Annotated in this window: 50 protein-coding genes (1 of these 50 running past the window's edge); 23 read left to right on the forward strand and 27 right to left on the reverse strand. The window is 67.7% G+C overall.

Annotation, left to right across the window (positions count from 1 at the left end; translation table 11 throughout):
- Both DLM85_RS02495 and DLM85_RS02500 read left to right on the forward strand, forming a co-directional pair.
- Positions 1-599, forward strand: the 3' portion of a protein-coding gene (locus DLM85_RS02495) for a helix-turn-helix domain-containing protein (RefSeq protein ID WP_111476478.1). The gene continues 316 nt to the left of window position 1, outside the view; the window shows 599 of its 915 coding nt (coding positions 317-915); its start codon lies beyond the left edge, outside the window; it ends in the stop codon at positions 597-599.
- A gap of 306 nt (positions 600-905) precedes the next feature.
- Complete coding sequence (locus DLM85_RS02500) at positions 906-1,955, forward strand: aldo/keto reductase (protein ID WP_111477480.1); 1,050 nt, start codon at positions 906-908, stop codon at positions 1,953-1,955.
- Between the two features lie 40 nt (positions 1,956-1,995).
- On the opposite strand, the gene DLM85_RS02505 is transcribed toward DLM85_RS02500, so the two are convergent.
- The 4 genes from DLM85_RS02505 to DLM85_RS02520 all read right to left on the reverse strand — a co-directional run bounded on the left by DLM85_RS02505 (position 1,996) and on the right by DLM85_RS02520 (position 6,121).
- The gene (locus DLM85_RS02505; protein WP_111476479.1) at positions 1,996-3,351 is read right to left on the reverse strand and encodes an MptA/MptB family glycosyltransferase; all 1,356 of its coding nucleotides are present in this window, start codon (positions 3,349-3,351) and stop codon (positions 1,996-1,998) included.
- On the reverse strand, positions 3,348-4,832 hold the full coding sequence (locus tag DLM85_RS02510; RefSeq protein WP_111476480.1) for a cellulose synthase family protein: 1,485 nt from the start codon (positions 4,830-4,832) through the stop codon (positions 3,348-3,350). The genes DLM85_RS02505 and DLM85_RS02510 overlap by 4 nt, the downstream gene beginning before the upstream one ends.
- Positions 4,833-4,898: 66 nt before the next feature.
- Positions 4,899-5,627, reverse strand: a complete 729-nt coding sequence (locus tag DLM85_RS02515; protein WP_111476481.1) for a glycosyltransferase family 2 protein — start codon at positions 5,625-5,627, stop codon at positions 4,899-4,901.
- 68 nt (positions 5,628-5,695) lie between these two features.
- A complete protein-coding gene (locus tag DLM85_RS02520) occupies positions 5,696-6,121 on the reverse strand; it encodes a hypothetical protein (protein ID WP_133256849.1) in 426 nt (141 codons plus the stop codon).
- Positions 6,122-6,398: 277 nt separating this feature from the next.
- Between DLM85_RS02520 and DLM85_RS02525 the strand changes: the two genes are divergently transcribed.
- Together DLM85_RS02525 and DLM85_RS02530 are read left to right on the forward strand one after the other, a co-directional pair.
- Positions 6,399-7,073, forward strand: a complete 675-nt coding sequence (locus DLM85_RS02525) for a hypothetical protein (protein WP_111476483.1) — start codon at positions 6,399-6,401, stop codon at positions 7,071-7,073.
- A 60-nt stretch (positions 7,074-7,133) separates the two neighbouring features.
- Complete coding sequence (locus tag DLM85_RS02530) at positions 7,134-7,838, forward strand: GAF domain-containing protein (protein WP_133256850.1); 705 nt, start codon at positions 7,134-7,136, stop codon at positions 7,836-7,838.
- 189 nt (positions 7,839-8,027) lie between these two features.
- Here the strand turns inward: DLM85_RS02530 and DLM85_RS02535 are convergent, their stop codons facing one another.
- Positions 8,028-9,158: a glycoside hydrolase family 43 protein gene (locus DLM85_RS02535; protein ID WP_111476485.1), complete on the reverse strand. Its 1,131-nt coding sequence runs from the start codon at positions 9,156-9,158 to the stop codon at positions 8,028-8,030.
- A gap of 191 nt (positions 9,159-9,349) precedes the next feature.
- On the opposite strand from DLM85_RS02535, the gene DLM85_RS02540 reads away from it, so the two are divergent.
- The 4 genes from DLM85_RS02540 (at position 9,350) to DLM85_RS02555 (ending at position 12,235) form a co-directional block, all read left to right on the forward strand.
- Positions 9,350-9,910, forward strand: a complete 561-nt coding sequence (locus DLM85_RS02540) for a hypothetical protein (RefSeq protein ID WP_133256851.1) — start codon at positions 9,350-9,352, stop codon at positions 9,908-9,910.
- Positions 9,911-9,941: 31 nt separating this feature from the next.
- A complete protein-coding gene (locus DLM85_RS02545) occupies positions 9,942-10,643 on the forward strand; it encodes a tetratricopeptide repeat protein (protein WP_165821981.1) in 702 nt (233 codons plus the stop codon).
- Between the two features lie 124 nt (positions 10,644-10,767).
- Positions 10,768-11,769, forward strand: a complete 1,002-nt coding sequence (locus DLM85_RS02550) for an alpha/beta fold hydrolase (protein ID WP_111476488.1) — start codon at positions 10,768-10,770, stop codon at positions 11,767-11,769.
- A gap of 118 nt (positions 11,770-11,887) precedes the next feature.
- Positions 11,888-12,235, forward strand: coding sequence for a hypothetical protein (locus DLM85_RS02555; protein ID WP_111476489.1), 348 nt, complete (start codon positions 11,888-11,890; stop codon positions 12,233-12,235).
- 5 nt (positions 12,236-12,240) lie between these two features.
- Here the strand turns inward: DLM85_RS02555 and DLM85_RS02560 are convergent, their stop codons facing one another.
- The 4 genes from DLM85_RS02560 to DLM85_RS02575 form a co-directional block, all read right to left on the reverse strand.
- The gene (locus DLM85_RS02560; RefSeq protein WP_111476490.1) at positions 12,241-13,266 is read right to left on the reverse strand and encodes a formylglycine-generating enzyme family protein; all 1,026 of its coding nucleotides are present in this window, start codon (positions 13,264-13,266) and stop codon (positions 12,241-12,243) included.
- A gap of 75 nt (positions 13,267-13,341) precedes the next feature.
- Positions 13,342-14,694 (reverse strand): 4Fe-4S binding protein, encoded by a 1,353-nt coding sequence (locus DLM85_RS02565; RefSeq protein WP_111476491.1) that lies wholly within the window; start codon positions 14,692-14,694, stop codon positions 13,342-13,344.
- A gap of 184 nt (positions 14,695-14,878) precedes the next feature.
- Positions 14,879-15,112, reverse strand: coding sequence for a hypothetical protein (locus DLM85_RS02570; protein ID WP_111476492.1), 234 nt, complete (start codon positions 15,110-15,112; stop codon positions 14,879-14,881).
- 9 nt (positions 15,113-15,121) lie between these two features.
- Positions 15,122-16,465: an NAD(P)/FAD-dependent oxidoreductase gene (locus DLM85_RS02575; RefSeq protein ID WP_111476493.1), complete on the reverse strand. Its 1,344-nt coding sequence runs from the start codon at positions 16,463-16,465 to the stop codon at positions 15,122-15,124.
- Between the two features lie 243 nt (positions 16,466-16,708).
- On the opposite strand from DLM85_RS02575, the gene DLM85_RS02580 reads away from it, so the two are divergent.
- Positions 16,709-17,128: a hypothetical protein gene (locus DLM85_RS02580; RefSeq protein WP_111476494.1), complete on the forward strand. Its 420-nt coding sequence runs from the start codon at positions 16,709-16,711 to the stop codon at positions 17,126-17,128.
- 231 nt (positions 17,129-17,359) lie between these two features.
- Entirely contained in the window at positions 17,360-18,049 is a 690-nt protein-coding gene (locus tag DLM85_RS02585) for a carboxypeptidase-like regulatory domain-containing protein (RefSeq protein ID WP_111476495.1), read from the forward strand.
- Between the two features lie 90 nt (positions 18,050-18,139).
- On the opposite strand, the gene DLM85_RS02590 is transcribed toward DLM85_RS02585, so the two are convergent.
- The 3 genes from DLM85_RS02590 to DLM85_RS02600 all read right to left on the reverse strand — a co-directional run bounded on the left by DLM85_RS02590 (position 18,140) and on the right by DLM85_RS02600 (position 21,076).
- On the reverse strand, positions 18,140-19,615 hold the full coding sequence (locus DLM85_RS02590; protein ID WP_111476496.1) for an APC family permease: 1,476 nt from the start codon (positions 19,613-19,615) through the stop codon (positions 18,140-18,142).
- 184 nt (positions 19,616-19,799) lie between these two features.
- Entirely contained in the window at positions 19,800-20,342 is a 543-nt protein-coding gene (locus tag DLM85_RS02595) for a hypothetical protein (RefSeq protein WP_111476497.1), read from the reverse strand.
- Between the two features lie 152 nt (positions 20,343-20,494).
- Entirely contained in the window at positions 20,495-21,076 is a 582-nt protein-coding gene (locus tag DLM85_RS02600) for a hypothetical protein (protein ID WP_133256852.1), read from the reverse strand.
- A 327-nt stretch (positions 21,077-21,403) separates the two neighbouring features.
- On the opposite strand from DLM85_RS02600, the gene DLM85_RS02605 reads away from it, so the two are divergent.
- Together DLM85_RS02605 and DLM85_RS02610 are read left to right on the forward strand one after the other, a co-directional pair.
- The gene (locus DLM85_RS02605; RefSeq protein ID WP_111476499.1) at positions 21,404-24,127 is read left to right on the forward strand and encodes a hypothetical protein; all 2,724 of its coding nucleotides are present in this window, start codon (positions 21,404-21,406) and stop codon (positions 24,125-24,127) included.
- 23 nt (positions 24,128-24,150) lie between these two features.
- Positions 24,151-25,194, forward strand: a complete 1,044-nt coding sequence (locus tag DLM85_RS02610) for an AAA family ATPase (RefSeq protein ID WP_111476500.1) — start codon at positions 24,151-24,153, stop codon at positions 25,192-25,194.
- 162 nt (positions 25,195-25,356) lie between these two features.
- Here DLM85_RS02610 and corA read toward each other — a convergent pair whose 3' ends face one another.
- Entirely contained in the window at positions 25,357-26,577 is a 1,221-nt protein-coding gene (gene corA / locus DLM85_RS02615) for a magnesium/cobalt transporter CorA (protein ID WP_111476501.1), read from the reverse strand.
- Positions 26,578-26,738: 161 nt separating this feature from the next.
- On the opposite strand from corA, the gene DLM85_RS02620 reads away from it, so the two are divergent.
- From DLM85_RS02620 to DLM85_RS02635, 4 genes are all read left to right on the forward strand, one after another.
- A complete protein-coding gene (locus DLM85_RS02620) occupies positions 26,739-27,755 on the forward strand; it encodes a hypothetical protein (RefSeq protein WP_133256853.1) in 1,017 nt (338 codons plus the stop codon).
- Positions 27,756-27,845: 90 nt separating this feature from the next.
- Positions 27,846-28,601 (forward strand): porin family protein, encoded by a 756-nt coding sequence (locus tag DLM85_RS02625; RefSeq protein WP_133256854.1) that lies wholly within the window; start codon positions 27,846-27,848, stop codon positions 28,599-28,601.
- 160 nt (positions 28,602-28,761) lie between these two features.
- Positions 28,762-30,063 (forward strand): MATE family efflux transporter, encoded by a 1,302-nt coding sequence (locus tag DLM85_RS02630; protein ID WP_111476504.1) that lies wholly within the window; start codon positions 28,762-28,764, stop codon positions 30,061-30,063.
- A gap of 214 nt (positions 30,064-30,277) precedes the next feature.
- Entirely contained in the window at positions 30,278-31,189 is a 912-nt protein-coding gene (locus DLM85_RS02635) for a glycosyltransferase family 2 protein (RefSeq protein WP_165821982.1), read from the forward strand.
- Between the two features lie 127 nt (positions 31,190-31,316).
- Here the strand turns inward: DLM85_RS02635 and DLM85_RS02640 are convergent, their stop codons facing one another.
- Positions 31,317-32,984: a hypothetical protein gene (locus tag DLM85_RS02640; RefSeq protein WP_111476506.1), complete on the reverse strand. Its 1,668-nt coding sequence runs from the start codon at positions 32,982-32,984 to the stop codon at positions 31,317-31,319.
- Between the two features lie 69 nt (positions 32,985-33,053).
- Between DLM85_RS02640 and DLM85_RS02645 the strand changes: the two genes are divergently transcribed.
- Both DLM85_RS02645 and DLM85_RS02650 read left to right on the forward strand, forming a co-directional pair.
- The gene (locus tag DLM85_RS02645) at positions 33,054-34,631 is read left to right on the forward strand and encodes a hypothetical protein (protein ID WP_111476507.1); all 1,578 of its coding nucleotides are present in this window, start codon (positions 33,054-33,056) and stop codon (positions 34,629-34,631) included.
- A gap of 153 nt (positions 34,632-34,784) precedes the next feature.
- Positions 34,785-35,762 carry an acyl-ACP desaturase gene (locus tag DLM85_RS02650; protein WP_111476508.1) on the forward strand — a complete coding sequence of 326 codons (978 nt, stop codon included), beginning with the start codon at positions 34,785-34,787 and terminating at the stop codon, positions 35,760-35,762.
- 177 nt (positions 35,763-35,939) lie between these two features.
- On the opposite strand, the gene DLM85_RS02655 is transcribed toward DLM85_RS02650, so the two are convergent.
- The 3 genes from DLM85_RS02655 to DLM85_RS02665 form a co-directional block, all read right to left on the reverse strand.
- On the reverse strand, positions 35,940-36,557 hold the full coding sequence (locus tag DLM85_RS02655) for a hypothetical protein (RefSeq protein ID WP_111476509.1): 618 nt from the start codon (positions 36,555-36,557) through the stop codon (positions 35,940-35,942).
- 183 nt (positions 36,558-36,740) lie between these two features.
- Entirely contained in the window at positions 36,741-37,403 is a 663-nt protein-coding gene (locus DLM85_RS02660; RefSeq protein WP_111476510.1) for a hypothetical protein, read from the reverse strand.
- 101 nt (positions 37,404-37,504) lie between these two features.
- Positions 37,505-37,786, reverse strand: a complete 282-nt coding sequence (locus DLM85_RS02665) for a DUF427 domain-containing protein (RefSeq protein WP_111476511.1) — start codon at positions 37,784-37,786, stop codon at positions 37,505-37,507.
- Between the two features lie 150 nt (positions 37,787-37,936).
- On the opposite strand from DLM85_RS02665, the gene DLM85_RS02670 reads away from it, so the two are divergent.
- Positions 37,937-39,040: a vWA domain-containing protein gene (locus DLM85_RS02670; protein ID WP_111476512.1), complete on the forward strand. Its 1,104-nt coding sequence runs from the start codon at positions 37,937-37,939 to the stop codon at positions 39,038-39,040.
- Positions 39,041-39,223: 183 nt separating this feature from the next.
- Here DLM85_RS02670 and DLM85_RS02675 read toward each other — a convergent pair whose 3' ends face one another.
- From DLM85_RS02675 to DLM85_RS02695, 5 genes are all read right to left on the reverse strand, one after another.
- A complete protein-coding gene (locus DLM85_RS02675; protein WP_165821983.1) occupies positions 39,224-40,816 on the reverse strand; it encodes a TolC family protein in 1,593 nt (530 codons plus the stop codon).
- A 29-nt stretch (positions 40,817-40,845) separates the two neighbouring features.
- Positions 40,846-42,216, reverse strand: coding sequence for an HlyD family secretion protein (locus DLM85_RS02680; RefSeq protein WP_111477481.1), 1,371 nt, complete (start codon positions 42,214-42,216; stop codon positions 40,846-40,848).
- Entirely contained in the window at positions 42,209-43,222 is a 1,014-nt protein-coding gene (locus DLM85_RS02685; protein WP_111476514.1) for an ABC transporter transmembrane domain-containing protein, read from the reverse strand. The genes DLM85_RS02680 and DLM85_RS02685 overlap by 8 nt, the downstream gene beginning before the upstream one ends.
- Before the next feature lie 370 nt (positions 43,223-43,592).
- The gene (locus DLM85_RS02690; protein WP_111476515.1) at positions 43,593-44,567 is read right to left on the reverse strand and encodes a c-type cytochrome; all 975 of its coding nucleotides are present in this window, start codon (positions 44,565-44,567) and stop codon (positions 43,593-43,595) included.
- 128 nt (positions 44,568-44,695) lie between these two features.
- Positions 44,696-45,670 (reverse strand): c-type cytochrome, encoded by a 975-nt coding sequence (locus DLM85_RS02695; protein WP_111476516.1) that lies wholly within the window; start codon positions 45,668-45,670, stop codon positions 44,696-44,698.
- Between the two features lie 329 nt (positions 45,671-45,999).
- Between DLM85_RS02695 and DLM85_RS02700 the strand changes: the two genes are divergently transcribed.
- Entirely contained in the window at positions 46,000-47,529 is a 1,530-nt protein-coding gene (locus tag DLM85_RS02700) for a sigma 54-interacting transcriptional regulator (protein WP_111476517.1), read from the forward strand.
- Positions 47,530-47,627: 98 nt separating this feature from the next.
- Here the strand turns inward: DLM85_RS02700 and DLM85_RS02705 are convergent, their stop codons facing one another.
- A complete protein-coding gene (locus DLM85_RS02705) occupies positions 47,628-48,053 on the reverse strand; it encodes a response regulator (RefSeq protein WP_111476518.1) in 426 nt (141 codons plus the stop codon).
- Positions 48,054-48,105: 52 nt separating this feature from the next.
- Positions 48,106-51,168 (reverse strand): PAS domain-containing protein, encoded by a 3,063-nt coding sequence (locus DLM85_RS02710; RefSeq protein ID WP_111476519.1) that lies wholly within the window; start codon positions 51,166-51,168, stop codon positions 48,106-48,108.
- Between the two features lie 282 nt (positions 51,169-51,450).
- Here DLM85_RS02710 and DLM85_RS02715 point away from each other — a divergent pair, with 282 nt between their 5' ends.
- Positions 51,451-51,633: a hypothetical protein gene (locus tag DLM85_RS02715; protein ID WP_111476520.1), complete on the forward strand. Its 183-nt coding sequence runs from the start codon at positions 51,451-51,453 to the stop codon at positions 51,631-51,633.
- Between the two features lie 200 nt (positions 51,634-51,833).
- On the opposite strand, the gene DLM85_RS02720 is transcribed toward DLM85_RS02715, so the two are convergent.
- On the reverse strand, positions 51,834-52,298 hold the full coding sequence (locus DLM85_RS02720; protein ID WP_111476521.1) for a peptidylprolyl isomerase: 465 nt from the start codon (positions 52,296-52,298) through the stop codon (positions 51,834-51,836).
- Between the two features lie 323 nt (positions 52,299-52,621).
- Here DLM85_RS02720 and DLM85_RS02725 point away from each other — a divergent pair, with 323 nt between their 5' ends.
- Together DLM85_RS02725 and DLM85_RS02730 are read left to right on the forward strand one after the other, a co-directional pair.
- Entirely contained in the window at positions 52,622-53,110 is a 489-nt protein-coding gene (locus DLM85_RS02725) for a fasciclin domain-containing protein (RefSeq protein ID WP_243635885.1), read from the forward strand.
- A 162-nt stretch (positions 53,111-53,272) separates the two neighbouring features.
- Entirely contained in the window at positions 53,273-53,887 is a 615-nt protein-coding gene (locus DLM85_RS02730) for a fasciclin domain-containing protein (protein WP_111476523.1), read from the forward strand.
- A 256-nt stretch (positions 53,888-54,143) separates the two neighbouring features.
- On the opposite strand, the gene DLM85_RS02735 is transcribed toward DLM85_RS02730, so the two are convergent.
- The gene (locus DLM85_RS02735; protein WP_111476524.1) at positions 54,144-55,037 is read right to left on the reverse strand and encodes an NAD(P)-dependent oxidoreductase; all 894 of its coding nucleotides are present in this window, start codon (positions 55,035-55,037) and stop codon (positions 54,144-54,146) included.
- A gap of 238 nt (positions 55,038-55,275) precedes the next feature.
- On the reverse strand, positions 55,276-56,205 hold the full coding sequence (gene rsgA / locus DLM85_RS02740) for a ribosome small subunit-dependent GTPase A (protein WP_111476525.1): 930 nt from the start codon (positions 56,203-56,205) through the stop codon (positions 55,276-55,278).
- Between the last annotated feature and the right edge of the window lie 2 nt (positions 56,206-56,207).

Genomic DNA, 56,207 nt, shown 5'->3' on the forward strand with positions numbered 1-56,207 from the left:
TTCACCCCGATTTGCTGGCCCGCTACCCGCTGGGTAAGAAAATCACCGGCTACGGCTTTTTTTCCTACCTCGTCAGCGAGGCCCTGCACCTCTCGGCCCGCGAAGAGCAGCAGCTGAACAACGTGTTCCGGAGCCTGCTGGAAGAGCACCAGCAGCCCGTCGACGCCTTCAGCCAGGACGTGCTGGTGGCCCAGCTCGATTTGCTGCTGAGCTACGCCAACCGCTTCTACCACCGGCAGTTCCTGACGCGCCGCACCACCGAGCACGACCTGCTCAGTCGCTTCGAGGAACTGGTAACGGCCTACTTCGCCCGCGACGAGCCGGAGCAGCCCCTGCCCACCGTGCAGCACTTCGCCGACGCGCTGCACGTGTCGCCGGCCTACCTGAGTGACCTATTGCGCACCCTCACCGGCCAGACCACCCAGCAGCACCTGCACCACGCCCTCATCGAGAAGGCCAAGCGCCTGCTGCTGACTACCTCGCTGACCGTCAACGAAACCGCCTTTCAGCTGGGCTTCGAGTACCCGCAGTACTTCAGCCGGCTGTTCAAGAACAAAACCGGCCAGACGCCCGCTGCTTTTCGGTTTTCGGCCCAATAGGCCTGGGGCAGCGGCCGATTACTCCAAAAGGGTAAGGGTGAGTTTGAATGCTCATTGAACGGCCTGCGGCACCCGTGAAGCACCTCTGCGGCTTCGTTGTGCGGTAAAGAGGCTTCGCGGGGCGCGGCAGGACGGTCGGCATGGCAATATGCCCTGATGCGCCAGCCGTGGCCACGTAACCGCAGCGTGACGCTTGAGCCGCGCTTGTGCTGGGCTGCTGCAGATGGTCGTACCTGCTCCCTTATTTCCGTTTTGCGCCGTCTGCTTTGGCCTCCGGGCCAAGCTGTGCGCCTCTTCACCACCGCTATGGACCTGACCAATTTCCGCACCCTCGGCCGCTCCGGGCTGATCGTAAGCCCGCTGGCCCTGGGCACCATGACGTTCGGCACCGCCCGCTGGGGCTCGGCCGATGACGAGTCGGCGGCCATTTTCCGGGCCTACGTGGAAGCCGGCGGCAATTTTCTCGACACAGCCGACGTGTACGCCGGCGGCCGCAGCGAGGAGCTGCTGGGTCGCTACGTGGCCGAAGGCGGCTTACGCGAGCAACTGGTGCTGGCCACCAAGTTTGCCTTCAACGCCCAGCGCGGCAACCCCAACGCCGGCGGCAACGGCCGCAAGAACATCTACCGGGCCCTGGAAGGCTCCCTGCGCCGCCTCGGCACCGACTACGTGGACCTTTACTGGCTGCACGCCTGGGACGCGGTGACGCCGGCCGAGGAAGTGCTGCAGACCTTCGGCGACCTGGTGCGGGCCGGCAAGATTCGCTACTACGGCCTCTCCAACGTGCCCGCCTGGTACGCCGCCCAGCTCAGTACGCTGGCGGCCGCCCACGCCGTGCCCGGTCCGGTGGCTCTGCAGCTGGAATACTCGCTGGTGGAGCGCAGCAGCGAGCGGGAGCACCTGCCGGCGGCCCGCGCCCTGGGCCTGGGCGTCACGCCGTGGAGTCCGCTGGCCGGCGGCTTCCTGGCCGGCAAGTACCAGCGCCAGGACCCCAGAGCCACCGCCGACGGCCGCCTCAGCGGTGCCAACCCGTTTCAGGACAGCAAGTTCACCGCGCACAACTGGCAGGTGCTCGAGGTGCTGCGCGCCGTGGCCGCCGAACTCGACCGCCCCCCGGCGCAGGTGGCCCTGGCCTGGACGCTGGCCCAGCCCGGCATCAGCGCGCCCATTCTCGGGGCCAGCCGCCCGGCGCAGCTGCACGATAATCTGGCCGCGCTGACCCTGGCGCTCAGCCCCGAGCAGCTGCGCCGCCTCGGCGAGGTCAGCGCGCCCGCTCCAACCTACCCGTACCCCATTTTCGCCCCCGACATCAATCGTCACATTTTCGGCGGAGCTACCGTGCAGGGCTGGCAGTGAGGCCGGAGCTGCCGCGGCCGACAGTTGGGTACGGGCGCCGTTAAAGAGCAGCCGGTGTCATCAGATGCTCGGCCCGGCTTGCGGCGCGGCTGCGGCGCCAGTCCCACAGGGCCACCAGCAGCACGCCCAGGTACTCCAATGCGACCAGCCCCAGGTTTTCCTGGTAGGCGGCGGTGCGGTAAGCGGCGTAGGATAAGGTAGCCAGCGCGGCCCAGGCCGCCGGGTAGCGCCAGTCGGTGAAGCAGCTCAGCGCCACCAGCGGGGTGAGGTACCACGGATGCACGGTGGTGGCCAGCAGGTAGTAGAGCGTGAAAGCCAGCAGCGCCGCCCGCGGCAGCGTGGCCAGCGTGGGGCGGTGCTCCAGGACCATCAGCAGCAGCACGCCCAGCGCGGCCGCGGCCGCCAGCCCGGTGCCGAGGCGGGCAATTTCGTTGTAGCCCGTGAGCCGGTAGCCAATGGCGCGCAGCAGGTAGTACACGCTGGCGTTGAACTCGAAGGAGTGAAAGTACAGGTCGAGGCTGCGGCCGATGTTGCGCAGCAGCGCGGCCGAGGCAAAAGGCAAGAAGGCCGCCGCCAGCACGGCGCCCAGGGCCAGCCCAAACAGCATCGTGTGCCGCCAGCTCAGCCGGCGCAGCAGCAGCGGCAGGGCCAGCAGGGGCGTGAGCTTGGCCGCCACGCCCAGGGCCAGCGCCCCGGCCGCCCACCGCAGCCGGCCGCGCGTCAGCAGCCAGAGGGCGCCCAGCACCCCGCTGATGACCACCGCCTCGAAGTGCAGATTGCCCATCAGCTCGGTCACCACCAAGGGGTGCAGCAGGTAGAGGAAAGCCCGCTCCGGCGGCTGCCCGAACCGGCGCAGCAGCCGCACCAGCAGCAGGGCCGTAGCCGCTTCGGCCAGCAGCAGCGCCAGGCGTAATACAATTATCTGCGCCAGTTCCGAAGCCGGGAAAAGCCGCACGGCCAGCCCGAACAGCGCCTGACACACCGGCGGATACACCGAATAGTAATGCGGCGAGTTCAGGTGCTGGTAGAGCTGGGAAGTGAGTTGGAGCGGGCCTGTCAGCCCGCCGCCGCCGGCTTGGTACTCGTCGGGGCGGTGCAGAAAGGGGTTCTGGCCGGCGGCCACCAGGGCGCCGTCCCAGCGGAAACGGTGGTAGTCGTCGGACAACGCAGGCGTGGCGGGCAGCCACAGCAGGCGCAGCAGCAGGGCCAGCAGCAGGCCGGCGCGCAGGGGCAGGCGGTAGTGCAGCAGTGCTACGTAGGCCAGGGTGCCGAGGCCAAACAGCAGCAGCAGCTGCGGGGTGTGGGCGCGGGGCGTGTAGTAGGCCAGGCCGAGCTGCGTGGCGACCAGCAGCAGGGCCGCGGCGGCCGACAGCGCGGGGTGGCGGCGCGTACTCATGGCTGCCGGGCGTGCCGCACGCTGTAGTACACCACTGCTGCGTAGCCCGCCGTCAGCAGCAGGTGAAAGGGCAGCAGGCCGTAATTGTCGAGGCGAAACGCGAGGTAGATGCCCCCGGCGAAGTACAGGGCCAGCAGGGCCTCCAGCACCGTCTGCCCGTTCACCGAGCCGGTGCGGTAGCGGCGGAGCCGCGCGCCTTTCGTGCTCAGCCCCGATTTCGGCGTGCGCACGAAGGGCGTGAGGCGGCCGGCCAGCCCGGTGAGCACGGCCCAGCCGTTGTGCAGCGAGAGGCCCATTGAGATAGAGAGAAACAGCAGCAGCTTGGGGGCGAAGGCCCGGCCCGAGGCGCCGCGGCCGCCGTTCCAGCGCCAGGCAGCGTGGTAGTAGGCCACCAGCGGCGTCAGGCTCAGCACCGAAAGGCCCGCCAGTCGAAACACCCAGCCCAGCTCGGGCGTGGTCGTTTGCACCAGCAGCAGGGGCACACTCAGCAGGCCCATCAGCAGCACGGCCACGAAGACGGCGCTGTTGAGCAGGTGGGCCGTGGCGTAGAGCTTGGTGCGCAGCGGCAGGGCTGCACTGCGCCACACCCGGCCCAGGTGCTTGCGGGCGGTTTCGGCCCCGCCCTTGTTCCAGCGGTGCTGCTGCGAGCGGAGCGCGTCCATCTGGGCGGGCAGCTCGGCCGGGGCCACCACCGCGGGCAGGTAGCGGAAATGCCAGCCGCCGAGCTGGGCCCGGTAGCTCAAGTCCAGGTCTTCGGTGAGCGTATCGGCCTGCCAGCCGCCGGCCTGCTCGATGCAGCGGCGCCGCCACACTCCGCCGGTGCCGTTGAAGTTGATGAAATGGTGCCCGGCGTTGCGGCCCACCTGCTCCACCAGAAAATGCGCGTTCAGCCCGAAGGCCTGCAGCTCGGTGAGCAGGGAGTAATCCTCGTTGAGGTGGCCCCAGCGCGTCTGCACCACGCCCAGCCGCGCGTCGGCCAGGAAGTAGGGCACCGTCAGGCGCAGAAAGTCGGGCGCGGGCACGAAGTCGGCGTCGAAAATGGCCACCAGCTCGCCGGTGGCCGATGCGAGGCCGTGGGCCAGCGCCCCGGCCTTGTAGCCCTGCCGGTCGGGGCGGCGCACCTGCTCGATGTCGACGCCGCGGGCGCGGTGGTGGGCCACGCGGGCGGCGGCCAGGGCCACCGATTCGTCGGTGGAGTCGTCGAGCAGCTGAATCTGCAGGCGGTCGGCGGGGTAGTCCAGCGCGGCGGCCGCGTCGATGATGCGCTCCACCACGTTCAGCTCGTTGTAGACGGGCAGCTGCACCGTCACGCGGGGCCACTGCCGCGCGTCGGCGGGCAGGGGCGGGGCGGGCGCGGTGGCCGCAGCCACGAAGGCCCGCCGGGCCAGGCGCGTGAGCCGCCACTGCGCCACGCTAAAGGCCAGCACGAACAGCAGGCACAGCCCGTAGAGGACTAGCAGCAGAATTTCCAGCCCAAGCATCGGTAAGCAGCCACGGTAATCAACTTCATCGGCCCGGCAAAGGTACGCGGCCGGGCGGCGCGGCGGCTAGCCACGGGCGTAGCGGAAAATGGTCCACAGAATCTTGTAGCCCGCGCCCAGCGTGCCCTTCACCGTGCCCGACACCTTCGACACGCCGATGCGGCGGCGGTAGCGCACCGGCACTTCGGCGCAGCGCAGGCCCTGTTTGGCGGCTTTCAGCTGCATTTCCACCGTCCAGCCGTAGGTCTGGTCCTGCATGTCGAGGCGGCGCAGGGCCTCGGCCCGGATGGCGCGGAACGGGCCCAGGTCGGTGAAGCGCGCCCCGTAGAGGCGGCGCAGCAGCGTGGTGGCCAGCCAGTTGCCAAAAATCTGCTGGGGCAGCATGGCGCCCGGCTCGCGCTGGCCCAGGGCCCGGGAGCCGATGACCATGTCCACGCCGTCGTCCAGAATCGGGCGCACCAGCTCGGGCAGCTGCTCGGGGTAGTCGGAGTAGTCGCCGTCGAGAAACACGATGATATCGGGCTGCTGGTGGGGCGGGCGGGCGTAGCAGTGGGCCATGCCGCGCAGGCAGGCGTAGCCGTAGCCGGGGCGGTCTTCGCGCAGCACGGTGGCCCCGCCGGCGCGGGCCGGGGTGGCCGTGTCGTCGGTCGAGGCGTTGTCGACCACGATAACCTCGCGCACCCAGTTCCAGGGAATGTCGCGGAGCACCGGCCCGATGCTGCGGGCTTCGTTGTGGGCCGGGATGATAACGTCGATGAGCGGAAGCGGGGAGGGCGGGGCGGGGGAAGGGGGCATGCGGCGCGAATCAGGGCGCAAAAGTGGGGACAAGCCGCCGAACCGGCGGCAACCGGCGCGGCGGCCGGCTATTCGTGGCGGCGGCGCTGCAGCACCCGGCGGTGCCAGCGGCCGGCGCGGTTGCTGGTTTGCAGCTCGGCTTCCTCGCTCAAAATCAGGTAGAGGCTGTAGCCGAATACGAAGGCCGTGGCCCCGCTCAGCAGCCAGCCCCAGCTGCGGGTGAAGGCCAGGAAGAAGTCGTAGCACATGACGGCGCCCGGCACGGCGGCAGCCAGCACGGCCATGCGCCGCGAGGGGCGGGGCTGCTCGAAGAGCAGGGTGGCCAGGAAGGCCGTCAGCAGCACCGTCTGGTGAATGGCCTCGCCCATCCACCACGGCAGCAGGTTGTTGAAGCCGATAAAGCGCGACACGGCGCGCAGCACGTAGGCCAGCGCCGCCGCTTCCACGATGGCCAGCAACAGGGGCAGCAAGGGGCGTAGTACGAGTCGGGCCATAGGCACGGGCTAGGGTGGGAGCAAGGCGGGGAGCAGCGGGCCGCGCGGGGCGGCGCTGCACATACGCGCCGACCGGGCCGGTTGGTTTTCCGCCGCGGCGCCGAAGTCGGGCCTTCCAATATACCGGTTTCGCGCGGGCCCGAGCGCGGGGGCGGCCCAACGCGAAAAAGCCCGGGCCGGCGCGACAGGGGTGGCGCGGTGGCCTGGCCCTCATTGCCGAACCGAATCGGCGGGCTACTTTTAGCACTCCTTTCGTCCGACTCTCAGCTGCTTCCCCGTGCCTCCATCCTCCCGCCTGCCAGCGCTGCACTCGTACGACATCCTGCACTCGGCCCAGGAGCCGCTGTTCGACGACCTGACGGCCCTGGCCGCCTACATTTTCAGCGTGCCGGTGGCGCGCATTGCCTTCGTGGCCGACGAGGAGGTGTGGCACAAAGCCGGCGTGGGCATGCCCGCGCAGGACAGCCTGCCGATTGAGCAGAGCATCTGCCCGCAGGCCGTGCGCCACGAGCTGCCGGTGCTCGTCTTCCCCGATCTGGCCGCCCGGCCCGAGCTCAGCACCCCGGCCATGCGGGCCCAGCAGGTGGTGTTCTACGCCGGGGCCCAGCTGCGGGCGCCCCAGGGCGGCTGCCTGGGCACGCTGTGCCTGGCCGGCTACGAGCCCCGTGAGCTAACCGCGGCCGAGCAGCAGATGCTGGCGCACCTGGCCGAGCTGACCATGCTGGCCCTGGAAGCCCGCCGCCGCCTGCGCGCCGCCGACGCCGGCCGCTGGGAGCAGCTGCGCCGGACCGCCGAAACCGAGCTGCGCAACCAGATGGCCCTGGTGCGCTACCTGAAAGTGCGCAGCGGCGGGCAGGTGCCCGTGCCCGCCGATTTTCTGGAGGAAGTGAGCCGCCGCCTGCGCGAAGTGGCTGATATTCTGGCTGCTGCCGGGCAAGAGCAAGCCCGGTAACCCACTGGCGGCCGAATATTCACGTACTTTGTGCCCGTACCTACCCCGTTGGAATTCCGCATGCCGCCTTACGTTCAGCCCGCCTCGCTTATTCCGGCTACCGAACCGACGCGCCTGCGTACGCTCTACCGGTACGAGATTCTGAACACCACTCCGGAGCCGATTTTCGACGACTACGTGGCTTTGGCCGCGCAGCTCTTCAATCTGCCCATCTCGCTGATTTCCCTGGTCGGCGCTGAAGACGTGTTTTTCAAGGCCAACGTGGGCCTGCCGGGCCTGGAATCCGTGCCCCGGGCCGATAGTCTGTGTTCGGCGGCCGTGCTGGAGGATACTGCCATAGCCTTTCCCGATCTGGAGCAGGAGCGCTGCAACCTGGTGAACCCGGCCGTGGCCGAAGTCGCCGGGCTGCGCTGCTACGCCGGGGCCCCGCTGCGCATGCCCGAAGGCGAGAACATCGGGACCATGTGCGTTATCGGACGGGAGCCGCGCGTGTTTACCCCGACCGAACATGACCTGCTGGCCCGGTTGGCCGGTTTGGTAAGCCAGACCATCGAACTGCGGGCCCGCCTGCTGACGCCGGGCCGCCCCGAGCCCTGGGAGCAGGCGCAGCGCGAACTGCAGGGCTACCTGCACGAAAGCTCGACACTGGCGCGCTACCTGGCCGCCCGCACCAACGGCGCCGCCTTTTTCAGCGACGACGTGCTGCAAACCGTCAACCGCCGCCTGGACATCATCGATCAGGCCCTGCGCCGCCTGCTGCGCTAAGACGCCGGACCCGTAGCGCGCGTCCGCCAGATAGTAGTTTCCTCGCCGGAACAACTATCGTTCAACGAGTAAGGTTACAATCTGCCGGACGCGGGCTACGGGCCCGCGCTACACGGAAACCACCGCGGGCCCCGACTGTCTGGCAGTCGGGGCCCGCGGTGGTTCTGGGCGACAAACTTGCCGCGCGGTCTACTGCGTCACCAGCGGCTCGATGGTTTCGATGCTGCCGTCGGGGCGGCGCTTGAGCTCGGTCACTTTCACGTTGCGCAGGTGGGTCTTGCCCGATAGCTCCGTGTCGTGGTAGAAGATGTACCACTTGCCCTTGTGCTCGATGATGGAGTGGTGCGTGGTCCAGCCCTGCACCGGGTTCATGATGACGCCCTTGTAGGTAAACGGCCCGGTGGGCTTGTCGCCCACGGCGTACACCAGCAGGTGGGTGTCGCCGGTGGAGTAGGAGTAGTAGTACTTGCCCTGGTACTTGTGCAGCCAGCCACCCTCGAAAAAGCGGCGCTTGGTGTCGCCGGCCAGCAGGGGCTTGCCGTTTTCGTCCAGAATCTGCACTTCCTGCACCGGCCCGGCGAAGCTGCGCATGTCCTTGCTCAACCGTGCCACCCGCGGGCCGATGGCCACGGCCTGCGCGGGCTGGTTGGGCGCCACCGTCGAGTCGTACTGCGCGCCGCGCCAGCGCTGCAACTGCCCGCCCCAGATGCCGCCGAAGTACAGGTAGCTCTGCCCGTCGGCATCGGTAAACACGTTCGGGTCGATGCTGTAGGAGCCGGCAATGGGCTGGGGGTCGGCCTTGAACGGGCCGGTGGGCGCGGTGCTGGTGGCTACGCCGAGGCGGAACACGTCCTGCTTGTCCTTCACCGGGAAGTAGAGGTAGTAGGTGCCGTTCTTGAACTCCGCATCGGGCGCCCAGAGCTGGCGCCCGGCCCAGGGAATGTCCTTGATATCCAGCGCCACGCCGTGGTCCGTCACCCGGCCGCCCACGCTGTCCATCGACAGCACGTGGTAGTCGCGCATGGCGAAGTGGGCCCCGTTGTCGTCCTCCGGCACGCCCGCGTCGATGTCGTGCGAGGGGTAGACGTAGATGCGGCCGCCGAACACGTGCGCCGAGGGGTCGGCCGTGTAGATGTCGCGCACCAGCGGCGCCGACAGGAACTTCGGCTTCGCGGCGGTGGGCGTAGCGGCGGAGTCGGCGGCGGGCGGGGCGGTGGTAGCTTCGGACGACGAAGAATTGCTCTGGCAGGCGGCGCCGGCCAGCAGCAGCGGCAGGCCAAAACCGAGCAGGTAAGCCTTCGAGAGGCGGGAAACGAGCATGGGCGGAAGATAGGTGAAGCGTTGGTTCCGCAAAAAACACCGCCTGGTTCCGGAAAACGACCGATATAGATAGGTTCCGAATCCGCATCGGGGAATTTCAGACCGCCGCCGCCGGAAAAGCCGCAAAGCTGGCTTCTGTGCCGTATTTTGCGCGTCTTATTCGCGCCTTCACGGCGCCTGAATCGATTTCGATGGGAGCTTTACTGACCGATTTGCTGCAGCGCGCCCAGCGCACCCGCCGCGTGGTGGCCCTGCAGGCCGCCGGCGAACTGTACCTGGGCTACGTGCTCAGCCACAACCCCGACCTGGTGCTGCTGCGCACCATCACCCGCCAGGGCATGCTCACCGGCGTGCGCAGCATCGCGCTGCCCGAAGTGGCCCAGGTGCACTTCGACGATAAGTACGTGCGCCTGATCGAGTTCAAGGAGCAGCACCCCGAGGCCGTCTACGGCCTGCCCACTGCCCCCGACGGCCTCGACCAGCACTACCTCACCGTGCCCGCCCTGCTGCAGCGTGCCCACGAAGCGCACCAGCTGGTGCAGCTCGTCACCTCCAACTCCCAGAACGACCCCTACGGCTACGTGGTGCGCCTCACCGACGACGAGCTGCTGCTGGAAGTCTTCACCGCATTCGGCGAGCCCGACGGCCACACCGTGCTGCAGGTGGAGGACGTGCGCAGCGTGGTGTGGAGCGACGAGGAAACGCGCACCATCGAACTGCTGCTGCGGCAGCGGGCGGCGGAAAACCAGTAGCCGGATGGGTACGTGCTGGTTGCCGGGGATAATGATGTTGTTGGCACTGCCCGCCCTGGGGCAACGTGCCCAGCCAGTCGATGCCGTTGCCTTGGGCCGCTACGCCCTGGACCGTGGGGACGGCGCCGGGGCCAGCCGGCATTTTTCGGCGGCCCTGCAACGGCAGCCGGACAACGAAGAAGCGTTGGGGCTGCGCTGCAAAGCCAGGTACCAGCTTAAGGACTACGCCGGCACCCTGGCCGATGCGGAGCGGGTACTGGCCATCAACCCGGAGCAGTTTACCCAGCGGGATTATGAGGCGCTGCGCAACCTGGGCGTCATTCAGAACAGCCGCCGCGACTTTGAAGCGGCCCGCCGTTACCTGCAGCAAGCCAAGGCCAAGCATGGCGCGGATACCCAGGACTACGAAGACATCGGCTACAGCTACCTGCAGCAGCAGAACGGCGCGGCGGCCTTGGCCGAGTTTCAGGCGATGGTAAAGCTGGATCCACAGTCGAAGAAGGCGCGTTACGGCGTGGGCAAAAGCCTGTACCTGCTGCAGCGCTTCCCCGAGTCGGTGGCGGCGTTCGACGAAGCCATTAAGCTCGACCCAGGCTACGCGTTGGCTTACCAAAACCGGGGGGCGGCTAAGATGTCGGCGGGCGACCAGGCGGGCGGCTGCCGGGATTGGCAGAAAGCCAGCGAACTGGGGGTGGGGGAGCTGCGGCCCCTGCTGAAGCAGTATTGTCCCTAAAAGGCAAATCCTTCCGCTGAGTGCCGCCGGGCGTAATGCCGCCAAGTCGGCTGCCCAGCGCGGGCGGGTATCCGGCCGAACGCGGCATTTCTGCGTAACTCGGGGCTCCACCAAGCTTCTTTCGATGCCTCGTTTGCTTCTCTTCGTGCTGGCGGCGCTGCTGCTCAGTGGCCGCCCGGCCGCGGCGCAGTCGGCCGTGCCCCCCGTGCTCAACGCCACCCTCGACGACTACGACTACCCGCACCCGGTGCAGTACCTGCCGCTGCGGCTGGAGGGCCAGCCCGTGCGCATGGCCTACATGGACGTGCGGCCCACCGCCGCGGCCAACGGCCGCACCGTGCTGCTGCTGCACGGCAAAAACTTCTTCGGGGCCTACTGGCGCGGCACCATCGAGGCGCTGACCAAGGCCGGCTTCCGGGTGGTGGTGCCCGATCAGGTGGGCTTCGGCAAGTCCGACAAGCCCAACCTGCACTACTCCTTTCACCAGCTGGCCCGCAATACCAAGACCCTGCTCGACACCCTGGGCGTGAAAAAAGCCGTGGTGCTGGGCCACAGCATGGGCGGGATGCTGGCCACGCGCTTTGCCATCGAATACCCGGCCGCCACCGAGCGGCTGGTGCTCGAAAACCCCATCGGGCTGGAAGACTACCGCCGCGGCGTGCCCTTCCAGACGGTGCTCGACGCCACCCGCACCGAGCTGCAGGCCACCGAGGCGAGCATCCGCAAGTACCACGCGAGCTACTACCCCGGCCCGTACCCGCAGGCCCACGACCAGTGGCTGCTGCCCCTGGCCGCCCAGACGCGCAGCCCCGATTTCCCCACCGTGGCCGTGGCCAGCGCCCTCACCTACGACATGATCTACCAGCAGCCCGTGTGCTACGAGTTCGACCGGGTGCAGGCGCCCACGCTGCTCCTCATCGGGCAGAAAGACCGCACGGTGGTGGGCAAGGGCCTCATCAAAGACCAGAAGGTGCTGGAAAAGCTGGGCCAGTACCCCGCCCTGGGCCAGCGCACGGCCAAAGCCATCAAGGGCAGCAAGCTGGTGGAGCTGCCCGGCGTGGGCCACATTCCGCACCTGCAGGAGCCGCAGCAGTTCTACGCCGCCGTGCTGGCGTTTCTGAAGTGAGCCTGGCAGCAGGAGCTGGGCGGCATGTTGGGGAATGACCGCCACATACGACGGGCAGCGTTGCAACACCTGCGGGACTTGGTACGTCTTTCAACTGATTGACTAATAGCTATTCAGTATGAAGCCCGGCCTTCTGCTTATCTGCTTTCTGCTGCTGGCGGGCAATGCCATTGCCCAGCAGAAGCCCGCCAAACCCGCCATCGAGCCCATGCCCAAAGCGCCGCTTAGGGTTGACCGCCTCTACCCCGCCCACGACGCACCGCTGCGCTTGACCGACCGCGCGCCCGTGCCGCCCGCGCCCGGCAGCTACCGCGCCGAGCCCTACGCCCTGCGCGTAGCGGTGCCCGCCCCGCACCCCGATTCTATTGCCGTGGTGCGGCTGGGCTGGAAACAGCCGGACCGGATGCCGCACCTGCCGCTGCCCAAGGTGCGGCTGGTGCCGGAAGGCGCTCAGAAGCTGCCCTAAGTGGCTTATTTACGGTTGGGGTAGCTCACCGTGCACACGCAGCGGAACCCGACAGTGGGCGCGGGGCCGCGGTAGCTGCCGCGGGCTTTTAGCGTACAGGCTGCCAGCGGGTCCTGGTAGCTGCCGCCCTTGGTAATGCCTGGCTCCTGCACCAGTTCGGCCACGTTGCCCAAGGCTTGGTACAGGCCCTGGGCGTTGGAAGGGCCCTGATACACGTAGCCCGGCGTGGCGAGGCGCAGGAAATAAGGCTCGGCCTGGTCGTAGTTGATGATGGAGCGCAGCGGTTGAGTGGCATTATAAGCCTTGATGTCGGCGCTGATGCAGGCCACGTCGGTGCGGCTGCCGGAGCGGCGCTGCAGGTAAGCCGCGGCCCGAGGTTCCACGCGCAGCGGCATTTCCAGGCAGGTACTTCCGCCCGCGCTCAGGGCCGCGGCCTGCTCCCATTCGGCCTCGGTGGGCAGGCGGTAAGTGCAGCGTACGTAGTCGGTGCTGAGCGAATCGGGATGGTGCAGGTCCTTGTTGATTTCCCGGGTCACCACCCGGCTGCGCCAGCGGCAAAATTCCGCGGCCTGCTCGCGACTAATGCCTACCACCGGATAGTAGAGGTAAAATGGGTCGGTGTAATAATCGGATTGCGGCAGCGCCTCGGGGCGGGGCGCCCGGGCCGCGGCACTGCCGCCGGCCAGCTCGTACTGCCGCCACTCCTGGTTGGGTATTTCGGCCTCGTCGATGCCCCAGTCGGCACCGATGAGCAGGATGCCCGGCAGCGAGGGCAGCCGCCCGCCCGACTGCATTGCGGTGCTCTGAAATTTGGGCTTTGCCACCGGGCAGGCAGCTCCGCGAGAACTGAAGTACAGCACCCGGTCATCGGGAAAGCCATTATAATCAATGGGATGGGGCTGCAAGCGGGTGCCGGTGGAAGTGCTGTAGAGGCCGTTAAAGGCGCTGCTGGGCGGCCCGATTCTGAAGCAGGCACTGAGCAGGGGCAGGCCGGTCAGCACAACCAGCAACCGGCGGGAAAAGCGGGGCATAAACGAGCAAGGCAACGCAGTGAGCCATCGGGGCCCGCTGCAATACTACAGGGCCCGCGGCAATCGACCGGCATGCTAGTCCAGAATCCGCAGGCTCTCGGCCCGAATCAGCTGGCTGGGCTGGTAGCGCCCTTCGCGCGGGCCGTTTTCCAGGTTCAGCACCCCGCGCGGGCAGGCCGTGCTGCACAGCCCGCAGCCCACGCAGGCCGCCCGGATGATTGGCTCCCCGCGCTGGGCGTACTGCTTCACGTCGATGCCCATTTCGCAAACGTTGGAGCAGTTGCCGCAGCTGATGCACTGCCCGCCATTGGTGGTAATGCGGAAGCGTGAGAAGTGCTTCTGCAGCAGGCCCAGGTAGGCCGCCATCGGGCAGCCGTAGCGGCACCACACCCGCGAGCCCAGAAGGGGGTAGAAGCCCACGCCCACCACACCCGAAAACAAGGCACCGACCACAAAGCCGTAGGTGCGCGAAAACTCGTCGGAGAGGCGGCCGAGCAGGGCCCCGCCCAGGCGCGTGTTCAGCCACAGCAGGGCCGTGGTCACGATGATGAAGCCGAGCACGGTGTAGACGATGCTGACCTCGTAGCGCCAGGCTTCGCGGCGTTTGTCGCTGAGGTGGCGGTACGGGTCGCCGGCGGTTTCGGCCAAGCCGCCGCAGCCGCACACCCAGGAGCAGTACCAGCGCTTCCCGAAAAAATAGGTGAGTACCGGCGTGGCCACGAAGGACATGATAAGGCCCCAGCCGACCATGAAGGCGCCGAGGTGCCCGTTCTGCAGCAGGGCCTGCACGCCGCCGGGGAAGAGGTAATCGTACTTCAGCGGCCAGAAGTAGGTGAAGTAGAACTCGGGCTGTTGCAAGGCCAGCAGCACGCCCGGCAGCAGCCAGGCAAAACCCAGCTGAAAGAACATCACCGAGGCCGTGCGCACGCGCTGGTAGGGCGAATGGCGGTATTTCAGCAGGGCCCGCCCGCCCATCAGCAGCACGGCCAGGGTGTAGAAGGTGCCGTAGAGAAACCACTGGTCGGCCGGGCGGCGGCGCAGCAGCTGGCTCAGCCCGTCGAGCGGGCGAATGAGGTTTTCCAGGTACTCGGGCCACCAGTAGAGCACCACGTAGAAGCCCGTCAGTGCCACGCCCGTAACCCAGGCCACCGCCCCGCGGGAAGTGCTGGCGCGGGCCCAGAGGTAGTCGTGCCGCACGCCGCCCGCGTCGCGCCCAAACTTCCACCAGCTCCAGCCCAGCGCGCCGGCGCTCAGTAAGGCCAGACCCAGCCAGAACGCCGGCTCGCGCAGCCCGGCCGGGGCGGCGGCCGTCACGGCCAGAGCCAGCAGCCCCAGGGCCACCAACGCCAGCCACAGGCGCTCGGCCGCGGGCGTGTCAGGAGTGGGGTGGGCCAGGGGCTGGTCGGAATACGCGGTAAGTGCAGGCATGAAACGAATGGAAATGAGCTGGCGCCGGCGTAACCGGTGCCGGAAATAAAGCAGGCTTTCAGCCCGCGAAAAGCACCCGGACGAAACGGCTCAAGTCAGCAATGGTCGGTGTCGGTTGAAACCCCTGCTTTACGGTGGACACCAGCTACGCCACCTGCGGCAGCTAAACCGGCGCCAGCCGTCATCAATGGTGGTGGTGGTCGTCGGGCTTGCCGAAGAGGTTGGTGAGCGAGCCGAGCACGAAAACCCCGGCCCACACCACGTACAGCCAGTGAAACCCGTCTGGCTTGGGCTGCCCGATCAGGGCCAGCACGAGCTGGGCGCCCAAAGTCATTACGATGCCGGTGAAGGCAATGGTTTGCCAGGCGTTGAAGGCGGCGGGGTGATAGAGCTTGCGGTAGTTGGGTTTGTCGGCCATGATGGGCGGTTATACGGAAAGCAGGCGGCCGAGCAGGCCCCTGCGGCGGCGCAGCACCACGGCCGGCTCGTCGGGGTGGCCGGCGTTGTACGCGGCCACGATGGCCGGCTCGTGCTGCGCGAAAAATTCGGGGTCGAAATTAGCGGCCCCGAGCTGCGCCAGCACCTCGGGCACCGGCGCGGCGCGGCGCAGCCACTGGTCGCACACGTCGTGGCGTAGGCGCAGGCCCAGGGCATTCACGCCCAGCAGGGCCCGCGAGGCGTCGGCGCGGTAGTGCAGGCGCAGGCCCAGCGCGGCCGTGGGGTGCTGCCACCAGAAGCTGGCCTCGCCGTCGGCGGGCCGGGCGGGCACCTGCCCGTAGGTCTGGTATTCGAGGTCGAAGAACTTGGCGGAGTTAAACCACGGCCCGCGCTGGTACGCCGTGGGCTGCCCGCAGATGGTGTGGGCCACCGTCTCGCCCTGCATGCGGCCGGTGTACCACAGCGGCTCGATGGCCGCCTCGCCGGGCGGGGGGCTGCGGCGCTGGGCACAGTCGCCGGCCGCGAAGATGCCCGGCACCGAGGTGCGCAAATACTCGTCGACAAGGATGCCGCGGTCGGTTTCGATGCCGGTGTCGGCGGTGAGGCCCACGTTGGGCACGACGCCGGTGGCCACGCCCAGCCATTGGCAGGGCAGCTCCTGGCCGCCGCTGGTGCGCACGGCCCGCACCCGGCCGCTGGCGTCGCCGAGTACTTCAGCCAGCTCGGTGCCGTACTGCACCCGCACGCCGTGGCGGCGCAGCTGGGCATCGACCAGCGCCGCTTCTTCGGGCGGCAGCACCGAGCCCCAGTAGTGCCGGTCGCGCACGAGCAGGGTGACGCCAAGGCCGCGGGTGCGCAGCATCTCGGCCATTTCCACCCCGATCAGGCCGCCGCCCACCACCACCGCCTCACGCACGTCGCGGGTGAGGTCGGCCATCAGCTCCACGTCGGCCTTCGACACCAGGCCCTGCACGCCGCGCAGGTGCTGGCCGGGCCAGTCGTAGTACTGGGTGCGGGCGCCGGTGGCCAGCAGCAGCGCGTCGTAGGCCAGGGGAGGGCCGGCGGCCAGGTGCACCGTGCGGGCCGCCGCGTCGAGGCGGGTGGCGCGGTCGTGCACCAGCTCCAAACGGTTTTCGCGCCAGTACCAGGCTTCGAAGGGCAGCACGTCGGGCCAGCGCAGGTGGCCCATGTAGAGGTACATCAGCGCGGGGCGCGAGAAGTGGTACGCGCTTTCGGCCGACACCAGCGTGATGCGGGCTTCGGGCCGGAGGCGGCGCACCGTTTGGGCGCAGCTCACACCCGCAATGCCGTTGCCGATGATAACCAGGTGCATGGGGTGAGGAACGGGTAAGTGAATCAGCAAGGAAATAGCCCGAGCGGCCACGGGCTGGGTGGATGGCAACGGAGCAACCGCCGGGAACCGGGCCGGGTGCCGCGGCCAAACCTACTGGTTTTTGACCACGCCGGATTCAGCCACGGCTTTGCGTACGCGAAATCCGCTATCCGCGGCCGGTCCGAACGCGGGGCCGGCGCCCTGCGTACAGCCTGGGTAGACACCAACTTAGTCCTACCCGTCATGGCAACTCCCCTCAACCTCAATACCGAAGGCACCCACAACGACGACAACGAGCAGATCAAGCGCGACAAAAAGGTAGTGCCGCGCGACCCGCAGCAGGAGCAGGAGCGCGACTTCCAGCAGATCGTCAACAACAACACCGACGTCGACAAAGACCCCACGGCCTACCGCAACGCCGGCGCCCGCGGCTACACCCAGCGCGAAGGCGAGAAAAACCAGTTGAAAAATCTGCACATCGGCGGCAGCGAAACCAGCCCCCAGGGCGCCAACGACCACGAAACCGACCAGAGCAAGCGCCAGGGCTCGGGTTTCGAAGTGGAAGGCAGCTACGAGCTGGACCACGAGCAGAACCTGCGCACCCGCGAGCAGCCCTTCGGTGCCTCCGAGCCCGGCGGCCCGTCCCAGCCGGTGCAGGAGTAGGCCGCGCCGCCCGCCGCTACGGCGCCGCCCCGGACATGGTTGCCGGGGCGGCGCTTTGTTTTTACGCAATTGCACCCGCCTATTGCAGTATAGCCATACGAATGTGATATATTTAGGGACGAACTAGACCGCCTGCGCACAATCCCGGCCGGGTCACCGCGCTTGACCGGGTTGGGCTGCCTGGTTCGCTTCCCATTCACCCGGTACCCCCACCGTACTTTTTACCCGCCGATGAGCGACAACTACCAATCCGTTACCGAAGAGCCGGTAGAAACCGACGAATCTTCCCTGGACTCGGGCAACCGCAAGCTCGGCCTGCTGGCCGGCGGCGTCGTGCTGCTGCTGGGCGCGGCCCTGGCCTTCGGGCCGGCCGCCAACCGCGAGCGTATTGCCCACGGGCAGATGCCCACCTTCGAGCTGGTCGGCGCCAGCGTGGTCGGCTCGCGCAGCGACATTGAGGAGGAAGCCGCGCCGGCCAAAACCGACGCCCCCGCCGCCGCTGTTGCCGCCAAAGCCACGGCCGCGCCCAGCAAGCCGGTGACTACGGCCCGCGCCGCGGCGGCTCCGGCCGCCAGTGCCCCCGCGGCCACGGCGGCGGCCGAGCCGGCCGCCCCCGCCGCCGAGCCCGTGGCCGCTGCCGCCCCGGTGGTGGAAGAAGCGCCCCGCACGGCCACGCTCAGCGGCCGCATCCTCGACGAAAACGGCAAGCCCATGGCCGGCGCCACCGTGTTTGTGAAGGGCACCAACAAAATTGCCAGCACCGACCAGAACGGCAACTACACCGTGGAAACGCCCGCCGGCGAAGCCAGCGTGGTGTACGGCTACGGCGGCTACCAGGACCAGGAAATGCGCGTGCGCAGCGGCCAGGCCACCAACGTGACCCTGCTGCCGAGCGAAACCGGCAAACGCCGCCGGCGCTAATCCTCGGCCTGCCCTGAGGCCTCCAACGCAAACGGCCGCTTTCCTCATCGGGAAAGCGGCCGTTGTTTTTCACTGCTTGCCGTTGGGGCCTCAGGGCTGCGGAGGCACGTTGCCGGCAAAGCGGTTGCGGAACAGGAAGTACACCGGCACGCCCAAAGCCACCAGCAGCAGCCCGCGCCACGAAAACTCGGCCGTGCCGGGGGCAAACAGCAGAATCAGGCAGAAGGCCGAGGCCAGCAGCACGTAGATGGCCGGCAGCACCGGGTAGCCCCAGGCGCGGTAGGGGCGCGGGGCGTCGGGGCGGGTGCGGCGCAGCACGAAGATGCCGATGATGGTCACGACGTAAAACAGAATCACCGAGAACATCACGTAGTTGAGCAGCTGCCCGTAGGAGCCCGACAGGCACAGCAGGCAGGCCCACAGGCACTGGGCCCACAGCGCCCGGCTGGGCACGCCGGCCGCGTTCAGCCGGGCCAGGCCGGGGAAGAACAGCCCGTCCTTGGCCATGGCGAAGTAGGCCCGGGCCCCGGCCAGGATGATACCGTTGTTGGCCCCGAAGGTGCTCAGCATGATGAGCACCGCCAGCACCACGGCCCCGGCCGGCCCGAGCACGTGCTCGGCCACGGCGGTGGCCACCCGGTCGTCGGTGGCGTACATGATGCCGCGGCCGGCCAGGGTAGTGGCGTCGGGCGAGCCGTGCAGGGGCAGCACCAGCAGGTACACCACGTTGGAGAGGATGTAGAGGGCCGTGACGATGGCCGTGCCGATGGCCATGCTGCGCACCAGGGTGCGCTCCGGATTCACGATTTCCTCGCCCGCGAAGCCGATGTTGTTCCAGGAGTCGGAGGAAAACAGGGAGCCCGTCATGGCCATGCCGATGGCCACAACCAGGCCGCTCAGAGTCAGCGGAGTGGGCAGGCCGCTGGTGCCGGGGGCGGGGTAGCTCACGGTGCGCCACATGTCGTGGAAGTTGGCCTGCACCGCTTCGGCGTTCAGGCCCAGCAGCAGCCCGCCGATAATGAGCAGGGCCAGGGCCACCAGCTTGGTCGAGCTCAGCACGTTCTGAATCAGCTTGCCGGCGCGCACGCCGCGGGCGTTGATGGCCGTGATGCCCACAATCAGGACGATGGCCAGCAGCTGCACCGAGGAGAAGGGAAACGGCCCGAGGGAAAACAGCACGTTATTCACGCTGAACCAGGGCACGAGCACGCCGGTGAACTTGGCGAAGGCCACGGCCACGGCGGCAATGACGCCGGTCTGGATGACCAGGAACAGGGACCAGCCGTAGAGAAAGGCCACCAGCTTGCCAAAGGCCTCGCGCAGGTACACGTACTGGCCGCCCACCTTCGGGAACATGGAGGCCAGCTCGCCGTAGCTCACGGCCCCGGCCAGGGTGATGACGCCCGTCAGCAGCCACACCACCAGCAGCCAGCCCGCGCCGCCCACCTGCCGGCCGATGTCGGCCGAGACAATAAAAATACCGGAGCCTATCATGCTGCCGGTCACAATCATGATGGCGTCGAACAGCCCGATGGCGCGCTGAAAGTGGCCTTGTGGTTCGCTCATGCGGAGGAGGGAGTGAGGAATGAGGGCCGGAAGATAGACGTTTGCCCCGCATCGGCCCCAACAAAACAGCCCGCCTTACCGGCGGGCTGGCAAAGAATCGACTACAAAAATTCGTGAACCGAAGGAAAGCGCGGCTAAATCCGAAAAATCCACCGAAACGGAGCGCGGCGCAGCCACTCCGGGATTAAAACTCGCTGCGGTCGTACCAGCGGCGCATGCGCCAGGGCTCCGAGCGGTTTTTACGCACCAGCTCCAGGCGGGCCGTGCCCGTGCCGTCGAAGCGCTGGTTGTCGCGCTGCTCGATGCTGAGCGAAAACGCCCGCTCCACGAACACCAGCGTGTCGGAGTACATGGTGTCGGTGGTGGGCAGGTACTGCGTCCACTGCAAGTTGGCCGAGCGCGCGGCCCGAAACAGCTTGTAGGTGGCATTCACGTCCACGTCGCGGTTCCAGCTGCGGTCGGCGTTGGCGGCGAAGTCGCGGTAGGTGAAGGTGAACTTGCGGTTGACCAGCTGCCCGTAGAGCGTGGAGTCGCGCAGCTGGTAGGAGGCCCGGAACCGGTCGAAAAAGCCGCGCACCGTGACGGGGTTGCCCAGCAGCTGATCGGGGTTGATGCTCTCGTCGTCGAGGCCGGGGGCGAAGGGGTTGCAGGCGGCCAGGGCCACGGCCGCCCCCAGCGGGGCCCAGCGCCCCAGGCGAGGCCGCGCTGGGCGGGCAGGCAGGCGCATCGGGGACAAGCGGTTCATCATCCGGGGCATACGGTTTGGTGCAAGCTACGGCGCGGCCCGGCAAGGTGCAACAGCCCCGGGCTATATTCTACTGGCGCAGGCCGCGCCGCTGCGCCGCCAAACGCCGCAGCCGCGCTTTTGTTGGCGGGCCCTCAGTTGCGGATAAAGTATTTTTTGGCTTCCGTCCACACCGGCTGGCTGCCGGTGGCCAGGTCGCGCCAGGCCGAAATCTGCCACTCGTTGTTGCGGCGGCGCAGCAGCAGGCGCATGTTGCCCGTCAGGGTGCGGTAGCGGAAGGCGGTGTCGGTCTGGCTGAGCGTGAGCTGGTACTGGGCCGATACCTCGGCCGAGTCGGGGCCGTAAATCTGGTCGCGGCGGGCCGAGAGCAGCAGCTGGTTCTGGGCCGTGGCGGGGGTGCGCTGGCGCAGGCGGTTGAAGTAGTCCAGCTCCTCGCGCAGGCCCCAGTTGGCAAACAGGGCCGCGTTGGTGGAGCCCGCCGCGGCCGGGTCGGGGTAGAAGCGGTAGCCGCGGGGCACGAAGCACCGCTCGTAGTTGGCCGCGTTCAGCCGCTGCACCGCCGTGGCGAAGTTGGTGAGCAGCAAATCGATGCTGGTCGGCGACACCCACTCGCTCGACGTGTTGGCGGGCTCCGGCGCGCGCAGCTCAAAGCAGGCGGGCAGGGCCGCAAGCAGCAGCAGGGCGGCGGGCAACGGCAGACGGGAGGAGCGCGGCATACGGTGCGGAAGGTACGGAATCGGCGGGCCGGATGCTACGGGCGGGGATATTCGACCGCCAGGTCGAGCTTGTCGAGACATCTCGCGTGCTGATGATAGGTAGTCAAACCATCGTTCAACGAAGGAATTACTATCGAGCGAGATGTCTCGGCTGCGCTCGACATGACGTTCTTTTTCTATCGTCCTGACAAGCTCGACCTGACGTTCGGCACTTGGCGGCGTAGTACTGCGGGCAGCCCCAGCCCGGCGGCCCGAACGGCAACCTGTTCGGCCCCCGGCCCGAATAGCTACCTTTGCCGCCTTTCCACCCCGCCTCGCCGCCGCTGCATGTCGAACCGCTTACTGGTCCTGCTTTCGGGTTTGCTGCTGCTCATGGCGCTGGCGTCGTACGTGTACTACCGCCGCGTGGTGGCCCGCACGCCCGTCGACCCCTGGGCCCTGGTGCCGGAGGATGCGGCCCTGGTCATTGCCACCCGCGACCATCCCACGCTGGTGCGCCGGCTCAAGGAAACCCAGCTCTGGGACAACCTGGCCTCGCTGCGCTACTTTCAGCAGGTGGAGGAGCAGGTGGTGCTGGCCGACAGCCTGGGCAGCACCAAGGGCTCGGTGCTCGACTTCCTGGGCCGTAAAACGGTGCTGACCTCGCTGCACGTGACCAGCCCGCGCAGCTTCGACCTGCTGTTTCAGGTGCCGGTGAGCAGCGTGCGGGAGCACCGCCAGATTCGCACCCTGGTGGAGGGCCTGGGCCGCGACGTGCGCTACCAGGTGCGGACCCGCGACTACCACGGCAACCAGATGATTACCGTCACGCAGCGCCGCAACGGCCTGGGGCTGACGTACGTGAACTACCGTAATACGCTCATCATCAGTGCCAATGCTGGCCTGGTGGAAGCCGTGCTGCAGCGCACCGAATTTCCGCAGCAGCAGTCCATTGCGGCCGAGTTCGGGGCCACCGACTACCTGCAGCTCAAAGACGTCGACGCGGCCCTGCTCATCAACTACCGCCAGCTGCCGCCGTTTCTGGGCGTGTTTTTCCGGCCCGAGCTGCGGACCGATTTCGAGTACCTGGCCAGCATTGGCAGCAAGAGCCTGCTGGAAATGAAGCTCACCGGCAACCGCGTGCTCTTCAACGGCTTCACCAACGCCGAAACCGCCGCCGGTAGCCTGCACCAGCGCCTGCGCGGGCAGCGCACCGGCCGCTTGCGCATGGCCGAGGTGCTCAGCACCCGCACCGCCGCCCTGGTGCACCTGCACGCCGCCGCCCGCGCCCTGCGCCCCGCCGCCGTCACTGACACCCTGGCCCGCCCGCTGGTCGACAGCCTGGCCGCCACCCTCGACGACGAAGCGGCGCTGTGCTACCTGGCCACCTCCTCGCCGCGGGTGCTGCCGGGGCGTCTGGCGCTGGTGCGCACCCGCAACGCGGCCCGCACGGCTCAGTGGCTGGGGCTGCTGCGCCGCCGCACCGGCACCAGTCCCAGCTTCGAGCGGTTTGGGCCCTACCAGCTGTACCAGAACGGGGTGCCGCGCCTGGCCGAGCGCCTGCTCGGGCCGCTGTTTGCGCCCGTGGGGGCCGCGGCGCCCGGCGCCACGGCCCTGGTGGGCGACTACCTCGTGCTGGCCGACGACGCGGCGGCGCTGCGCACCTACCTGGCCGACGTGGCCGCCGGCCAGACCTGGACCCGCACGCCCTCGCAGGTGGCGCTGCTGGAGGAAACCACGCCCGTGGCCCAGCTGAGCGTGGTGCTCGACACGCGCAACAGCTGGAACATGCTGCTGCGGGCCCTGGTGGAGGAACGCCGCGCGGGCCTGCTGCGCAACGAAGCCCTGCTGCAGCGCTTTCCGCAGGTGGCCCTGCAGTACGCCCCGGCCGACAGCGGGCAGTACTACACCCAGCTGGTGCTGCGCCACCCGCCGGTGGGGCCGGCCGTGGCGGGCCCCCAAACGGCGGGTGGCGTGGGCAGCACCCTCAACTTCCAGGCGGGCCTGGCCCCGCTGGGGCCCGTGCTGCTGCCGGCCGCCGCGGGCCGCCCCGCCCCGGTGCTGGTGCAGGACCGCCGCGGCACCGTGCACCTGGTTACCCCCGACAACACCGTGGGCTGGTCCGACTCGCTCGGTGGGCCCTTGGTGGGGCCGCCCGGCCTGCTGCCCGGGGCGTTTGGCCGGCGGACGGGCCTGCTGCTGCTCACCGCCAACCGTATTCACTTGCTCGATGAGCGTGGCCGCTCGGCCCGCAACTTTCCGCTGAACCTGCCCGATACCGTGCAGGCCGCCTCGCTCAGCAGCGCCCCGCCCGCCGATAACCAGCCCGCCCGCCTGCTGGTGGCCGACCGCTACGCCAACCTGTTTCTCTTCGATGCCCGCGGCAACGCCCCGGCCGGCTGGCAGCCCAAGCGCCTGGACTTTGCCCTGGCCGCGCCGCCCCAGCTGCTGCGCGTGGGCGGCCGCGACGTGGTGGTGTGCCTGCTTGAAAACGGCTACATCTTCGCCTACGACGCGCTGGGCAACCCCCTGCCGGGCTTCCCCATCAGCCTCGGGGCGCGCCTGCACACCAGCGCCTTCGTGGAGGCCGGCCCCACGCTGCGCCGCACCCGCCTGACGGTGGTCAACCAGCACGCGGAGCTGCTCACCTTCACGCTCAGCGGCGAAATCGGCCCGCGCCGGCGCCTCACCACCTGGAGCCGCAACAGCGTGTTCCGCCTCGTGGCCGATCCGGCCGGTCGGGGCTACGTCGTCACCCGCGACGACGGGCAGGGCCACCTGACCGTGCTCGACGCCGCCGGCCGCACCCTGGTGGAGCAGCGCTTCCTGACCTCGGCCGAGAAGCCCGCGCAGCTGTTCGATTTCGGCAACGGCCGCCGCGTGCTGGTCGTGACCGAAACCGGCCCCGGCAAGGCCTACCTCTACGACGCCCGCGGCCGCCTCATCGGCGGGCAGCCCTTCGACAGCTCGGCGCCCACCGTGGGGCTGAGCTACGACGCCACGGCCGCCACCTACCAGCTGTTTCGGGTGGTGGGCACGGAGCTGCGCCGGCTCACGCTCAAGATGGATTAGCGGGCCGGAAACCCGCTCGGGGCATGACCAACCACCCAGCTTCCCGGACCGGCCTCGTCGTGGGCAAGTTTGCCCCGCTGCACCGCGGCCATCAGCTGCTCATCGAAACGGCCGCGGCGCAGGTGGCGGAGCTGCACGTGTGGGTGTACTCCGAGCCCGACCTGCCGCGCCTGCCGGCTCCCGTGCGCGCCGAGTGGCTGCGGCAGATCTACGGGGCAAGCATCGGGGGCTGCCGCCTGCACGTGCGGGCGCTGACCAAGCCGCACTACCCGCAGCTGCCGCCCAACGACGCGCCGGACTTCGCGCACCGGGAATTTGTGCGTCAACTGCTGCTTGAGCTGGATTTGCGTATCGACGTAGTATTCACGAGCGAAGCATACGGGGTGGGCTTCGCTGCCCACCTCGGCGCGGCCCACGTGCTGGTCGACCAAGAGCGGCGGCAGCGGCCGGTATCGGGCACGGCGCTGCGGGCCGATGTGTACGGGCAGCCGGAGTGGCTGCACCCGGTGGTGCAGGCGCATTTCCACTCCGCCGATTACGTGCAGCGGGTGGCGCTGCTCGGCGCCGAAAGCACCGGCAAGTCGACGCTGACGGCGGCGCTGGGCCGGCACCTGGGCACGAGCTGGGTGAGCGAGTACGGCCGCACGCTCTGGGAAGCGCAGGGCGGGCAGTTGGCCTACGCCGACCTGCTGCGCATTGCCCGGCAGCACCGCGCCCTCGAAGACGAGGCCCTGCCGCGGGCCCGGCACTGGCTCATCAGCGACACCAACGCCGTGACGACGCTCTGGTACAGCTATGCCTATTTCGGCCGGGCCGAGGCGGCGCTGCACGCGCTGGCCGCCGAATGCCGCAGCCGCTACGCCCACACCTTCGTCTGCGCCCCCGACTTTCCCTTTGAGCAGGACGGCACCCGCGCCCCGGCCGCGCAGCAGCAGCTGCAGCAGCACACCCAGCTGATGCTGCTCGACGTGCTCGGCATCCCGTATCAGGTGCTAACCGGCCCCGTAGCCGAGCGCGTGCAACAGGTGCAAGCGGCATTGGGCGAGGCGCTGCCGGTGCAGCTGTAAGTGCCTGTTCAGAAAATCAGCCCGTCCGGCGGAGCTCGCAGAAGCAGCCCTACCGAACAACCCAACGAAGCGGTAAAGCTGCTTGGGCAAGCTCCGCCGGGCGGGCTTTTGAATCAGCTGTAAATGGCTATTTTATCCATTTGTAATATAATGGGTTAATATCTAGTTGCTAAACCATCCCTTGCGGTAGAAATACACCAGCATACCGCCGGCAATGACGGCCATAAACGCCAGCACGACGGGGTAGCCCACGGGGTTGTACAGCTCCGGCATGTTCAGGTGGTTGACGCCGCCCTGCGGGTTGTCGCGGGAGAAGTTCATGCCGTACACGCCGGCCACGAAGCTGAGCGGGATGAACACGGCGCTGATCATGGTCAGCACTTTCATCACCTCGTTCATGCGGTTGCTCTGGTCCGACATGTACAGGTCGATCAGGCTCGACACCGATTCGCGGTAGCTCTCGGTCAGGTCCAGGGCCTGGATGGCGTGGTCGTAACAGTCGCGGAAGAACACCTTCATTTCCTCGGGCACCACCTCGTCGTGCATGCGCAGCAGCTCGGCAATCTTCTCCCGCTCGGGGTACACCAGCCGGCGGAAGCGCACAATGTCCTTCTTGATCTGCAGGATGCGCGCCAGCAGCCGCTTGGTGGGCCGCCCGCGGATGATGGTGTTTTCCAGCTCCTCGATGTAGTCGCCGATGGCGGCCATGGTGGGGTAGTAGTGGTCGAGCACCACGTCGGTGAGGGCATAGGCCAGGTACAGCGGCGGGCGCTGCTTGATCTGGCTGAAGCCCGAGCGGATGCGCTGCCGCACGGTGTCGAGGCAGTCCTCGTAGTCGTCCTGGAAGGAGAGGACGTAGTTGGGCCCGGTGAAGATGCTGAGCTGGTCGTCGTCGATTTCGAGCTGCGCGGTAAACTCGGTCATGCGCGACACCAGGAACAGGCGGTTGTCGCCGAACACTTCCACCTTGGCCCGCTGGTAGTCGCCGAGCACGTCCTCCATCTGCAGCGGGTGCAGCTCGAAATCCTCCATGATGCGCTGCATCAGGGCCACGTCGCCGTAGCCGCGCACGTCGATCCAGTGGCGGCGCTCGGGGTGGGTGCGGAAGCGGTGCAGCAGTTCCGTGTAGTCTTCGCACTCGTGCTCGGCGTAGCCATTGGCGTCGTAGCTGAAGATAAAGAGCCGGGGCGCGAGCGAGCCGGCGCGGGGGCTGAGCGTGCCGGGGCGGGCGCCCACGCCCTGCAGGCGGGCCTGGCGGGTGGCGTCGCGGTCGGCCACGCTGGTGGCGGCGGCCTCCTCGGCGGTCGGGGGTGGTGTGGAAGACAGCTCAGGAGCGGAATCGGCCGGTGCGGCGGCGCGGGTTTCCGGGGCAAAATCGGACATGAACAGCAGCGGGGGAATCGGCCCAGAAGCGGGCGGCTGGTAATGCTACGCAGACGCGGGCAAAAATGTGCGCGTGGGCCGGCCGGTGGCCCGGCGGAAACGACGCCCCCCAACCGGTACGGCCGATTTTCACGTACTTTCGGCGCTTCGTTGCTTTGTCCGTGCCCGGTTTTCCGCCTCCCGTTGCTTCTTCCGCCTTCCTGGCCGCGCCGCCCGAACTGCCGGCCGGCCACGGGCGTTACCGGCTGCGCTGGCTGACGGACGCCGCCGCGCCCCCGCTGCCATTGGCCGCCGAGCTGTACCTGTATCAGCAGCCCGCCCAGCTGCGCGCGGCCGGCCCGCCGCTGGCCGTAGCCCTGCTCGAAGACCAGCACGCGGCCCAAACCGTGGCCTGGTGGCCCATTTTCCGGCAGCCCGATGGCCGGGCCGGCAGCAGCCCCGCGGCCCCGTTCAGCTACCCGCAGCTGCTCACCGCCGAGCTGCCCGCGCCCGTGCTTGAGGAGTGGCTGCGCGCAGTGCACCAGACGCTGGCCGCCCAGGGCTGCACCGCCTGGCAGCTGCGCCTGCCGCCCTTCGCCTACGAGCCGGCCGGCAGCGGCGCCCTGGTGGCGGCCTTGGAGCGCCTGGGCTACGCCGTGGCGCTGGCCGAAATCGATACTTACCTGCCGCTCGGCCAGCCCTACGAGGCGCGGCTGCACCCCTCGGAGCGGCGGCGGCTGCACAAGTGCCAGCGCCACGGCTTCCGCTTCGAGCAGGAGCCGCCCCTGTTGCTGCCATTGGCCTACGAGTTCCTGCGCCGCTGCCGCGAGGAGAAGGGGCAGGCCCTGTCGCTGAGCGAGGCCCAGCTCGCGGCCCTGTTTCGCGACTTCCCGCGCGACTACCTGCTATTTTCGGTGCGCGACGCGGCCGGCGACTGGGCTGCCCTGACGGTGGCCGTGCTGGCCGGCCGCGGCGTGCTCTACAATTTCTACCCCGCCAGCCCGTTGCGTTACAACGCGTTCAGCCCGGTGGTGCTGCTCAACGCCGGCCTGCACGCCTTCGGCCAGGCCAGCGGCCTGCGCCTGCTCGACCTGGGCACGTCCACCTTGCCCGAGGGGCTGAACGAGTCGTTGCTGCGCTTCAAGCGTCACCTCGGCGGCGTGCCCAGCCTCAAGCTCACGCTCACGCGGCGTGACTGAAGGGACCGGGCCGTCGACCAGCAGACGGCGCAGCCGTGGCATCGTTGGCTGCTTAAGCCTTGACTTATAGCTTATTCAACTACTGTTTTCATGCATCGACTGCTACTGCCATTGGCTGCTTGCCTGACCGTACTACCGCTTACCGCCGTGGCGCAGCGCGCCTGGCACCTGGGGCTGGCGGGGGCCGCCGCCCGCAGCGGCTTCACGGATCGGGTGGAGCTCACGTTCAGTCCGCTCGACGGCAGCGCGGAGGTGAATCCCGGCTACGGCTCGGGTCCCGCGGCTACGGCCACGTACCACCTGGGGCTGCAGGTCAGCGGCGAGCTGACCGACCACCTTACCCTGGAAATGGAGCCGCGCTACTGGCGCCTGCGCCACGAATACCAGCTGACGCTGGGGCAGCTGCCCAACCAGACCTTTGTCTACGGGCGCGTAGTGGGCGGCACGGCCCAGCTGCCGCTGGGCCTGCGGTGGCGCTTTGGCCGGCCGGGCAGCCTGCAGCCGCACCTGCTGGTGCGGGCGGTGCCGGGCCTCACCCAAACGGCCACCGAGCCCGCTCGGCTGGTGCAGAATAGCCGCACGCCTTCCCTGCTGAGCATCGGCCTCGACGGGGTGGGCCTGCACTGGCAGTTTGGCCTGGAAGGCGGCATCGGCGTGCTGGTGCGGCAGCGGGTGGGGCTGAATTTGCTCTACCACCACGGCTTTCGGCCCACGCGCCTGGCCCGGCCTGACGCCCTGCTGCTCTACGAAGCCAACGACGGCGGGCAGTACCTCTACACCGCGCAGGGCCTGCTGGCCGGGCGGCTGAACGCGCTCAGCCTGCAGGCCGTGGCCTATTTCAACTAGGGTGTGTGGCAAGTAACTGACAAGGCGCTTCTGCTGCTTCCCAGGCCGTCCTGCTGCGACAAGCGGCCGCCAGATCAAGCAGGACGTTCTTTTTGCTCACGGTCCACACCCTAAGGCCCGCCCGGCGGCGCGTACCTTGCGCCGCCCCAGCCCGCTGCCTATGAGCCTGCCCGCCGCCGATGACGCCGCTTCCGAAACCCTGCCCGCCGCGCCGGCCGGGTTGGCGCGCTTCGTGCGCGGCTCGTTGGGCTCGGGCGTGTCGGTGCTGGCGCGGGCGGGCGGGGCGCTGGCCCTGAACAAGCTGCTGGCGGTGTTCGGCGGCCCCGGCGGCCTCACCTTGCTGGCGCACTTTCAGAACCTGATGGCCCTGCTCACCACCCTGCCCAACGACGGGGTACACGTGGGCATTGTGAAGTACCTGGCGCCGCGGCGGCCGGGCTCGGCGGGCTGGCGGCTGTGGTTTGGCAGCGGCGTGGTGCTGAACGCGGCCGTGCTGTTGCTGGGCTTTCTGGCGTTGCCGGTGCTGCGCGGGCCGCTGCTGGCCGCGTTCCGGCCCACGGCGGGCTGGGTGCTGGGCGTGGTGGCGGGCATCACCTTGCTCACCGCCCACGCCTACCTGGCCGCCGTGCTGCTGGCCGCCCAGCGCCTGCGCGCCTACGTGGCCCTGACGGTGCTGCTGAGTGTGCTCGGGCCGCTGGCCGTGGCCGGCGCGCTGGCCCTGCGCTGGCCGGTGCCGCGGGTGCTGCTGGCCTACCTGCTGGCCCAGGGCCTGACGGTGCTGCCCACCGCCTGGGTGTGCGCCCGCGCCGGGCTGCTGAGCTGGGTGCGCCCCCGCCTGAGCCGTCCGGCGCTGCTGGGCCTGGGCCGCTTTCTGCTGATGGCGCTGAGCGTGCTGGTGTGCAGCAAGGCCGTCGACTTCGCCGTGCGCGACCTGCTCATCAGTCGCTTCAGCCTGACGCAGACGGGCCTGTGGCAGGCCGTGGCCAAGTTGTCGGACAACTACACCATGGTGTTTTCGGCGGTGATGGGGGCCGTGTTTTACCCCCGACTGGCCGCCCTGGCCGCGCAGCCGGCCGCCCGGCGCGCCTACGTGCGGGCCGTGTTCGGGCTGCTGGCCGGACTGCTGGCCCTGGGGCTGGCCGCGCTCTGGCTCTTGCGCGACTGGCTGCTGCCCCTGCTCTTCGACGCCCGCTTCGCCGCGGCCCGCACGCTGCTGGGCCCGCAGCTGCTCGGCGACTGGGCCAAGTTTCTGAGCTGGACGCTGCTCTACCTGCTGGTGGCCGAGGCCCGGGCCGGGCGCTACGTAGCGGTGCAGCTGGCTTCGGCGGCCCTCTACGCCGGGCTGCTGGCCCTGCTGCTGCCGCGCTACGGGCTCTACGGCGCGCCGCTGGCCCACGCGGCGCGCTTTGGCGTGGTGCTGCTGGCCTGCGGGCTGTACTTTCGGGCCTACTTTCGCCGCTGAAGCGGGCTGGTGCGGCTGACAATGGATTGGGTGCAGACCGTCGGGGGCCGGGCGTGAGGCCGGTGCGCAACCTGCGCCGAACGTTGCGGTTGCTGCGCCGGGTCTGCACTTTGTCGCCGGGCGCCGCCCGCAGGCTGAAAGCCTGCTTTATTTGGGGCGCCGGGTTTGCGACGCAATAGCGTAACCGGCACCAGTCACTTTACTGCTTCTGCCATTGCCTCCGCTCGTTACCATTGTGGCGCTGTGCCACAACCACGCCCGCTTTCTGGCCGCCGCCCTCGATTCCATTGCGGCCCAGACCTACCCCAATCTGGAAGTGTGGCTGGTCGACGACGCCAGCACCGACGGCAGCCCGGCGCTGCTGCGCGAGTACGCCGCCCGCTTTCCGGCCTGGAACCTGCTGCTGCTGCCCGACAACGTGGGCAACTGCCGCGCCTTCAACCAGGCCCTGCGCCGCAGCCACGGCGAGTTTGTCATCGACTTCGCCACCGACGACGTGCTGCTGCCCGAGCGCGTGGCCCGGCAGGTGGCCTTCATGCAGGCCGAGGGCCCGCGCTGCGGCGTGACCTACCACGACTGCGACCTGATTGACGAGCAGGGCGGGCACGTGCGCTTTCACTTCCGCCGCGACGAGGCCGGCCGGCCGGTGCACCCGCGCCCCGCCGCCGGCCAGGTCTTTGCCGACGTGCTCAGCCGCTACTTTATCAGCACGCCCACCATGATGTTCCGGCGCAGCATGCTCGATGCCCTCGGCGGCTACGACGAGACGCTGGCCTACGAGGACTTCGACCTGTGGGTGCGCGCCGCCCGCGACTGGGACTTCGGCTTTCAGGACGAGGTGCTGACCCAGAAACGCCTGCACCCGCAGTCCATGTCGCGCAAGGCCTACCGCCCCGGCGACCCGTACGTGGCCTCCACCATCCGCGTCTGCGAAAAGGCCCTGGCCATGTGCCGCACCCCCGCCGAGCGGGCTGCCCTGGCCGTGCGCCTGCGCTGGGAATTGCGCCAGGCCGTGCGCTTCCGTCGCGGCCCCGAAGCCCGCCGGCTGTACGCCATGCTGCGCCAGACGGGCCCGCTCCGCCCGCTGGATTATGCCCTGGGCGTGGTAGCTCGTGCGTTTAAGTGATGATAAAAATAGCGTACTGTATGAACGTTGAAAACAAGCTGGTTATGGTGCCTGTTGACTAATGCGAATAGGCGCCGGCTTGAACTTGAGTTGCACGATTGAGCTTGCCGGTGGAGCTGTACCAGACTTACTGAATCTGGTACAGCTCCACCGGGCCGTCCTGCCGCAGCAAGCGGCGGCGCGGGTACCAGCGCAGCACGCTGTCGGGGGAGTAGCGCAGCAGCTTGCGAGTCAGCTCGGGGTTGCGGAGCGCGGCCCGGTTGAGCAGCAGCCAGGCGGTGTCGCCGGGGAGTAGCTGCACCGAGTCGCGGGCCCAATAGCGGCGGAAGCGCAGCCCGGCCGGCACCCGAAAACGGTAGTAGAAGTCGTAGTTGCCGATCAGGTAATCGTCGACGAACACTACCCCGCGGCGGGGCGGCTGCAGCGCTTGGTCGATGACGCGGGCCTGCGGGAAGTGGCCCGATACGCTGGGCTTCAGCAGCCGATAGCCGGGCCGCAGCGCCAGTACGGCTGCCAGCCCGAGTACCCCGAAGGCGGCGTAGCGGCCGGGCCGCTCACGGCGCATTCGGTGCCGGAGCAGCGGCAGGCTCAGGCCCGCCAGCACCGCGGCGCCGCCCGCGTACAGCACGGCGGCACTGCCCCGGTCGAGGGCCGCCAGCAGCACCAGGCCGGCCGCGTACAGCCCGAGCCGCCGGCCGCTGCGCAGGGCATCGGCCAGCCCGGAGGCCGCCACCAGACACAGCGGCGGCAGCAGCGGCGTGAGCATGCGGGGTACCAGGCTGATGGGGTTGTAGGACGTTAGCGAGGTGCTGCCCAGCCAGTAGACGGCCAGGGTGCTCAGCGCGAGGCCCAGCCAGAAGCGGCGGTCATCGGAGACGGACTCGGTTGCTTTTTCAGGGGCCAACGCGGCGCCTAACGGGAAGGCCGCGCCCACGGCCAGCAGCCCGGCCAGGCCCAGCCCGGTGCCCAGCAATACCTGCAGCGGCGCGAGGGTGAGGCGGTGCCACAGCGCGGCGCGGTTGCCGGCCAGATAGTTGCCGTCGGCCAGCACTTCGTTGGTGTGCTCGATGAGGTGCAGCCGGTACAGCGCGTCGTGGGTCTGCCACTGGTAGAAGGCCAGGTAGGCGCCCAGCAGCAGCGCGCCCGCCCCGGCCGCGGCCAGCCAGAACCGCCGCCGGCCCCGCGCGGCGTCGAGCAGGAGCAGGGTGAGATAGAAGGGCGCGTAGAAGACCACCGTTTCCTTGCACAGCAGCGCGGCCAGGTTTAGCCCGGCAAAGGCCCCGCCCCAGCCCACGGCCGCCCGCCCCGCCGCCCGCCGTCCGCGCAGCAGCGCCAGCGCCGCCCCCAGGCAGGCCAGCATGTTCACGTTGTCGGGGTAGAGGTAGGTGCTCAGGTCCAGGCTGAAGTAGTGCAGGCCCAGCAGCACCAGCGCCCCGCTGGCCACCAGCGGCTGCCGCCGGCGGTACGCGGCCCAGATCAAACCCAGGCAGGCCAGCGTGGCCAGCAGCGGCCAGAGCGTGGTGCTCCAGATGTTGATGCCCAGCAGCGCGTAGAACCCGGCCACCGGCCCGAAAATCAGCCACCGCTCGTGCAGCGGGTCGTGCAGCTGGCGGAGCGGGTCGGGGCCGAGGTGGAAGCTGCCCGTGAGCAGCTGCTGGGCGTAGCGGGCGTAGTAATAGTCGTCGAGGGCGTAGAGGCCCTCGTGCGCGCCGACGAAGTAGGCGAGGGTAACGAGCGTCACCAGCCCCAGCGTGAGGGTGGGCAGCAGGCGGAGCAGGCGCGCGGAAGGATTCACGGCGGCGAAAATCGGGAAAGAATCCGGCCGGCCACGCGGCCCGCGCCCGATTCGCGTATTTTGCCGGCTATGACGCACGCTTCGGGGCTGGGCTATTGGGGGCGCGTCGTCGGCCTGCCGGCGCTGCTGGTGCTGCTGACGGCCACCGTGCTCGGCAGCCATTACGAAACCAACGACGACTTCAGCATCACCCTGCTGTTGCGCGGGCGCACGGCCGCGGCCCCGGTCACCAACCTGCACCTCTACCTCCACGGCTGGGCCTGGCTGCTGGCCCGGCTTTACCAGTTGGCCCCCGAGCTGCCCTGGTACGGCCTCGTGCTTTACCTGCTGCTGACGCTGGCCTTGGTGCTGCTGACGGCCGTGCTGGAACGGCTGCTGCAGCCTCATACCTCGGCCTGGCAGCGCGCCGGCCTGCTGGCCGCGTTTCTGCTGCTGGCCGGCCTGGAGCACGCGCAGTGGTTCAACTACGTGCGGGTGCCGCTGCTGCTGGCCGGCGCGGCCGTGCTCTGGGCCACCCGGCAGTCCGGCGCGCCGCTGCCGGCTGCCCGCCGCTGGGCGCTGCCGCTGGGCCTGCTGATTTTTGTCGCGGCCTGGGCTGTTCGGCCGAGTGCGGCGGTGCTGGGGGCCGCCGTGGTGGCGCCGGCCGCGGGGTTGCTGGGCGGCCCCGGCGCCTGGCGGGTGCCGGCCGCTGCCGCCGTCGTAGCCTTGCTGCTGGGCCTGCTGGTGCAACTCACCCGCTCCCCCGAAGCCGCCCGCTACCGCCGCCTCGACGTACTCAAGTCCGAGGTACTGGATTACGGCTGGCGCGTGCCCGCCCCGCGCACGGCCGCCGACCGCCTGGGCGTACGGGCCGTGGCGCAGTGGGCGTTTGGCGACTCGACGCTGGTCAACGAGGCGTTTTTTCAGCGGGCGTACCAGCCCAAGCCGCGCTTCGTGGCCGAGCGGCTGGCCGGGCTGCTGCCCGCCGCGGCCCAACTGATGCGTGACTATTTTCCGCTGCTGGGTATCAGTGCCTTGTTGCTGCTGCTCGGGTCGAGCCAGCCCGCGGCCACGCGCCGCCGGCCGCAGCTGTACGTGCTGGGACTGGTGCTACTGCTGCTGGGGCTGCAGCTCGGCCTGAAGCTGCCGCCGCGCTTGGCCGGCCCGCTGCTCACGCTGGGCGTGCTGACGCAGCTGGCCCTGCTGGCGGCGGCCCAGCCCTGGCGCCCGCCCGCTTGGCAACGGCGCCTGGTGTTGCCCGTAATGGCGTTGCTGGTCGGCGCGTATGGGTACAAAGTGCTGCACCGCCGGCAGGTGTTGGAGGCCGAGGAGCGCCGCAGCCTGGCGCTGCTGCGCGCCCAGTTGGGGCAGCCCCCACCTGCGGTGCGCGCAGTCGTTGGGGCCGGCCTGGAAGCCGCTTTCAAGTCCCTGTCACCCTTCCGGCAGTACGTGCCGGTAGCGGGGCCGCCCTGGCTGCTGCTCACCGGCTGGCCCACGCTCGACCCCTCGCAGGCCCGGCTGCGCCAGCAGCTCACCGGTGCCCGCGCCCAGCCCGAAGCGCTGCGCCGCCTCGCCCGCCGCGCCGACATCCGGTGGCTCGGCCCGGTGCCGCCTGCCCGGTCGTTGCCCGAAACCCACCGGGCGGGGCCGCCGGAGCTGCCGCGCTAATTATCCCCGGTAACGTTGGGCTTTTCCCCCGTGAGTTTCGTATGAAGAAATAGCGCAAGCGTCCATCAGGCATTCCACCCGGTAATTGCCTACTTTTGGCCTTTCCCCACTGCTTCGTCCTTCTTCCTCCATCACCACTTTTCCTCAGCCCGCATGATTGCTACCATGACTTCCCGCGGGGAAGTATTGCAGCACCTCGAAGTTTTTTTGCGTGAGAACATGGGTTCTTTCCTCAAAAAAGTAGAGGACAGCTGGCAACCGTCCGACTTTCTGCCCGACTCGCGCCTCGACAACTTCTTCGACGAAGTGAAGCTGTTGCGCGAACGGGCCAAAGAGCTGAGCTACGACCTGCTGGCCGTGCTCATCGGCGACACCATCACCGAAGAAGCTCTGCCCAACTACGAAGCATGGTTTCACCAGCTCGACGACCTGAACCGCGACCCCAACAACGGCTGGGCGCAGTGGATCCGGGGCTGGACGGCCGAGGAAAACCGCCACGGCGACCTGCTCAACCGCTACCTCTACCTCTCCGGCCGCGTGAATATGCGCGAGTTTGAGATGAGCACCCAATACCTGATTGCCGACGGCTTCGACCTGGGCACCGCCCACGACCCGTACCGCGCCTTCGTCTACACCTCCTACCAGGAGGCTGCCACCAACCTCTCGCACCGCCGCGTGGGCCAGCTGGCCCGCAAAGCCGGCGACGCGGCCCTCTCCAAGCTCTGCGGCATGATTGCCGGCGACGAAGTGCGCCACGCCCGCGTGTACCAGACCTTCGTGGAGAAAATCTTCGAGGTGGACCCGAGCGAGATGATGCTGGCCTTCGAGGACATGATGCGCAAGAAAATCGTCATGCCGGCCCACTACATGCGCGAGCTGGGCGTGGAAGTCGGCAAGACCTTCGGCCACTTCACCGACGCGGCCCAGCGCCTGGGCGTGTACACCAGCCAGGACTACACTGACATTCTGGAAGGCCTGCTGCAAACCTGGAACGTGGACAAGATTACCGGGCTGAATGCCCCGGCCGAGAAGGCCCGCGACTACGTGATGGCCCTGCCCAACCGCCTGCGCCGCGTAGCCGACCGCATGCCCGTACCCAAGCTGGAGTACAAGTTTAAGTGGATTGAGTAACTAGCTTAACTGCTTGACTGTTGCCTTGTCAAATCGTTGGTTGCTTCGACGATTTCTGGCCGGCAAAAAAACGAAAGGGCCGCTCCACATGGAGCGGCCCTTTCGTTTTTTTGCCGGAAGATGATGCTTGCTGGAACGACCAGCCAGCTGGCCAGGCAACTGCTAAATTAATGTCCCCTACACCCCGTCGCGGTGGCCGACCACGGTGATGGCGCCTTCCTTTTTGGGCATCTCGTATTCCACGGTGCGGGTGCCGCCCGAGGGCGTGCTGTTGGGGTCGGTGGGGCGGTAGATGGGGAAGGTGCGGATGATGCGGCGCCCGTCGATGCGGAACGAGTCGTGGCCGAGGTAGCCGTCGGCAGCGGCGCCTTCCAGCGTGGGCAGCGTGAGCGGGCGGCGGCCCCGGCTCAGAAACTCGTAGCCCACCAGGCGGCCGTAGGAGCCGCTGCCGGCGTCGGCCACGAACACCAGCAGCTCGGGATACTCGTCGTTGTTGAGGTTGGTCACCTGCGCGTCGAGCACCGAGCCGTCGAGGTTGTCGGTCATCGAGGCCAGCTCGCGGCCCAGGCGCTCGGCCCGCCACACCAGCTGGCGCTGGCTGCCGGTGCCCAGCGTCTGCACGGCGAAGCTGTAGTCGCCGCGCTGCAGCTGTTTCTGGTAGCTCACGGCCGAAGCGCCCGGAGGCGTGGTGGCGGTGGAAACCGGCGCGGCGCTTTCGGAAGTGGTGCGCTGCGAGTCGCAGCCGAGCAGCAGCAGGGCCAGGGCGGGCAGCAGGGGGTGGCGAGGTGTGGTCATGGGGCAGGGCAGAGGGGCGGGGCCGCGGCCCCGCCCGGTGAGACATGCGGGAGCGGTACTTGGTACTAACGCGGCCCCGCAGGCGAGGTTACGTTGCCGGCACGGCGCTGGCTCGGTCGCACAAAAAAGCCCGCCTTGGGCAAGGCGGGCTTTTTCGTAATGTGGGCGGAACCGAAGCGGCCGTTAGGGCTTGGGCGTGGTGGTGGTGCTCGATTGGGGCGCCACGACCGGCGTGGTCGGCATGGGCATCAGCATGCCTTGCGCGTTCAGGGTGTACTCCACCGTCTGCGACTGGCCGGTGGCCGTAGCGCTGGCGTCGGTGCCGGTGTACACGGGATAGGTGCGCACCAGGTGGTTGCCGCGGATTTCGTACTTGTCTTCGCCCTTGTAGCCGGTGGCCAGGTCGTTGCTCAGCTTGGGAATGGCCTGAATCGGCCGGAACGCCTTGTCGACGAACTCGTAGGCTTCGACGCCGCCCATGCCCATCGAGCCGCCGCTGGTAAACACGTACAGCTCGGGGCTGCCGTTGCCGTTCAGGTCACCCATCACCGCGTCGGTCACGCTGCCCTTCACGTTCAGGCGAATCGGGTCGGTGACCAGCGCGTCGCCGCGGCGGGTTTTGATGGTGAGCTGCTGCCCGTTGTCGAGCGTGTTCGACTGAATCTGGAAGCGGTACTCGCCCTGGGTCAGGTCGCGCGAGAAGGCCACGTCGCCGGGCGTGGTCACCGTCGTTTCCACGGTTGCGGTGCCGTTGGAGGTGTCGGTGGTGTTGCGGGCCGAGTCGCAGCTGCCGAGCAGCACGAGCGCGGCAGCGGCAAGCTGCACCGCCAAAATGGAACGTTTCATGAGGGTTATGGAAAGGAAGTGGAGAGAAGAGCCAGTATTGATAATTCGCTATACTAACGCCTGCCTACCCCCTGGGGTTACACGCGGCTGGGTATTTGCCGCTACGGCACCACCTGCACGCCCTTCCAGAACGCCACCCGGCCGCGGATGTGCTCGGCCGCCGGCTTGGGGTCGGCGTAGTACCAGGCGGCGTCCTTGTTCAGCTGCCCGTCGACGCGCAGGGAGTAGTAGCTGGCGCGGCCCTTCCAGGGGCAGGAGGTGCCGGCAATGCTGCCTTCAAAGTATTCATTATTAATGGAATCGGCCGGAAAATAATGGTTGTTTTCAACGACCACTGTGTCGTTGCTTTCCGCCAGCACGGCGTTGTTCCAGATGGCTTTCATGGGCGTGCGTTTTTCGTGGTTGGTTGCTCGTTGTTCGTTGCGGATGGTTCGGAGCCGTTGCCCGTAAGCAGGGCCGCCAAACAACGATAAACGAGTAACGAAAAACTAACTCCGGCCGGCCGTTGTTTTCGGAGTCCATTCCTCCTGACTATGGCTGTTGGCTTCCGCTTCCGCGACTTTATCCCCGATGAGAATCCCGAAAAGGGCTTCGATACGCTTTTCAAGCTGTTCATGCAGCTGGTCACCATCACCTCGGGCGACGTGTCGGAGGCCCTGCAGTGGCTCAACGAGCTGGACAAGCAGTACGGCCTGACCAACGACGAGTACGGCATGGGCGACTTCATCGAGGACCTGAAAAAGAAGGGCTACATCGATGAAAACGAGCAGGAGCTGGGCGAGCTGAAGATTACGGCCAAGTCGGAGCAGCTGATCCGCAAGTCGGCGCTGGAGGAAATCTTCGGCAAGCTCAAGCGCGGCACCCAGGGCAACCACCGCACCCCGCACGCCGGGCAGGGCGACGAGCTGACCACCGACCTGCGCGACTACCAGTTCGGCGACACCATCGAGCAGATCGAAATGACCGAGAGCCTGCGCAACGCCCAGCTCAACCACGGCCTCGACGGCAACTACCTGCTCACCGAGGGCGACCTGGAAGTGCGCGACACCGAGCACAAAACCCAGACGAGCACGGTGCTGATGATTGACATTTCGCACTCGATGATTCTCTACGGCGAGGACCGCATCACGCCGGCCAAGAAGGTGGCCATGGCCCTGGCCGAGCTGGTGAAGCAGAAGTACCCCAAGGACTTTCTCGACATCATCGTGTTCGGCAACGATGCCTGGCAGATCGAGGTGAAGGATTTGCCCTACCTGCAGGTGGGGCCCTACCACACCAACACGGTGGCCGGGCTGGAGCTGGCCATGGACTTGCTGCGCAAGCGCAAGACGGCCAACAAGCAGATTTTCATGATTACCGACGGCAAGCCCACCTGCCTGAAGGAGCCCGGCGGCTACTACAAGAACTCGTTCGGGCTGGACCGCAAAGTGGTCAACAAGACCCTGAACCTGGCCGCCGCCGCCCGCCGCCTCAAGATTCCCATCACCACCTTCATGATTGCCTCCGACCCGTACCTGCAGCAGTTCGTGCGCGAGTTCACCGAAACCAACCAAGGCAAGGCCTACTACAGCTCGCTGAAAGGCCTGGGTAGCATGATTTTCGAGGACTACAAGCGCAACCGCCGCAAAACGCTGTAAGCCACCGAAGTGGACCTACGACTCGAAGTCGCAGGACCACTATCGTTCGACCTGCCGGGGCGTTGCGCACAGCCCGGCTGAGCTGCGGCCTCGCCCGGACGGTCGTTCAGCCAGTCAAGCCCTGAAAACGCCGAAACGGCGCCCCGGAACTGCTCCGGGGCGCCGTTTCGGCGTTTTCAGGGCTTACTCCACCGGGCCGGCCGTGCGGGTGCCGGCGTAGTAGTACAGCTCGGCCAGGGTCTTCTCGTAGCTGGCGCGCAGGCTTTCCTGCTTGAGCCGCAGGTCGATGAGCTTGGTTTCGCGGGCGTTGACGAGGAAGATGGTGCTTTCGCCCAGCTCAAACTTCTGCGTTTCGGCCCGCAGCAGGGTGCGCTGGTTGGCAATGGTCTGCTCCTGCACCACCAGCTGCCGCTCGTAGGCCTTCAGGGCGTTGTACTTGGCCCACACCTGGTTGGTGATGCTGCGGCGGCTGTTCTGCTGCTCCAGCGTGGCGTCCTGCACCTTGATGCGGGTCTGCCAGAGCTTGCCGCGCTCCTTGCGCAGAAACAGCGGCACGGCGAAATCCACGCCCAGCTTGTAATTGTCGCGGCCGAAGTCGTAGTAGGCCGGTACCTCGGGGCGGTAAAAGTCGCCGCGGCTGAGCAGGTAGCCGCTCACGTTCAGCGTCGGCTTGAGCAGCTCCCGGCGGTAGCGCTCCTCCACGCCCAGCTGCCGGATTTTGGCGTCGAGCTTGAGCAGGGTGGGGTGGCGGCTGCCGGCAAAGTCCAGCAGCCCGCGCAGCGCCACGGTATCGAGGGGCATGAGCAAGGGGCGCTGGGGCACGGCGTAGGCGGGCAGCTCCACCGGCTGGCCGTCGGCGTTCCAGAGGTGGTTCGAGAGGAGCAGGCGGGCGTTCTGCAGCTCCACGCGCAGCTGCTCGTACTGCACCTGCCGGTCCTGCACCGTAATCTGGGCCTCCACCGAGTCGATGGGGGCCTGGTCGCCGAGCAGGGCGCGGCGGCTGGTGCCGCGGAAGCGCGTTTCGGCCAGCTCCACGCCCTCCTCGATCAGCCGCATCTGCTGGTAGGTGTAGTACCAGGTCCAGTAGTCCCGGGCCGCCTGCAGCCAGATTTCGTTGATCTGCTTCACCTTTTCGGCCTCGGCCGCGTCCACCAGGATTTTGGCCTGGCGCAGGGTGCTGCGGCGCGCGTCGATGAGCAAACCCTGGCCCAGCGGCACCGAGAGGCCGGCTATGGCCAGCCCGTCGAGCGGGGTGCGGTACTCCGGGTTCACGTAGCGGCCCACCATCCGGTCGTAGCCCACCTTCAAGTCGATGCCGGCCGGCCAGATGGGCAGCTTCAACTCGTTGCCCCAGTTGTTGTAGTAGTCGGTGCCGCCGAAGTGCTTCCGGTCGAAGCCCGAGGCCAGCTTGGGGTCGAAGCCGCCGCGGGCCTGCTGCACCTCGGCGCGGGCGTCGTCGCTGAGCAGGGCCGCCTGCTTCACCACCGGGTGATGGGCAAAGACCAGGTCGGCCAGGTTCTGCAGGGCAAACACCCGGGCCGTATCGGCCGGCGGGCGGTCCTGGGCCAGTTGCTGGGTTTGCAGCGGGGCGGGCTCCAGGCCGGGCTTCCGGGTGGGCAGGCGCGGGTCCTGGGCCAGGGCGCTGAGGCACAGCAGGCTCAGGAGCAGGGTTGCGGCGGTTCGTTGTTCGTTGTTCGTTGTTTGTTTTTCGTTGACGCTCGACCCCGAACCAATCCGTTGTTTCCGAGGAATGGTCGAAAAACGAAAACTGAACAACGAAAAACCAATCAAATGCGTCCTCATGGCTACTTCTCCGCTTTGGCTTTCACCGGCGCTTCGGTGGGCTCCGCCTGCAGGCTGGGCGGGAAGCCGTTGAGCTGCCGCCAGATTTCGTACCACACCGGCACCGAGTCCAGAATCACCCAGCCGTATACGCCCGAGCCCAAGCGCAGCTGCGCCGGCCACGCCCGGTCCCGCTCGTGGTGCTGGTCGGGGCGCACCAGCAGGCGGTACTTGCCGTTGCCGCTGCTCACCACGTCGATGACGGTGACGGTGCCGCCGAAGGTGCCCACGGCCACCGAGGGCCAGCCCGAAAACTGCACCGCCGGCCAGCCGTCGAACTGCAGGCGCACCTGCCGGCCGCGCTGAATCAGGGGCACGTCCATGGCCCGCACGTACAGCTCCACGGCCAGCACGGGCGCGTCGGGCTGCAGGGTGGCAATGGATTCGCCCTCCTTGATGGTTTCGCCGATGCCGGCCTTGAGCGTGCGCACCACGTAGCCCGCCTGCGGCGCCCGCACGATGTAGAGGCCGCGGCGCACGTCCACGTTGCTGATCTTGTTGCGCAGCGCCGCCACCTCGCCCTCCGACGAGGCCCGGCTCGACACGGCCGAGCTGCGGTCCGACAGGGTCTTGGCCACGTCCTGCTCGTACTTGGCCCGCAGGTTCGACAGCTCGATGCGGGCGTTGGCCAGGGAGTGCTGCGAGTTGAGCAGCTTGTTGCGCTGGGCCGTCACCTTGGCCTGGTCTTCCTGCAGCTTCAGGCGCCGCGTCTCAATGTCGGTCAGCGAGAACAGGCCGTTCTTGTAGCCTTCCTCGTAGCGGGCCAGCCGGGCCTGGGCAATCTGGAAGAAGTTGGTCACCGCCACTAGGTCGGCCGAGTCGATGCGGACCGAGTTGCGGGCCTGGGTCACGCGGTTGCGGGCCGCGTCGAGCTGCACGTTCAAGGTCAGGCGCAGGGCGGCCAGCTGCTGGTCGGTGGCCTCGATTTTGGCCGCGTTGGCCGCCACGTTACCCTGCTTGGCCGTCAGCTGCTCGCGCAGGCGCTCGGGCAGGTTCGGGTCGAAGTACTCGTCCTTGATTTCGGAAATTGTCAGCAGCGTGTCGCCCTGCTTCACCAGCTGCCCCTCGCGCACGGCCCAGTGCTCGATGCGGCCGGCAATGGCGTTCTGCACCGTCTGGGGGCGGTCCTGGGGGCGCAGCGTGGTGAGCGTGCCCGTGCCCTGAATGGTCTGGCGCCAGGGCAGGAACAGGATGATGAGGAAGAGCACGCCCACGGCCACCAGCACTTGGGCCAGCAGGCGGGCGCCCCGGGGCTCCAGCAGCTCGCGGTGGGCCCGGTCCAGCTCCTCGTGCCAGAGCGAGTCGTCGACTTCCTGGTTGGATATGTTAAGCATGGGCATCGGCGGATTGGGATTTGGCGAGGGGCAGGTCGGGCACGGCGGCCAGTTTCTCCACGCCGGTGAGCATGTCGAAGACGGTGCCCAGCCCGTTCAGCAGCTTCTCGATGGAGCTGCTGACCTGCACGATGAGCACTTCGGCGGCCACGAACTGGCCCAGCGTCATTTGCCGCGACACCACGAACAGCGTGCCGGCAATGAGCAGGCCCGCCGTGAGCAGGGTGCGCAGGGCCACGCCCCAGCTGTAGTAGGTTTTGAGCACCCGAAAATGGTCGTTGCGGGCGCGCAGGTAGCGGGCCGTCAGCTCGTCGGTGCGGTCCATGGCCTGCTCCTGGGCGGCGGCGTGGCCGCGGTACTCGGGCAGCACCCCGGCCACCTGCTGCAGCCAGTCCACCGTCTGGTACTTATGCACCGATTCCTGCAGGCTGGTGCGCAGCGCCTGCCGGTAGTGCAGCGCGTAAATCAGCCCGAGCAGCACCAGGGTCAGAAGCCCGAAGCCGAGGAAAATCGGGTGGTAAAAGGAAAGTACGATGACGGCAAACACAATCTGAATGCCGGCAAACATCAGGTCGATCAGCAGCTTGGTCAGGCCCTTCTGCACCGTCAGCACGTCGAAGAAGCGGTTGACCAGCTCCGGCGGATTCTCGCCCTCCAGCGCCCGCGGATCGATGCGCGGCAGGCGGTAGGCGTACTCAATGGCGGCCTTGGCAAACAGGCGCTGCTCCATGGCCTCCACCAGCGTGAGCTGCCCGATGAGCAGCAGCCCCGCCAGCAGCACGCCCACCACCACCACCCCGATCAGGATGTAGGTGGAGCTGAACACGGCCCCGGTCGAGACCAGGTTGAACACGGCCTGCGTGCCCAGCGGCAGGGTAAGGCTGATCAGGCCCGAAACCAGGGCGTAGAACAGGATGTAACGAATGGAGCGGCGCTCCGGCTCCAGCATGCGGGTGAGCCGCTGCCAGGGGGTGGGTGGGGGTAAGGTGACTGATTTTGAAGCCATTGAAGGGCAATAAGGGTTCAGGTAGCGTGGCCAACGCACCAAGGCAACAGCTACCAGAAAGGTCCGTCGGCTAGCTACGACGAGGAAAGCGCGGCAACGCTTGCGTACCGGCCCCCAACGCCGGGATTAAGCCTTGGCAGTTCGGCAGCAAAAGTACGTTCCAAACCCGGGAGGGATGCGTAATGTTGCTTAAAATAGGATTAAATCTTATCGTTAAAATTCAATTAAATATCATTATATAATTTTTCCGTAGGATAAATCAGTATTCCGGCGGGCCTGGCCCCGACTTTCGACCCCGACCCGGCTGATAACACAAAAACGGCCGCCCCCGACTGGGGCGGCCGTTTTGCACTGCCGGGCTTGGTTTTCCCTAACGCGTAGCCACGGCGGCGGCGCCGTCTTCCGGCGTCGCATTCCTGAGTACGGGAACGGTGCGCAAATAGGCGTAAATGGCCCTGGCTTCCGTTTCGTCCATGAGTGTAAACTTGGGCATGGGGGTGCGCAGCGGCCCGTGCGGCGACTGGCCGTAGCGCACGGCCTGCACAAACTGCGCCTCCGTCCAGTCGCCGAGGCCGGTTTCGGCGTCCATCGTCAGGTTGCGGCTCTTGATCAGGCTGCCATCCGTCGTCACGAAGTCGATGCCGCCGCCCAGGTAGCCCGCGGATTTCTCCGGCTCCAGGTGGTTGTTGGTCTGGTGGTCCTGGCTGTGGCAGTCGTAGCACTTGTAGCGGCCCACCACCAGGTAGCGGCCGTAGGCCACGGCGTCGGTGGGGGCGGGGGCTACCACGGCGCCGTCGGGCATGGGCAGGGGTTTCATCACCGTGTTGGTCAGGGCTTTGGCCAGAAACGAGGGCTCCTGCTCGTGCGTGGGCGTGGGGTCGGGCTGCACCTGCCGGTCGGTGGAGTGCAGGTAAGCAATGACGCTGGCCACGTCCTCGTCGGACATGTGACGGAAGTTGGGCATCACCACGCGGTAGCGCCCGTCGCGCCCGATGCCGGTACGCAGCAGGGCCACCAGCTCCTCGTCGGTCCAGCGGCCGATGCCGTGCTGCTGGTCCTGGGTGATGTTGGCTGCGTAGAGCTTGCCGAATTCCGGCGGCAGCTCGGTCAGCTGCTTGCCGCTGAGGGCGCCGGTAGCGGGGTTGCGGTGGCAGTCGACGCACATGGCGTTGACGATTTTCTGGCCGTGGGCAATGCGCGTGGGCGTGGCCACAATCTTTTGGGCGGCCATCTGGGGCTTGTCGTAGCTCGGAATGCCGCGCACCTGCACGAAGGTGGCCGCGCAGGCGCCGAGAAACACGACGCCGGCCAGCAGCAAGCCGAGGATACGGAGGACTTTTTTCATAGCGTCAGAAAGGCAGAAGAGAGAGGCAGGAGAGTGGGACAAAAGTAGGCTGGCATTGCACTCAGCGCACTCGCACAATGATGTGAGCAGGGCCCGGGCGGCTACCACATCTTGCGGGCGGCGGCCGGCTAGTGCGTCGCCACGGCCGCCGCGCCGTCCTCGGGCGTGGCGTTTTTGATGACGGGCACCGTGCGCAGGTAGGCGTAGATGGCGCGGGCTTCCGCGTCGGTTACCAGCGAGTACTTGGGCATGGGGTAGCGCAGCGGCCCGCTGGGCGAGCGGCCGTACTTCATGGCCTGCGCAAACTGCTCGGGCGTCCAGTCGCCGAGGCCGGTTTCGGGGTCGGCGGTCAGGTTGCGGCTCACAATGTCGTGGCCCTCTGCGTCCTGCAGCACCGAGCCGCCGCCCAGGTAGCCAAAGGACTGCTCAGGGTTGGCGTCGCTGGTTTTCAGAATGTCGCCGGAGTGGCAGTCGTAGCACTTGTAGCGCGACGTGACGAGGTAGCGCCCGAAGGCCACCTGATCGGCGGGGTTGGGCTGCAGCACGGGCCGGGCGGGCAGCTCGGCGGGCTGAATGATGGTATTGGCCAGCACGTTGCCCAGGAAGCTCGGCTCCTGCGGGTGCGAGGGCGTGGCGTCGGGCTGCAACACCGGGTCGGCGGAGCGCAGGAAGGCCACGATGCTCAGCACGTCCTCGTCGGAGAGGCGGCCGAAGTTGGGCATCACCGAGCGGATGCGCCCGTCGGGCCCCAGGCCGGTGCGCAGCAGGGCCACCACCTGCGCGTCGGTCCAGCCGCCGATGCCGTGCTGCCGGTCCTGGGTGATGTTGGCCGAGTAGAACTGCCCGAACTGGGCCGGAATGTCCCGGAGCAGCTGCCCGCGCAGGCGGCCGGTCTGCCGGTCGAGGTGGCAGGCGGCGCACACGCTCATGGTCAGGCGGCGGCCGTGCTCCACGCGCGCGGGCGTGTAGGCCACCGGGGCCAGCCGGAGCCGGGGCGGGTCGTAGCTCGGAATGCCGCGCACCTGCACGAAGGTGGCCGCGCAGGCCAGCAGGAAGACGACGCCGGCCCCCACGAGGCCGACGATTCGCAGGATTTTTTTCATAGCGGAAAAGGGTAGGGTTGGCAGCGGAGCGGAGTGAGGGGCAAAAGTATCCGCCGCACCCACGCCAGTCAGTCGCATAACTATGTGAGCGGTAAGGAAAAATGATGTGGCGCTGGCGCCGGTTTAGCGAGGGAGACGAGCGGGCCCGGCGCCCGGCATAAAGCCGGTTTTCAACCGGCGTCGACCGTGGTGGCGCTATAGTCATGGGCTCGTCAGGGCGCCGGGCACCGGCTGAAAGCCAGCCCGGCTGCGGAAGCCCCGCCGAACCTCGACCCCGGTTTAGCTGTTTACTAAGCCGGGACCCTTCTCCCGCTCCCTATCTGCCCCCGATGAACCACGAAACTATCCGCACCCTCGGCCAGCTCAAGGCTGCGGGCTACCGCTCGCGCACCGTTAAGGAAGAGCTGCGCGACAACCTGATTCAGAAGCTCCAGCGCCGCGAAAACGCCTTTCCCGGCATCCACGGCTACGAAGAAACGGTGATTCCCGACCTGCAGCGGGCCATCCTCTCCATGCACCACATCAACCTGCTGGGGTTGCGCGGGCAGGCCAAGACGCGCATTGCCCGCCAGCTGGTGGGGCTGCTCGACGAGTACATTCCGGTGGTGCAGGGCTCCGAGCTGAACGACGACCCCTTGCAGCCCCTCTCGCGCTACGCCGTCGACCTGGTGGCCGAAAAGGGCGACGATACCCCCGTCAGCTGGCTGCCCCGCTCGGAGCGCTACACCGAAAAGCTGGCCACTCCCGACGTGTCGGTGGCCGACCTGATCGGCGACGCCGACCCCATCAAGGCCGCCACCCTCAAGCTGCCCTACTCGGATGAGCGCGTGATTCACTTCGGGCTGATTCCGCGGGCGCACCGGGGCATCTTCGTCATCAACGAGCTGCCCGATTTGCAGGCCCGCATCCAGGTGGCGCTGTTCAACATCCTGCAGGAAGGCGACATCCAGATTCGCGGCTTCAAGGTGCGTCTGCCGCTGGATATCCAGTTCGTCTTCACCGCCAACCCCGAGGACTACACCAACCGCGGCAGCATCGTCACCCCGCTCAAGGACCGCATCGACGCGCAGATCATCACGCACTACCCCAAAACGCTGGAAATCGGCAAGCGCATCACCCGCCAGGAAGCCCGCCTCACGGAGGCCCAGCGCGGGCTGGTGACCGGCAACGAGGTCATTCACGACCTGGTGGAGCAGGTGGCCATCGAGGCCCGCGGCTCGGAGTACGTCGACGCCAAATCGGGCGTGTCGGCGCGCCTGACCATCTCGGCCTACGAGCAGGTCATTGCCGCCGCCGAGCGCCGGGCCCTCATCAACGGCGAGACGAGCACCCGCGTGCGCGTGGCCGACTTCATGGCCGCCGTGCCCGCCATCACCGGCAAGGTGGAGCTGGTGTACGAGGGCGAGCAGGAGGGCGCGGGCATCGTGGCCGAGAAGCTGATGGGCAAGGCCCTGCGCAGCCAGTTTCTGCACTACTTCCCCGACCCCGAAAAGGCCAAGAAGCAGAAAGACAAGCCCAACCCCTACAAGCCGGTGCAGGACTGGTTCGGGGCCCACACCGTCGACATTCTGCACGACGCCCCGGCCGCCGACTACCGTCAGGCCATCGAAGCCGTGCCCGGCCTGCGCGACCTGGTGACGCAGAGCATTCCGGCCGACATGTTTGCCGAAGACCCGCTGTTCTGGCAGGAGTTTGCCCTGCACGGCATGGCCGAAATGAGCCTCCTGTCCCGCAACCGCCTCACCGGCGGCACCCAGTTCAAGGACCTGTTCTCGTCCATGTTCACCATGCCCAACTTCGGCGGCGACGACGATGACGACGAGGACTACCAGTCGTCGAAAAAGCGGAAGCGGCGCTAACCCCGCGCCGGCGCCAGGCCCAACGCCGCGCCGCCGGCTCCCCACGGGGAGCCGGCGGCGCGGCGTTGGTGTTTGAGCAGCAGCGGCCGGAGGGCCGCTCAAATCCCGGGCACGTGCTGGCGGAAGTACTGATCGAGAATGGCGTGGACCTTGGCTTCGGTCAGGGGCTTGTCGACAACGGTGGTGACGGGCAGCCGCTGCATCTGCTGCATGTCGCGCTCGTGCAGGGAGGTGGTCAGCACCACCACCACGGTGCCCTGACGGCGGGTGGCGGGCAGCTGCTGCCAGGCCTGCAGAAACTCGATGCCGTTCATCACGGGCATGTTCACGTCGAGCAGGATCAGGGCCGGAGCGGGGTTGACCGGGCCCGCGGGCGCCGGCTGGCCCAGCAGGCGCAGCGCATCGGCCCCGTTTTCCGCCACCCGCAGCTCATCGGCCACGGCCATGCGGCGCAACAGCAGCTGATTCAGAAAATTGGTGGTCGGGTCATCGTCGACCAGCAGAATACTGGAAAGGTGTGGCATGCGGAAAGCGGCGCGGGGCGCCCGGGGCAGAGCGTGCCGCCTTATACGCAGCTTAGGTCGGCAGGTCGATGATGAACGTGCTGCCCCGGCCCAGCTCGCTTTCCACCCGAATGGTGCCGCCGGCGTTTTCCACGATTTTCTTCACCATGTACAGCCCGATGCCCGAGCCCTCGACGTGGGTGTGCAGGCGCTGAAACATGCTGAAGATGCGCCCCTGCTGCCCCGCGTCGATGCCCAGGCCGTTGTCCTGCACCTGCAGGTGCAGGCGGCCCGCGGTCTGCCGGCAGCTCAGGCGCACTTCGGGCACGCGCTCGGGGTGGTGGTACTTCACGGCGTTGCTGAGCAGGTTGTAAATCACCGAGCGCAGGTTTTTGGGCGAAAACAGCACGGTGGAGCAGCCGTCCACCTCCACGTGGAGGCGGGCCCGGGTGTCGCGCAGCAGCGGCAGCAGGTCCTGGCGCACGTCCTCGATGATGGCCGCCAGGGCCACCGACTCGGTGGGCTGGGCGTGTTCCTGCTGCAGCTTGCTCACGTCAGTCAGGTTGTCCAGGGTGCGCTTGAAGCGGTCTACCGAGCCGTGCATGCGCGCCAGAATGGGCTCAATCAAATCCTGCTGGAGCACGGCGGGCGGCAGCTGCTCGGTGAGGGCCTGCAGCAGGCCCTCGATGTTGGTGATGGGCGCCTTCAGGTCGTGGGAGGCGGTGTAGATGAAGTTGTCCAGGTCCACGTTGGTGCGCCGCAGCTGCTGGTTGAGCGCGTCGAGGTCGGCGTTGGTACCGCGCAGCTGCTCGTTGGCGGCGGCCACCTGCTGGCGGGCTTCCACCTGCTCGGTCACGTCGCTGACCAGGGCGTAAAAGCCTCCGACCTGCCCTTCGCGCCAGTCGGGAATGTAGTCGACGTGGATGTGGCGGACAAAGTCCTGGCGGTAGGGCATGCGGGCCTCAAACTCCAGCCGCTCGCCGGCAAACGCCCGCTCCATATACGCCTTCACGTTCTGGTAAGCAGCCTCGCCCACCACTTCGCGCACGGGCCGGCCCACCAGCTCGCTCGGGCCCTGGTTGAACCAGGCCTCGTAAGCGCGGTTGGCAAACTGGTACCGCTCGGCGCGGTCGATGTAGCTGATGAGCACCGGCAGCGCATCGGTGAGCAGCTGCAGCCGCTGGGCGCTGGCTTCGCTGGCCTGGCCGGCGCGCACCTGGTCCGTCACCTCAAAGGCAAACACCATCACCCCGTCGATGCGGCCCCGTTCGTCGAAGCGGGCCTGCTGGATGTAGTTGAAATAGCGGTTTTCCAGCTCGCCGTCGCCGGGGCGGGCCAGCGGAATCAGCATGCCTAGCTCGCGGTGGGTGCGGCCCGTGGCGTATACCTGCTGGAAGGTGCGGTACACGGCGTGCTCCCCGAGCTCCGGCAGCGCTTCGAGCAGGGGTTGGCCCAGCAGCTGCCGGTCGGGAAACAGCTGCTGGTAGCCGGGGTTGACCAGTTCGAACACCAGCTCCGGCCCGCGCAGAATGCAGATGGCCGCCGGCGCCTGCATGAACAGGCGCTCCAGCAGGGCCCGCTGACGCTCGGCGGCGGCCTGGGCGGCCTGCACTTCGCTGGTGCGCTGCTCCACGCGGGCCTCCAGGGCCTGGGCCAGTTCCTGCAGCTGGGCCTGGGCGTGCAGCAGCTCGGTATTGCTGTTCAGCAGCTCCTCGTTGGTGACGCGCAGCTCCTCGTTGGTGGCGGCCAGCTCCTCGTTGAGCGTCTGCACCTGCTGGCGGGCCTGCACCTGGCTGGTCACGTCGACGGCAATATCGAGCACCCCCAGCAGCGCCCCGGCCGGGTCGTAAAGGGGCTGGTACACGAAGTCGAAGTAGCGCGTTTCCAGCCGCCCCTGGTGGCGCAGGGTGGTGGGCACCTCATGGCCCACGAAGGGCACGCGCGTGCGGGCCACCTGGGCCAGCAGGTGGTCGAAGTTCTGGCCCTGCAGCTCGGGCACGGCCAGCAGCAGCGGGCGGCCCAGCACCTGCGGCGGGGTGTAGCCCCACATGGCGCACAGCCGGTCGTTGGCCGCCACGATGAGCTGCTCCGGCCCCTGAAACAGCCCGATGGCCACCGGGGCCTGCATTAGCAGGGCCTGCAGCAGGTTTCGTTCCCGCTCGGTCTGGGCGCGGGCCTCTTCGGCCTGGGCCACGGCGGCGGCCAGCTCGATGTTGGCGGCCTGCAGCTGCTCGTTCAGCCCGCGCTGCTCCTCGTGCAGGGCCTGCACCTGCTGGCGGGCCTGCACCTGCGGCGTCACGTCGTAAGCGAAAACGAAGATGCCGTCGATGGCCCCGCTCAGGTTGTGGCGGGCCTGGTAGATGAAGTTGTAGTAGCGTTTTTCCAGCTCCCGCCGACCCTCGTTGTGGTGGTCGAGCTGCACCAGCATTTCGGTGGCGTAGAAGGTTTCGCCGGTCTGGTACACGTGGTCGAGCAGCGCGAAGATGGGCTGGCCCGCCAGCTCGGGCATGGCCTCACGGATGGGCCGGCCCGCCAGCGGCCGTTCGCCCACCAGCGCCTGGTACTGCGGGTTGACGAACTGGAAGGCGTGCGCCGGGCCGTCGAAAATGCAGATCATGGCCGGGGCCTGCTGAAACACGCTGTGCAGCTGCTGGCGCTGCAGCTCGGCCTCGGCGCGGGCGGCCTGCTCGCGGGCCTGGCTGGCGCGCAGGTCCTCTTCCACGGCCGTGCGCTGGTGGTCGGCGGTATCGGTGAAGCTCACCACCAGCAGGGCGCCGCTGCGCTGGGCCTGCAGGTAAAAGTAGTTGTCGAGCCCGTCGAACTGGTAGTTGACGTCGTAGCGCCGGGTTTCGCCGCCGGCCCGGAACGCCTCGCAGTAAAAGGCGAAGACGCCCGTGGCCGCGTCCTGCGCGCGGGGATAAAGGGTGAGGAAGGTCTCGGCGGGGCGTTCGGGCAGGTGCAGCATGCGCTGGGCCGCCGGGTTCAGGTGCACGTAGGCCAGGTCGACGATGGTGGCCTCGTCGGCGGCGTACACGGGCTGGAACAGGATAACGCCGGTCAGCGACACGCTCAGCAGCGTCTGCAGCAGCTCATTCGCCGGGGCCGAAGCAAGTGTAGCGAGGGGAAGGTCGGGCATAGCGGCAGCGCCGGGCGGAGAAGACAACGAAAGAGACGGGCCCAGTAACGCACGCGGGCTTATCGGTACGGCAAGTTCGCGGAAAAGCCCATACCGGCAACGGCGCAAGGGCTGCAGAGGTTGCCGGCGGGCTTAGCCAGCACGGCGCGCCGTTCGCACAGCCGTTGTCGTTGTTCGGCGAAACGCCCGGCGGAGGGGGGCCGCACCGCCCCACCTTTGTCATGTCGAACGGGCACAGCGGCCCGGTCCACCCGCCCGAAACGCTCTTTTCTGCTCCACATAATGAAAGCTTCCGTCCTCGCCCGCCTCGCCTCGCTGCTCCTGGTTGTCGCCCTGCTGCTGCCCTCGCTGGAGGCCGCCGCGGCCCGCCCCGGCAACTTTGGCCGCCGCGGCAAGACCGGGATGCACCGGCCGGTGTACAAGAAGTACCAGCCCGGCTGCCGCTGGATCTTCCAGAAATACTAGTTGCCCGGACCGCGGATGCGGGGTCAGCAGAAGGGAATGGCTGCTGCTCCCGATTGCCCTTCCGCCGGTCCGCAACTAGCGTTGCCCTCTTCGTCGGTACCGGCCGGCGGGAGGGCATTTTTTTTTGCCGCTGCCGACGCCGCCAAAAAAAGCCCGCCGCCGAATCCGGCAGCGGGCTTTTTTCAAGGGAGTTGCCGGGGCTAGGCCTGATCGTCCTGCACCACGATTTTCTCGATGGTGTCGTTGGGGCGGATCTGGTCGATGACGTCCAGGCCCTCCACCACTTTGCCAAAGCAGGTGTGGTTGCGGTCGAGGTGGGCGGTGTTGTCGCGCGAGTGGCAGATGAAAAACTGCGAGCCGCCGGTGTTGCGGCCGGCGTGGGCCATCGAGAGCACGCCGCGGTCGTGGTACTGGTTGCCGCCGGTCAGCTCGCAGGGAATCTTGTAGCCGGGGCCGCCGGTGCCGGGCGTGCCCTTGGCGCCGTCGCGCGAGTTGGGGCAGCCGCCCTGGATAACGAAGTTCGGCAGCACACGGTGGAACTTCAGCCCGTCATAGAAGCCCTTCTGGGCCAAGTCGGTGAAGTTCTTCACGGTGCCAGGAGCATCCTGCTCGTAGAACTCGACTTTCATCACACCCTTGCTGGTGTGGATTTCGGCAGTTTTCATGGAATGAGGGACTGTGGGGAAACGTGAACCGGAGCCGGCCCGCAGGCCGGAGCGGCTGCAAAAGTAGCTGTTTACGGCGGCCCGCAAATCCGGGGTGCCGTCGAGCTTCGTAAGGTGCAGCACCGCGGGCCGCCGGGCGTCGACGGCCCGCGGTGCTGCACCTTCTTTCCAAACCTACTTTCCGCTCAATGAAAAAGACCCTGACCACCGCCGCCCTGGCCCTGCTGACCGTGGCCGCCCCGCTGGCCCTCAGCAGCTGCGGCGACAACAAAACGGCCGAAACCACCACGACCACCGAAACGGCTACCGTCACGGAGGCCCCCATGGACTCGGCCGCGGCGGCCCCGGCCCCGGCTCCCGCAGGCGTGCTGGTGGGCGGCGCCATGATGACGCCCGACAAGGACATCGTCGACAACGCCGTGAATTCCAAGGACCACACCACCGTGGTAGCCGCCGTGAAGGCCGCTGGCCTGGTGGAGACGCTGAAAGGCGCCGGCCCGTTCACGGTGTTTGCGCCCACCAACGCGGCCTTTGAAGCGCTGCCCGCCGGCACCGTGGACGGCCTGCTGAAGCCCGAAAGCAAGGCCAAGCTCACCAAAGTGCTGACCTACCACGTGGTGCCCGGCGCCCTGAAGGCCGCCGACCTGACCGACGGCCAGGAGCTGACCACCGTGGAAGGCGAAAAGCTGAAAGTGAGCGTGAAAGACGGCAAGGTGATGGTCGGCGGGGCCACCGTCACCATCCCCGACGTGGTGTCGAGCAACGGCGTGACGCACGTCGTCGACAAGGTGCTGCTGCCGGCCAAGCTCTAGGCCCGGCGCGCCCGGCTGACTACCGGCCCGGTCTGCCCCGGCAGGCCGGGCTTTTTCGGGCCCGGCGGCAGGGTTTTGTGGCCGCGAAGCGGGAAAGCGCCGCTGGCCCAACCTTGCCGACCGCTCTTGCGTCTGCTAGCTTTACGTCCCAATCTGACTTCTATGCGCACCCGTTTTACGCCCCTGTTGGCTTTGCTGCCGTTGCTGGCCGCCTGCAACTCCCAGCCCGAAACCACCAACCCCGAAGGCACCGACGCCGCCGTCACCGACTCTACCGCCTACGACCCCAACGCCAGCTCCGACTCCCTGCGCATGGGCAAAACCGGCGGCGTGGCAGTGGGCGGCACTTCCCTCACGCCCGATAAAACCCTGGCCCAGAACCTGGCCGCCTCGCCCGAGCTAAGCCAGCTGCTGGCCGCCGCCGGCAAAACCGACCTGGCCGCCAAGCTGGCCGCCGACGGGCCCTACACCGTGTTTGCCCCGAGCAACGCCGCCTTCAAAGGCCTGCCCTACGGCGCCATGGCCGGCCTGCTCAAGCCCGAAAGCAAGGACAACCTGACCGGCTTGCTCGGCTACCACATCATCCAGAGCCGCCTGCTGGCCCTCGACCTGCGCGACGGGCAGGAGCTGACTACGATGGAAGGCCACAAGCTGAAAATCAGCGTGCAGGGCGACAACATCACCGTCAACGGCGCCAACGTCACCACGCCCGACGTGGTATCGAAAAACGGCATCATCCACGTTATCGACAAAGTGCTGCTGCCGCCCAGCGAGTAGTAAAGCATTGGGAGGCCGCCATCCTGAGGCGTAGCGAAGGACCTTCCTCTCACCCTGCACCACCGCTGCCTACAAAGAGCAGACGCCACCGTCGTAGAAAGCGGACAAACTGAAAAAGCGCCACCCCAACGTTCACGACGTTAGGGGTGGCGCTTTTAATCGTTCTGTTCGTAAATGTTCTGCTCGTTGGCACCAGCGGCGGAGCTAGGCCCGAGCGAGGGCCTTCGCTCTGCTCAGGATGAGCGGGCAAACTACTTCACCGAATCAAACCCGCGCTTTCGGAAATGCGCCGGGCAAAGGAGGTCCAGTCCTCATCGGCGGAGGCGTGGCGGGTGACGGTGGCGGTGAGGTGGTCGAGGATGATATTGGCCACGGGCATGGGCACCTGGTGGGCGCGGGCTTCCGCCAGGGTGAGCTTCAGGTCTTTTTCCAGCAGGGAGGGCGCCGTGCCGGCGGGCTGGTAGTCTTCCTCGGCCACCATGCGGCCGTAGGTGCGGTAGGCGGGGCTGTTGAACAGCGCCGTGGTCAGAAATTCAAACACTTCCATGCGGTCCAGGCCGCTTTTTTCGGCCAGGGTGAAAGCCTCGGCCATGGCCTCGATGGCGGCGCCCAGCATGAAGTTGCCGCAGAGCTTGAGCACGTTGGCCGCGCCCGGGTCTTCGCCCAGGTCGAAGTTGCCCTGGCTGAAGGCGGGCAGCAGCGGCAGCAGGCGCGACTTAGCGTTGTTCGGACCGGCCAGGCACACCCACAGCTGCCCGTTGGCCGCCACGATGGGCCGCCCGAATACCGGCGCCGCTACCAGCCAGGAGCCGTGCTCCCGGTGCGCCCGCGCCAGCTCCTGGTTGGTGGCCGGGGCCACGGTGCTGCAGGAGGCGTGCACGGCCCCGGGCGGCAGGCCGGCCAGGATGCCGTCGTCGCCGGTGGTCAGCTCCCGCAGCACCTCGTCGTCGGTGACCATGCTAAACACGACTTCGGCCTCGCGCACCGCGTCGGCGGGCGTATCGGCCACGCTGGCGCCGCGGGCCCGCATGGCCTCCGCTTTGTCGGGCGAGCGGTTGTAGACGGTGAGGGTGTGGCCGGCCAGCAGCAGGTTGGTCGCCATGGCCTGGCCCATGCGGCCCAGGCCAACGAAGGCAATGTGGTGCTTCATGGAATACGTCCGCGCCCAAGGAGGCTCGTGCAAGTGTATTCGCAGCGAACGGGGCGCAGGTTGTTGCCAAACCGAATCAGCAAGCCCCGAAAGTCGGTACCGATAGTGGTAGCACGACCTGAAAGTCGTCCGACCAATGTCGTTGTTTAGCAAGTTAACAGAACGTCATGCTGAGCTTGTCGAAGCGTGACGCCCTAAATTGATTTTCGGCGACTTCCGAAACCACTTGAAATGCCACTTAGTGGCGGTTGTCCTCGTCGGCGAGCATGCTCAGGTAGCTGTCGTAGCGGGGCAGGGCGATGCGGCCCTTTTCCACGCCCTCGCGCACGGCGCAGCCGGGTTCTTCCACGTGGCGGCAGTTATGGAAGCGGCACTGGCCGAGCAGGGCACGCATTTCGGGGAAGTAATGGGCCAACTCGGTTTTCTTCATGTCCACCAGCCCCAGCTCCTTGATGCCGGGCGTGTCGATGAGGTAGGTGCCGGGGCGCACTTCCAGCATTTCGGCGAAGGTGGTGGTGTGCTTGCCCTTGTCGGAATATTCGCTGATTTCGGCCGTCTTCAGGTCCAGGTCGGGCACCAGCGCGTTGATGAGCGTGCTCTTGCCCACGCCCGAGTGGCCCGAAAGCAGGGTGGTTTTGCCCTCCAGCAGCGCCGCAATCTGGTCAACGCCCTCCCCGGTGTGGGCCGAGCTGCGCAGGGTGGGGTAGCCGGTGCGCTGGTACATGTTCTCGATCTGCCCGAGGTAGTCCAGCAGCTCCTCTTCGTAGATGTCCACCTTGTTGAACACCAGCGTGGCTGGAATCTGGTAGGCCTCGGCCGTCACCAGAAACCGGTCGATAAAGCCGAAGGACGTGGCCGGCGAGGCCAGCGTCACCACCAGCAGGGCCTGGTCGATATTGGCCGCCACGATGTGCGCGTGCTCGGTCTTGTGCACCGAGCGGCGGATGATGTAATTGCGGCGCGGCTCGATGTGGTCGATAACGCCGGTGCCCGCGTCGCCGTCGAGGTCGGTGTCAAACCGTACCACGTCGCCCACGGCCAGCGGATTGCTCACTTTCAGGCCCTTGTGCTTGAAGCGCCCGCGCAGGCGGCAGCGGTGCAGCTGCTGGGTGGCATGGTCGCGCACCACGTACCACGAGCCGGTGGATTTGACGACGGTTCCGGTCATTT

Source organism: Hymenobacter edaphi, assembly GCF_003258365.1.
In the GTDB taxonomy this organism is placed as follows: Bacteria; Bacteroidota; Bacteroidia; order Cytophagales; family Hymenobacteraceae; genus Solirubrum; species Solirubrum edaphi.

Coding starts and splice junctions, on each gene's coding strand:
- DLM85_RS02715 (WP_111476520.1), top strand. CDS start 51,451: ATGAAAGCTTCCGTCCTCGCCCGCCTCGCCTCGCTGCTCCTGGTTGTC.
- DLM85_RS02575 (WP_111476493.1), bottom strand. CDS start 16,465: ATGCACCTGGTTATCATCGGCAACGGCATTGCGGGTGTGAGCTGCGCC.
- DLM85_RS02630 (WP_111476504.1), top strand. CDS start 28,762: ATGAGCCTGCCCGCCGCCGATGACGCCGCTTCCGAAACCCTGCCCGCC.
- DLM85_RS02565 (WP_111476491.1), bottom strand. CDS start 14,694: ATGCCTGCACTTACCGCGTATTCCGACCAGCCCCTGGCCCACCCCACT.
- DLM85_RS02710 (WP_111476519.1), bottom strand. CDS start 51,168: ATGCCCGACCTTCCCCTCGCTACACTTGCTTCGGCCCCGGCGAATGAG.
- DLM85_RS02505 (WP_111476479.1), bottom strand. CDS start 3,351: ATGAGTACGCGCCGCCACCCCGCGCTGTCGGCCGCCGCGGCCCTGCTG.
- DLM85_RS02560 (WP_111476490.1), bottom strand. CDS start 13,266: ATGCCCCGCTTTTCCCGCCGGTTGCTGGTTGTGCTGACCGGCCTGCCC.
- DLM85_RS02655 (WP_111476509.1), bottom strand. CDS start 36,557: ATGACCACACCTCGCCACCCCCTGCTGCCCGCCCTGGCCCTGCTGCTG.
- DLM85_RS02730 (WP_111476523.1), top strand. CDS start 53,273: ATGCGCACCCGTTTTACGCCCCTGTTGGCTTTGCTGCCGTTGCTGGCC.
- DLM85_RS02500 (WP_111477480.1), top strand. CDS start 906: ATGGACCTGACCAATTTCCGCACCCTCGGCCGCTCCGGGCTGATCGTA.
- DLM85_RS02530 (WP_133256850.1), top strand. CDS start 7,134: ATGCCGCCTTACGTTCAGCCCGCCTCGCTTATTCCGGCTACCGAACCG.
- DLM85_RS02650 (WP_111476508.1), top strand. CDS start 34,785: ATGATTGCTACCATGACTTCCCGCGGGGAAGTATTGCAGCACCTCGAA.
- DLM85_RS02570 (WP_111476492.1), bottom strand. CDS start 15,112: ATGGCCGACAAACCCAACTACCGCAAGCTCTATCACCCCGCCGCCTTC.
- DLM85_RS02580 (WP_111476494.1), top strand. CDS start 16,709: ATGGCAACTCCCCTCAACCTCAATACCGAAGGCACCCACAACGACGAC.
- DLM85_RS02535 (WP_111476485.1), bottom strand. CDS start 9,158: ATGCTCGTTTCCCGCCTCTCGAAGGCTTACCTGCTCGGTTTTGGCCTG.
- DLM85_RS02720 (WP_111476521.1), bottom strand. CDS start 52,298: ATGAAAACTGCCGAAATCCACACCAGCAAGGGTGTGATGAAAGTCGAG.
- DLM85_RS02690 (WP_111476515.1), bottom strand. CDS start 44,567: ATGAAAAAAGTCCTCCGTATCCTCGGCTTGCTGCTGGCCGGCGTCGTG.
- corA (WP_111476501.1), bottom strand. CDS start 26,577: ATGTCCGATTTTGCCCCGGAAACCCGCGCCGCCGCACCGGCCGATTCC.
- DLM85_RS02735 (WP_111476524.1), bottom strand. CDS start 55,037: ATGAAGCACCACATTGCCTTCGTTGGCCTGGGCCGCATGGGCCAGGCC.
- DLM85_RS02680 (WP_111477481.1), bottom strand. CDS start 42,216: ATGCTTAACATATCCAACCAGGAAGTCGACGACTCGCTCTGGCACGAG.
- DLM85_RS02540 (WP_133256851.1), top strand. CDS start 9,350: ATGGGAGCTTTACTGACCGATTTGCTGCAGCGCGCCCAGCGCACCCGC.
- DLM85_RS02725 (WP_243635885.1), top strand. CDS start 52,622: ATGGACTCGGCCGCGGCGGCCCCGGCCCCGGCTCCCGCAGGCGTGCTG.
- DLM85_RS02590 (WP_111476496.1), bottom strand. CDS start 19,615: ATGAGCGAACCACAAGGCCACTTTCAGCGCGCCATCGGGCTGTTCGAC.
- DLM85_RS02670 (WP_111476512.1), top strand. CDS start 37,937: ATGGCTGTTGGCTTCCGCTTCCGCGACTTTATCCCCGATGAGAATCCC.
- DLM85_RS02585 (WP_111476495.1), top strand. CDS start 17,360: ATGAGCGACAACTACCAATCCGTTACCGAAGAGCCGGTAGAAACCGAC.
- DLM85_RS02550 (WP_111476488.1), top strand. CDS start 10,768: ATGCCTCGTTTGCTTCTCTTCGTGCTGGCGGCGCTGCTGCTCAGTGGC.
- DLM85_RS02705 (WP_111476518.1), bottom strand. CDS start 48,053: ATGCCACACCTTTCCAGTATTCTGCTGGTCGACGATGACCCGACCACC.
- DLM85_RS02515 (WP_111476481.1), bottom strand. CDS start 5,627: ATGCCCCCTTCCCCCGCCCCGCCCTCCCCGCTTCCGCTCATCGACGTT.
- DLM85_RS02555 (WP_111476489.1), top strand. CDS start 11,888: ATGAAGCCCGGCCTTCTGCTTATCTGCTTTCTGCTGCTGGCGGGCAAT.
- DLM85_RS02665 (WP_111476511.1), bottom strand. CDS start 37,786: ATGAAAGCCATCTGGAACAACGCCGTGCTGGCGGAAAGCAACGACACA.
- DLM85_RS02700 (WP_111476517.1), top strand. CDS start 46,000: ATGAACCACGAAACTATCCGCACCCTCGGCCAGCTCAAGGCTGCGGGC.
- DLM85_RS02660 (WP_111476510.1), bottom strand. CDS start 37,403: ATGAAACGTTCCATTTTGGCGGTGCAGCTTGCCGCTGCCGCGCTCGTG.
- DLM85_RS02510 (WP_111476480.1), bottom strand. CDS start 4,832: ATGCTTGGGCTGGAAATTCTGCTGCTAGTCCTCTACGGGCTGTGCCTG.
- DLM85_RS02600 (WP_133256852.1), bottom strand. CDS start 21,076: ATGCCGCGCTCCTCCCGTCTGCCGTTGCCCGCCGCCCTGCTGCTGCTT.
- DLM85_RS02685 (WP_111476514.1), bottom strand. CDS start 43,222: ATGGCTTCAAAATCAGTCACCTTACCCCCACCCACCCCCTGGCAGCGG.
- rsgA (WP_111476525.1), bottom strand. CDS start 56,205: ATGACCGGAACCGTCGTCAAATCCACCGGCTCGTGGTACGTGGTGCGC.
- DLM85_RS02520 (WP_133256849.1), bottom strand. CDS start 6,121: ATGGCCCGACTCGTACTACGCCCCTTGCTGCCCCTGTTGCTGGCCATC.
- DLM85_RS02605 (WP_111476499.1), top strand. CDS start 21,404: ATGTCGAACCGCTTACTGGTCCTGCTTTCGGGTTTGCTGCTGCTCATG.
- DLM85_RS02595 (WP_111476497.1), bottom strand. CDS start 20,342: ATGCGCCTGCCTGCCCGCCCAGCGCGGCCTCGCCTGGGGCGCTGGGCC.
- DLM85_RS02695 (WP_111476516.1), bottom strand. CDS start 45,670: ATGAAAAAAATCCTGCGAATCGTCGGCCTCGTGGGGGCCGGCGTCGTC.
- DLM85_RS02545 (WP_165821981.1), top strand. CDS start 9,942: ATGATGTTGTTGGCACTGCCCGCCCTGGGGCAACGTGCCCAGCCAGTC.
- DLM85_RS02645 (WP_111476507.1), top strand. CDS start 33,054: ATGACGCACGCTTCGGGGCTGGGCTATTGGGGGCGCGTCGTCGGCCTG.
- DLM85_RS02625 (WP_133256854.1), top strand. CDS start 27,846: ATGCATCGACTGCTACTGCCATTGGCTGCTTGCCTGACCGTACTACCG.
- DLM85_RS02610 (WP_111476500.1), top strand. CDS start 24,151: ATGACCAACCACCCAGCTTCCCGGACCGGCCTCGTCGTGGGCAAGTTT.